This window comes from Streptomyces sp. NPDC086080, from assembly GCF_044540255.1.
Classification (GTDB): Bacteria; Actinomycetota; Actinomycetes; order Streptomycetales; family Streptomycetaceae; genus Streptomyces.
In genome coordinates, this window is sequence record NZ_JBITRU010000008.1 from 56,055 (window position 1) to 111,079 (window position 55,025).

The 55,025-nt window shown below is 66.3% G+C and carries 61 protein-coding genes (2 of these 61 cut by a window edge); 26 read left to right on the top strand and 35 right to left on the bottom strand.

What is annotated here, in order from left to right; translation table 11 throughout:
• The 7 genes from ACIF9R_RS12490 to ACIF9R_RS12520 form a co-directional block, all read right to left on the bottom strand.
• On the bottom strand, positions 1-93 hold the start of the coding sequence (locus ACIF9R_RS12490) for a hypothetical protein (protein ID WP_399978066.1). Its footprint begins 354 nt before the window's first position; only the first 93 of its 447 coding nucleotides appear in the window; it begins with the start codon at positions 91-93; its stop codon lies beyond the left edge, outside the window.
• Between the two features lie 534 nt (positions 94-627).
• Positions 628-837, bottom strand: coding sequence for a hypothetical protein (locus ACIF9R_RS12495; RefSeq protein ID WP_399978067.1), 210 nt, complete (start codon positions 835-837; stop codon positions 628-630).
• A gap of 165 nt (positions 838-1,002) precedes the next feature.
• Entirely contained in the window at positions 1,003-1,482 is a 480-nt protein-coding gene (locus tag ACIF9R_RS12500) for a single-stranded DNA-binding protein (protein ID WP_399978070.1), read from the bottom strand.
• Positions 1,483-1,922: 440 nt separating this feature from the next.
• Positions 1,923-2,240, bottom strand: a complete 318-nt coding sequence (locus ACIF9R_RS12505) for a hypothetical protein (RefSeq protein ID WP_399978073.1) — start codon at positions 2,238-2,240, stop codon at positions 1,923-1,925.
• Positions 2,241-2,375: 135 nt separating this feature from the next.
• Positions 2,376-2,573: a hypothetical protein gene (locus ACIF9R_RS12510; protein ID WP_399978076.1), complete on the bottom strand. Its 198-nt coding sequence runs from the start codon at positions 2,571-2,573 to the stop codon at positions 2,376-2,378.
• A 208-nt stretch (positions 2,574-2,781) separates the two neighbouring features.
• Entirely contained in the window at positions 2,782-3,708 is a 927-nt protein-coding gene (locus ACIF9R_RS12515; RefSeq protein WP_399978078.1) for a hypothetical protein, read from the bottom strand.
• A gap of 23 nt (positions 3,709-3,731) precedes the next feature.
• Positions 3,732-4,139 carry a transposase gene (locus tag ACIF9R_RS12520; RefSeq protein ID WP_399978548.1) on the bottom strand — a complete coding sequence of 136 codons (408 nt, stop codon included), beginning with the start codon at positions 4,137-4,139 and terminating at the stop codon, positions 3,732-3,734.
• Between ACIF9R_RS12520 and ACIF9R_RS12525 the strand changes: the two genes are divergently transcribed.
• The 4 genes from ACIF9R_RS12525 (at position 4,138) to ACIF9R_RS12540 (ending at position 5,882) form a co-directional block, all read left to right on the top strand.
• Positions 4,138-4,422, top strand: a complete 285-nt coding sequence (locus ACIF9R_RS12525; protein WP_399978080.1) for a hypothetical protein — start codon at positions 4,138-4,140, stop codon at positions 4,420-4,422. The two genes, ACIF9R_RS12520 and ACIF9R_RS12525, sit on opposite strands and share 2 nt — an antisense overlap.
• 77 nt (positions 4,423-4,499) lie before the next feature.
• The gene (locus ACIF9R_RS12530; RefSeq protein WP_399978082.1) at positions 4,500-4,670 is read left to right on the top strand and encodes a hypothetical protein; all 171 of its coding nucleotides are present in this window, start codon (positions 4,500-4,502) and stop codon (positions 4,668-4,670) included.
• Between the two features lie 201 nt (positions 4,671-4,871).
• Positions 4,872-5,333 (top strand): hypothetical protein, encoded by a 462-nt coding sequence (locus ACIF9R_RS12535; RefSeq protein WP_399978085.1) that lies wholly within the window; start codon positions 4,872-4,874, stop codon positions 5,331-5,333.
• Positions 5,334-5,474: 141 nt separating this feature from the next.
• Positions 5,475-5,882: a hypothetical protein gene (locus ACIF9R_RS12540; RefSeq protein ID WP_399978087.1), complete on the top strand. Its 408-nt coding sequence runs from the start codon at positions 5,475-5,477 to the stop codon at positions 5,880-5,882.
• 159 nt (positions 5,883-6,041) lie between these two features.
• Here the strand turns inward: ACIF9R_RS12540 and ACIF9R_RS12545 are convergent, their stop codons facing one another.
• From ACIF9R_RS12545 to ACIF9R_RS12620, 16 genes are all read right to left on the bottom strand, one after another.
• A complete protein-coding gene (locus ACIF9R_RS12545) occupies positions 6,042-6,233 on the bottom strand; it encodes a hypothetical protein (protein ID WP_399978090.1) in 192 nt (63 codons plus the stop codon).
• Entirely contained in the window at positions 6,230-6,790 is a 561-nt protein-coding gene (locus ACIF9R_RS12550) for a hypothetical protein (protein WP_399978092.1), read from the bottom strand. The genes ACIF9R_RS12545 and ACIF9R_RS12550 overlap by 4 nt, the downstream gene beginning before the upstream one ends.
• Before the next feature lie 2 nt (positions 6,791-6,792).
• A complete protein-coding gene (locus ACIF9R_RS12555; RefSeq protein ID WP_399978095.1) occupies positions 6,793-7,095 on the bottom strand; it encodes a hypothetical protein in 303 nt (100 codons plus the stop codon).
• 22 nt (positions 7,096-7,117) lie between these two features.
• Positions 7,118-7,282: a hypothetical protein gene (locus tag ACIF9R_RS12560; protein ID WP_399978097.1), complete on the bottom strand. Its 165-nt coding sequence runs from the start codon at positions 7,280-7,282 to the stop codon at positions 7,118-7,120.
• Positions 7,283-7,333: 51 nt separating this feature from the next.
• Entirely contained in the window at positions 7,334-7,642 is a 309-nt protein-coding gene (locus tag ACIF9R_RS12565; protein WP_399978100.1) for a hypothetical protein, read from the bottom strand.
• Between the two features lie 76 nt (positions 7,643-7,718).
• The gene (locus ACIF9R_RS12570; protein ID WP_399978103.1) at positions 7,719-8,027 is read right to left on the bottom strand and encodes a hypothetical protein; all 309 of its coding nucleotides are present in this window, start codon (positions 8,025-8,027) and stop codon (positions 7,719-7,721) included.
• Positions 8,024-8,476 carry a hypothetical protein gene (locus tag ACIF9R_RS12575; RefSeq protein WP_399978105.1) on the bottom strand — a complete coding sequence of 151 codons (453 nt, stop codon included), beginning with the start codon at positions 8,474-8,476 and terminating at the stop codon, positions 8,024-8,026. Before ACIF9R_RS12575 ends, ACIF9R_RS12570 begins: the two co-directional genes overlap by 4 nt.
• Positions 8,454-9,173: a hypothetical protein gene (locus ACIF9R_RS12580; RefSeq protein ID WP_399978108.1), complete on the bottom strand. Its 720-nt coding sequence runs from the start codon at positions 9,171-9,173 to the stop codon at positions 8,454-8,456. Before ACIF9R_RS12580 ends, ACIF9R_RS12575 begins: the two co-directional genes overlap by 23 nt.
• Entirely contained in the window at positions 9,154-9,927 is a 774-nt protein-coding gene (locus tag ACIF9R_RS12585) for a hypothetical protein (protein WP_399978111.1), read from the bottom strand. Before ACIF9R_RS12585 ends, ACIF9R_RS12580 begins: the two co-directional genes overlap by 20 nt.
• A 136-nt stretch (positions 9,928-10,063) precedes the next feature.
• Positions 10,064-10,528, bottom strand: coding sequence for a hypothetical protein (locus tag ACIF9R_RS12590; RefSeq protein ID WP_399978114.1), 465 nt, complete (start codon positions 10,526-10,528; stop codon positions 10,064-10,066).
• Between the two features lie 13 nt (positions 10,529-10,541).
• Positions 10,542-11,243: a hypothetical protein gene (locus ACIF9R_RS12595; RefSeq protein WP_399978117.1), complete on the bottom strand. Its 702-nt coding sequence runs from the start codon at positions 11,241-11,243 to the stop codon at positions 10,542-10,544.
• A gap of 2 nt (positions 11,244-11,245) precedes the next feature.
• Positions 11,246-11,827: a hypothetical protein gene (locus ACIF9R_RS12600; RefSeq protein WP_399978119.1), complete on the bottom strand. Its 582-nt coding sequence runs from the start codon at positions 11,825-11,827 to the stop codon at positions 11,246-11,248.
• Between the two features lie 157 nt (positions 11,828-11,984).
• The gene (locus ACIF9R_RS12605; protein ID WP_399978122.1) at positions 11,985-12,416 is read right to left on the bottom strand and encodes a hypothetical protein; all 432 of its coding nucleotides are present in this window, start codon (positions 12,414-12,416) and stop codon (positions 11,985-11,987) included.
• Between the two features lie 270 nt (positions 12,417-12,686).
• Positions 12,687-13,112, bottom strand: coding sequence for a hypothetical protein (locus tag ACIF9R_RS12610; RefSeq protein WP_399978124.1), 426 nt, complete (start codon positions 13,110-13,112; stop codon positions 12,687-12,689).
• A gap of 88 nt (positions 13,113-13,200) precedes the next feature.
• On the bottom strand, positions 13,201-13,650 hold the full coding sequence (locus ACIF9R_RS12615; RefSeq protein ID WP_399978126.1) for a homing endonuclease associated repeat-containing protein: 450 nt from the start codon (positions 13,648-13,650) through the stop codon (positions 13,201-13,203).
• A 38-nt stretch (positions 13,651-13,688) separates the two neighbouring features.
• Positions 13,689-13,967 carry a hypothetical protein gene (locus ACIF9R_RS12620; protein ID WP_399978128.1) on the bottom strand — a complete coding sequence of 93 codons (279 nt, stop codon included), beginning with the start codon at positions 13,965-13,967 and terminating at the stop codon, positions 13,689-13,691.
• A 439-nt stretch (positions 13,968-14,406) separates the two neighbouring features.
• Here ACIF9R_RS12620 and ACIF9R_RS12625 point away from each other — a divergent pair, with 439 nt between their 5' ends.
• From ACIF9R_RS12625 to ACIF9R_RS12650, 6 genes are all read left to right on the top strand, one after another.
• Entirely contained in the window at positions 14,407-15,105 is a 699-nt protein-coding gene (locus ACIF9R_RS12625; RefSeq protein ID WP_399978131.1) for a hypothetical protein, read from the top strand.
• A 297-nt stretch (positions 15,106-15,402) separates the two neighbouring features.
• On the top strand, positions 15,403-15,813 hold the full coding sequence (locus ACIF9R_RS12630) for a hypothetical protein (protein ID WP_399978133.1): 411 nt from the start codon (positions 15,403-15,405) through the stop codon (positions 15,811-15,813).
• A complete protein-coding gene (locus tag ACIF9R_RS12635) occupies positions 15,810-16,982 on the top strand; it encodes a hypothetical protein (RefSeq protein ID WP_399978135.1) in 1,173 nt (390 codons plus the stop codon). Before ACIF9R_RS12630 ends, ACIF9R_RS12635 begins: the two co-directional genes overlap by 4 nt.
• The gene (locus tag ACIF9R_RS12640) at positions 16,979-17,536 is read left to right on the top strand and encodes a helix-turn-helix domain-containing protein (protein ID WP_399978138.1); all 558 of its coding nucleotides are present in this window, start codon (positions 16,979-16,981) and stop codon (positions 17,534-17,536) included. Before ACIF9R_RS12635 ends, ACIF9R_RS12640 begins: the two co-directional genes overlap by 4 nt.
• 218 nt (positions 17,537-17,754) lie before the next feature.
• The gene (locus ACIF9R_RS12645) at positions 17,755-20,130 is read left to right on the top strand and encodes a DNA topoisomerase (protein ID WP_399978139.1); all 2,376 of its coding nucleotides are present in this window, start codon (positions 17,755-17,757) and stop codon (positions 20,128-20,130) included.
• A 332-nt stretch (positions 20,131-20,462) separates the two neighbouring features.
• Positions 20,463-20,873 (top strand): hypothetical protein, encoded by a 411-nt coding sequence (locus ACIF9R_RS12650; RefSeq protein WP_399978141.1) that lies wholly within the window; start codon positions 20,463-20,465, stop codon positions 20,871-20,873.
• Positions 20,874-21,505: 632 nt separating this feature from the next.
• Here ACIF9R_RS12650 and ACIF9R_RS12655 read toward each other — a convergent pair.
• Positions 21,506-22,380 (bottom strand): IS5 family transposase gene (locus tag ACIF9R_RS12655; protein ID WP_399978143.1). Its coding sequence is split into 2 segments (ribosomal slippage): positions 21,506-21,987 and positions 21,987-22,380, totalling 876 coding nucleotides; the frame shifts between segments, so codons are not numbered across the junction.
• Positions 22,381-22,580: 200 nt separating this feature from the next.
• Here ACIF9R_RS12655 and ACIF9R_RS12660 point away from each other — a divergent pair.
• From ACIF9R_RS12660 to ACIF9R_RS12675, 4 genes are all read left to right on the top strand, one after another.
• On the top strand, positions 22,581-23,480 hold the full coding sequence (locus tag ACIF9R_RS12660; RefSeq protein ID WP_399978144.1) for a hypothetical protein: 900 nt from the start codon (positions 22,581-22,583) through the stop codon (positions 23,478-23,480).
• Positions 23,481-23,652: 172 nt separating this feature from the next.
• Positions 23,653-25,830 (top strand): hypothetical protein, encoded by a 2,178-nt coding sequence (locus ACIF9R_RS12665; protein ID WP_399978146.1) that lies wholly within the window; start codon positions 23,653-23,655, stop codon positions 25,828-25,830.
• 44 nt (positions 25,831-25,874) lie between these two features.
• Positions 25,875-29,222: a hypothetical protein gene (locus ACIF9R_RS12670; protein ID WP_399978148.1), complete on the top strand. Its 3,348-nt coding sequence runs from the start codon at positions 25,875-25,877 to the stop codon at positions 29,220-29,222.
• 45 nt (positions 29,223-29,267) lie between these two features.
• Positions 29,268-29,744: a hypothetical protein gene (locus ACIF9R_RS12675; protein ID WP_399978150.1), complete on the top strand. Its 477-nt coding sequence runs from the start codon at positions 29,268-29,270 to the stop codon at positions 29,742-29,744.
• Positions 29,745-29,819: 75 nt separating this feature from the next.
• Here ACIF9R_RS12675 and ACIF9R_RS12680 read toward each other — a convergent pair whose 3' ends face one another.
• From ACIF9R_RS12680 to ACIF9R_RS12690, 3 genes are all read right to left on the bottom strand, one after another.
• A complete protein-coding gene (locus tag ACIF9R_RS12680; protein WP_399978153.1) occupies positions 29,820-30,389 on the bottom strand; it encodes a hypothetical protein in 570 nt (189 codons plus the stop codon).
• 128 nt (positions 30,390-30,517) lie between these two features.
• Positions 30,518-31,228 carry a hypothetical protein gene (locus ACIF9R_RS12685; RefSeq protein WP_399978155.1) on the bottom strand — a complete coding sequence of 237 codons (711 nt, stop codon included), beginning with the start codon at positions 31,226-31,228 and terminating at the stop codon, positions 30,518-30,520.
• Positions 31,229-31,423: 195 nt separating this feature from the next.
• Positions 31,424-32,008 (bottom strand): DNA-binding protein, encoded by a 585-nt coding sequence (locus ACIF9R_RS12690; RefSeq protein WP_399978157.1) that lies wholly within the window; start codon positions 32,006-32,008, stop codon positions 31,424-31,426.
• Between the two features lie 703 nt (positions 32,009-32,711).
• Here ACIF9R_RS12690 and ACIF9R_RS12695 point away from each other — a divergent pair.
• Both ACIF9R_RS12695 and ACIF9R_RS12700 read left to right on the top strand, forming a co-directional pair.
• Complete coding sequence (locus ACIF9R_RS12695; protein WP_399978159.1) at positions 32,712-33,071, top strand: SH3 domain-containing protein; 360 nt, start codon at positions 32,712-32,714, stop codon at positions 33,069-33,071.
• Between the two features lie 1,058 nt (positions 33,072-34,129).
• Positions 34,130-35,401: an MFS transporter gene (locus ACIF9R_RS12700; protein ID WP_399978161.1), complete on the top strand. Its 1,272-nt coding sequence runs from the start codon at positions 34,130-34,132 to the stop codon at positions 35,399-35,401.
• Between the two features lie 96 nt (positions 35,402-35,497).
• On the opposite strand, the gene ACIF9R_RS12705 is transcribed toward ACIF9R_RS12700, so the two are convergent.
• Positions 35,498-36,457 (bottom strand): helix-turn-helix domain-containing protein, encoded by a 960-nt coding sequence (locus tag ACIF9R_RS12705; RefSeq protein WP_399978163.1) that lies wholly within the window; start codon positions 36,455-36,457, stop codon positions 35,498-35,500.
• A 158-nt stretch (positions 36,458-36,615) separates the two neighbouring features.
• On the opposite strand from ACIF9R_RS12705, the gene ACIF9R_RS12710 reads away from it, so the two are divergent.
• Positions 36,616-36,816: a hypothetical protein gene (locus tag ACIF9R_RS12710; protein WP_399978165.1), complete on the top strand. Its 201-nt coding sequence runs from the start codon at positions 36,616-36,618 to the stop codon at positions 36,814-36,816.
• Between the two features lie 71 nt (positions 36,817-36,887).
• On the opposite strand, the gene ACIF9R_RS12715 is transcribed toward ACIF9R_RS12710, so the two are convergent.
• From ACIF9R_RS12715 to ACIF9R_RS12725, 3 genes are read right to left on the bottom strand one after another with little or no spacing between them, the layout of a single operon-like run.
• The gene (locus ACIF9R_RS12715; protein WP_399978167.1) at positions 36,888-39,962 is read right to left on the bottom strand and encodes a type I restriction endonuclease subunit R; all 3,075 of its coding nucleotides are present in this window, start codon (positions 39,960-39,962) and stop codon (positions 36,888-36,890) included.
• A 1-nt stretch (position 39,963) separates the two neighbouring features.
• Positions 39,964-41,172, bottom strand: coding sequence for a restriction endonuclease subunit S (locus ACIF9R_RS12720; protein ID WP_399978169.1), 1,209 nt, complete (start codon positions 41,170-41,172; stop codon positions 39,964-39,966).
• Positions 41,165-42,679, bottom strand: a complete 1,515-nt coding sequence (locus ACIF9R_RS12725) for an N-6 DNA methylase (RefSeq protein ID WP_399978172.1) — start codon at positions 42,677-42,679, stop codon at positions 41,165-41,167. The genes ACIF9R_RS12720 and ACIF9R_RS12725 overlap by 8 nt, the downstream gene beginning before the upstream one ends.
• Positions 42,680-43,165: 486 nt before the next feature.
• Between ACIF9R_RS12725 and ACIF9R_RS12730 the strand changes: the two genes are divergently transcribed.
• Entirely contained in the window at positions 43,166-43,393 is a 228-nt protein-coding gene (locus ACIF9R_RS12730; RefSeq protein WP_399978175.1) for a helix-turn-helix domain-containing protein, read from the top strand.
• A gap of 576 nt (positions 43,394-43,969) precedes the next feature.
• Complete coding sequence (locus tag ACIF9R_RS12735) at positions 43,970-45,385, top strand: IS4 family transposase (protein ID WP_399978178.1); 1,416 nt, start codon at positions 43,970-43,972, stop codon at positions 45,383-45,385.
• Positions 45,386-45,544: 159 nt separating this feature from the next.
• Here ACIF9R_RS12735 and ACIF9R_RS12740 read toward each other — a convergent pair whose 3' ends face one another.
• Both ACIF9R_RS12740 and ACIF9R_RS12745 read right to left on the bottom strand, forming a co-directional pair.
• Positions 45,545-45,778: a DUF397 domain-containing protein gene (locus ACIF9R_RS12740; protein ID WP_399978181.1), complete on the bottom strand. Its 234-nt coding sequence runs from the start codon at positions 45,776-45,778 to the stop codon at positions 45,545-45,547.
• Entirely contained in the window at positions 45,775-46,680 is a 906-nt protein-coding gene (locus ACIF9R_RS12745) for a helix-turn-helix domain-containing protein (protein ID WP_399978183.1), read from the bottom strand. The genes ACIF9R_RS12740 and ACIF9R_RS12745 overlap by 4 nt, the downstream gene beginning before the upstream one ends.
• 182 nt (positions 46,681-46,862) lie before the next feature.
• Between ACIF9R_RS12745 and ACIF9R_RS12750 the strand changes: the two genes are divergently transcribed.
• Genes ACIF9R_RS12750 through ACIF9R_RS12770 form a run of 5 tightly spaced genes read left to right on the top strand, consistent with a single transcriptional unit; the run spans position 46,863 to position 51,669 of the window.
• Positions 46,863-48,347 carry a hypothetical protein gene (locus tag ACIF9R_RS12750; RefSeq protein ID WP_399978184.1) on the top strand — a complete coding sequence of 495 codons (1,485 nt, stop codon included), beginning with the start codon at positions 46,863-46,865 and terminating at the stop codon, positions 48,345-48,347.
• A 4-nt stretch (positions 48,348-48,351) separates the two neighbouring features.
• The gene (locus tag ACIF9R_RS12755) at positions 48,352-49,392 is read left to right on the top strand and encodes an asparaginase (protein ID WP_399978186.1); all 1,041 of its coding nucleotides are present in this window, start codon (positions 48,352-48,354) and stop codon (positions 49,390-49,392) included.
• A 32-nt stretch (positions 49,393-49,424) separates the two neighbouring features.
• Positions 49,425-49,904, top strand: a complete 480-nt coding sequence (locus ACIF9R_RS12760) for a PPC domain-containing DNA-binding protein (protein WP_399978188.1) — start codon at positions 49,425-49,427, stop codon at positions 49,902-49,904.
• Positions 49,905-49,912: 8 nt separating this feature from the next.
• Positions 49,913-51,160 carry a hypothetical protein gene (locus tag ACIF9R_RS12765; protein ID WP_399978191.1) on the top strand — a complete coding sequence of 416 codons (1,248 nt, stop codon included), beginning with the start codon at positions 49,913-49,915 and terminating at the stop codon, positions 51,158-51,160.
• 11 nt (positions 51,161-51,171) lie between these two features.
• Complete coding sequence (locus ACIF9R_RS12770) at positions 51,172-51,669, top strand: NUDIX hydrolase (RefSeq protein WP_360728244.1); 498 nt, start codon at positions 51,172-51,174, stop codon at positions 51,667-51,669.
• A gap of 22 nt (positions 51,670-51,691) precedes the next feature.
• Here the strand turns inward: ACIF9R_RS12770 and ACIF9R_RS12775 are convergent, their stop codons facing one another.
• Together ACIF9R_RS12775 and ACIF9R_RS12780 are read right to left on the bottom strand one after the other, a co-directional pair.
• Positions 51,692-52,735, bottom strand: a complete 1,044-nt coding sequence (locus ACIF9R_RS12775) for an aldo/keto reductase (protein WP_399978194.1) — start codon at positions 52,733-52,735, stop codon at positions 51,692-51,694.
• Positions 52,732-53,202: an ATP-binding protein gene (locus tag ACIF9R_RS12780; RefSeq protein WP_360728238.1), complete on the bottom strand. Its 471-nt coding sequence runs from the start codon at positions 53,200-53,202 to the stop codon at positions 52,732-52,734. The genes ACIF9R_RS12775 and ACIF9R_RS12780 overlap by 4 nt, the downstream gene beginning before the upstream one ends.
• A gap of 1,206 nt (positions 53,203-54,408) precedes the next feature.
• On the opposite strand from ACIF9R_RS12780, the gene ACIF9R_RS12785 reads away from it, so the two are divergent.
• Positions 54,409-54,612 (top strand): DUF5999 family protein, encoded by a 204-nt coding sequence (locus tag ACIF9R_RS12785; protein ID WP_399978197.1) that lies wholly within the window; start codon positions 54,409-54,411, stop codon positions 54,610-54,612.
• Positions 54,609-55,025: the 5' portion of a hypothetical protein gene (locus tag ACIF9R_RS12790; protein WP_360728232.1), read on the top strand. The gene runs 222 nt beyond the window's last position; only the first 417 of its 639 coding nucleotides appear in the window; it begins with the start codon at positions 54,609-54,611; the stop codon falls past the right edge of the window. Before ACIF9R_RS12785 ends, ACIF9R_RS12790 begins: the two co-directional genes overlap by 4 nt.

The window sequence follows — 55,025 nt, forward strand, 5'->3', positions numbered from 1 at the left end:
CGGCAGGAGGAACGCGAGTCCCATCGTCGCGAAGGCGGCGGCGAAGACGATGAGAATGATGGGCAAGCCGGGCATCGTCTGGAGCGTGTTCATCGGCATGGTTTCCTTCGAGATCGCAGTAGAAGAGGAGGAGAAGAGGAAAGGCAGGGCGAAGAAGCCGCTGGTCAGCGCGTCTCGCTGTAGCCGCACTCGGAACACGTGTGCGTGACCCCTTCGGCCTTCTTGCTGGCGCGGACGCCGTGGGCGTTCGACTCCATGTCGATGGCACAGTTCGGGCAGTTCATGGCTCGGCTCCTGACGCGACGAGGATGTTCTTCAACGCCAGATCCGGATCAGCTCCGCTGATCCCTTGTGCTCACCGCCTTCACGGGACGAGCAGGGCGACCACGAAGAAGAAAAAACACAGCACCCCGGCGCAGCTGCTGCCCGAAGGCAGAGCGCGCACCGAGGTGCTGGGGAAGCCGGAGCCGCGGAGACCTCCAGGGACGCGCCGCAGGGATCAGCTGCAGCGCTAAGGAATCGAACCTGTTCCGCGGTCGGTCTGCACGGTGTGCCCACTGGCGCACGCCGAGGATCAGTCGGCGCACTGCGGATTCGAACCGCTCCGTGCAAAAGTCTGTGGTGGGTCTACTGGGCCAACCGCCGTGCGGCTGCCCGGAATTCCTCGAAGGTGACGGGCTGCGCCGCCTGGCGGCCAGAGCCGAATGCGCCGGCCCAGCGGCTAAGGTAGCCCTTGCACAGCTCTTGGTCGGCCAGGCGGTCTTCTTCGCTACAGAGCGGCGTGTTGGCCGCGAAGTCGAACGGCAGGGTCTCCTGCAAGATGGCGACGGCGCTCACGACTGACCTCCAGACGTGACAAGGATGTTGTTCGCTGATCCCCTTCGTGGTGACATGAGATTCAGCGAAAACGAAGATCCCCGGTGACGGAGCGGGACAGGCTCCATCACCGGGGATCGCTGTATTCGATTCTCGGTATTCAGTTGTGGCTGGTGGCGGCTTGGCTCAGCCGAACGGCAGCTGCTCGTCCACGGCGCTCGCGTGCGCGACGGCCGGGGCGGCAGCCGCCACGGGAGCAGCCTGGGCCTGCAGGGCCTGGTTCTGGGCCTCGGCGTTCTGCACGCGCTCGTTCAGGCGGGCCTGGGTCACGGAGCGCGGCTCCAGGAAGGTGATGTCCTCGGAGATCACCTTCAGGTCGAAGACCGGCTCACCGTTCTTGGAGTAGCGGTCCATGCGGAGCGTGAAGCCGACGGCGACGAGGTCACCCTTGTGGATGTTGGCGTAGGGGCCCAGACCCTGGGTCTGTGCGCGGACGAAGGCCTCGACCGGCACGGCGTCCGAGTCGCGCTGGTTCTGCGCGTTGGTGTAGGCACGGTCGGTGAAGACCGTGAAGAGGACCTTCTTGGAACCGTCCTTGTTCTCGAAGACCTTGGGGTCGTTCGCGAGGCGGCCGATGAGCTGTCCGTTGTTGCGGGGGTTCGACATGAGTTCCTCTCCTCGAATACAGCACAGCGCACGGTCGACGTCGTCGTCCGCGCGCAGTGGGTGGATTGAGCTGAGATGTTCAGTTGTCTGTCATGCCACCATCCGGATCAGCTTCGCTGATCAGATGATGTTCTCTTTCAGTGCCTCTTCCGAATCAGCTATGCTGATCGAATGCTTGTCATTCCGAGTCCCGAATCGGCTTTGCCGATCAGACTCGTGTTCTTCGCTGGGTTACCGGCCACTCCCCCGACCAGACCTCCGGCGTGATGTCCGGATGTCCCGCAACTCGGCCTTCAGTTGGTCCGCTCGTGCGGTGTCGTCGACCTTGCAGGCGAGCCGGTAGGAGTGTTCGGGATCGACGATCTTGCCTCGGTGGACGACTGCCAGGGTGAACCAGAACATCAGCAGGACCAGTCCGACGGCGATGGGGATCCCGAGACTTACAGCGTCACCTGCACTTCGTAGGCCGTCGAACCGAAGGGTCCGACGGTGAGTGCGTGCACGGGCGTCACCAGACCTGCCTGCGCCAGGCGAGCCGTCAAGCCCGAGTGCTCGGACCAGTCCTTGATGAAGACGTTCCCGGGCTCGGGCGTAAGGCCGTAGCCCTGCAGGCTGATCGAGATGGGCTCGGCGGGGCCCTCGGCGTTTTCGAGTTCCAGCACACGGTTCTCGTTGTCGTGCACGAGCGCTCCGGTCAGCTCGATGCAGCCGAAGTCGACGGTGACGTCGTGCTTCACGGTGGTCGTGGACTCAGCCATGGTGGTCTCGCTCTTCTCGTGATGTGGATTGGGGACGCCCACGGGCGCGATCAGCTGATGCCTCCGCTTTCGCATGCTCCGTGGGCCTGAAGCACAAGCGGTAAGGCGGGGGGGCAGGCTGGTGGTGGTTCGCGGTCACGGCTGGTCCCCCTGGAGTACGGCGCGCAGCCGGGCGGCCAGGTCGGTGTCCTGACCCTCCAGCAGCGCCAGGGCCCGCTCGAGGCGCTGCTCGGCCGTCAGGCGCCGGCGGCGCTCGGACTCCGCACGGTCGTGCAGCTCCTGGATCGCGGTGTTGAGCTGCCGGTTGGTGCGGGTGCGGATGATGGGGAACATGACGTGCTCCTGGTTCAGAAGGTGCTCTGTCCGATGGGGTGAGCGACTGCGGCGGCGCCGGCGTTGAGCTCGTAGCAGCAGGAAGACAACCGACCTCATGGGCTCCGGCACAGCGGTGGGATTCGAACCCATGAAGCGATCGCGCCCGTGGCGAGGGGGTGCAGAGGCCTCTGCAGATCTACTTCCGGATCGACTGCGTCGATCCAGATCAGTCACCAGTCAGCGCCTGCTCGCGATAGAGCTCGCAGATCCGGGCAACGGCTTCGGCCGGAGGCTCGTAGACCGGCGGCAACTCGCTGATCATGATGTCGAGTTCCCGAGCACGCGGCAGTGGCGCGGGCCGCGGCATGTCCTTGCCCTCGGCGGTGTCGAGGTACTGCGAGATCGCACGCTCGATGCACTGGTTGCGGGTCAACACTCTGTTGATGCCGTCGACCGGATCGAGGTCCAGGTCGAGGGTCACTGCCCTGTTCAGTGCCTGGCGCATGCGCTGCTCGATGGTGCGGTGCGCGTTCAGATCGATGACGGTGTCCTTGTATCCGAGCAGCACCGTGTCGAAGACGCCCTCGATGCTCTCCGAGAGCTGCCATCCGGGCAGGTGTTCGAAGGTGCCATCGGTCTCAGGGTCTTCAGCGTCGAGCAGAGAGTTCCAGTCGTCGCGCCGATGCTTCCACTCGTCGTCCGAGACCTCCGCCGGCCGATCAGCCTGGTTCTGGTAGTGGTAGTCGACGAAGATCGGGTGGCCATCGGCTTCGAGGGCCAGGAGCGCGTCGGTGTACGCGCGGTTCCCGGCGAAGGGGTACGCCAGCCGGTGTGTGCCCCACTCGTCGTCGACCTGGCCGAAGACGATGCTGAAGCGCAGCGGATCGTGGAACGTGATGCGGTCATCGAGTCCGGCCTGCTCGTCGAGCCAGAGCTTCCGGGCCCGGTAGACGAGGTAGTTGTGCAGGGGGCCGCCCATGTCGCGTTCGCGTACCTCGGCGTTGTCGACGACGCGGGCGACGTTCCTGGCGATGATGGGTACAGCCAACTCGCGGAAGACCTCGCGCATGCGCTGGGAGATCATACGGGTGAGTTCGAAGAGGTCGGGCGCGTGCGCGGTCAGCCGCAGCCCGTCGTACAGCTTGGCGCTCATCGGATTTTCCGTTCTCAGGACGCTCATACAGCTGTCAAGCAGCTGGAGCGAGGTCGTTTTGAGTGATGTGTGTGGCCGGTGTGCTGGTCAGGGCGCGGTAGACCTCGCGGGCGACGAGTCGCATGGGGCAGCGCATGATGTCCTTCTTGGACAGCCCTGGTACCGTCGCGGTTGAGGCGGTGACGGTGGGTGCGGCCGGAGGAAGCCGGGATCGGCGCGACCCCGGCGAGGTGCGTGAACACCCCCTCGGACCGCATGTGTTCGGGGTTGTCCCCGGCCGAGGCCAGCCGCTGGCCGGATGTCTCTGGGCCGACGCCGAACAGCTCCAGCAGCGTGGGGCCGCCTGCTTGACCAGCGGGCCGATCTCGGCGTCCAGGACCTGGTGGCGGCGGGCGGTCCGCAGCGCCCTCCGCCGACGCCGACGTCGCGATGCGCCGGTGTCACGAGCAGATCGACGACGCCACTACCCGAGGCAGCGACCCCGACCTCGACGCCGAGGTGCGCGGCATCTTCGAGGCGAGCGGGCTCGGTCACACGCCGCCCGTCGAGGTCGAAGACCTGCGCGAGACAGGCGGCGACCCGCGCAAGCAGATCGTCTTCGAGATCGTGCTCAAGTCCGGTGAGAACGGCATCGGGCCCGAGGCGATCCGCGACGTCATCGCCCGCCTGCACCCCACCGTCACGCCGCCGCACGCCGCAACGATCGGCAAGTAGGTCGGCGCCGACCCCCGCGTACACCAACCCAAGTACGGCCGGTACGCCGTGCGCCCCTCGAACGGAGACAGCACTTCATGAACCGACGCCTCGCCTGCCTCACCGCCCGCCACATCGCCGCCGTCGCGATTCTCAACCTCGGCGACCTGATCCGCGTGTGCGCGCTGATCGCGATTCCCGTCATCGCCGCATGGGCCGACCCCGTCAGCGCGTGGAAGATCGACGCCCCGCCTCGGGGCTCGCCGTGATCGCGTTCGCGCTGCAGATCCTCGTCGGCAACCTCGTGCGGCTACTCGCCGCCGCCGCAGTGGTCGCCGTCGTATGGTGACCGCGGGCGGCAGACGTGGGGGCGCGTCGACGACATACGTCACGAACAACCGCGGGTTCCTGGCAGGTTGGAAGTCGCAGAATGGGCGGCGCCGTTGACCGTGGAACGCGACAATGCGGTCATGACTGCTTATCTGCTGTCGATCAACGGGGCATTCACGCGGCACGCGACGATCGAAGAGGCCGGCGAGGCAGCCATCGCGGCGATTGACAGTCGACTCGATCAGGCGACAAGCACATTCGTGCGCGATGCGAGGTACGTGAAGCGGGCGTTCGCCTCCGGAGACGTCAAGGCCGCTACGCGTGAACATGGAGAGTGGTACGGATCCCTGGGCAGTTCCGGCGATGCCACGATGCATGTCCGAGTGATCGAGGACGTGGCCGGGAAGCTCTGGGCGGAAGTAGCAGCAGAGGCAGCCACGATCGGCGACATGGACGCCGAGCCGGACGCGCACCGCGACACGCTGCTTGGACAGCACTTCGGCGGGCTCAGTAAGGAGTCGGCCGACGCAGTACGACGTGAGATGCAGCGCCGGGAAGACGCCGGGCTGCCCGCAGTACCTGAGATGCACTGGGAAGACTGACCGGCCGCCCCTGCAGCACCCGCTCGGCACCCCGCCGGGCGGGTCCCGCAGGGCGCCACGGCACATCCCGAACAACCGTGGGGTTTCTGGCAGGCTTTCGCTCGCAGAACGGCCCGCGCCGATGAACACCGGAGAGAGACCGTGACCGAGCAGACCAGCCACCAGGACGACCGCGAGACGCGCGTACGGCGCCCCTTCGGCTACCGGCCGTACCTCGTGCCCAACGACGCGGGGCGCGTGCTCGGCGAGCTGACCGCCATAAACGCCGACGGCGACATCGGCCTCGAAGGGATCGCGAAGGTTCTCAAAGCGTCTGACGACGCCGGCCGCACCTTGGAAGACAACGCCCTCGGCGTGCTCGACGTGCTGCGTGCCGAGGGCACCCTCGACGCCGCGACGTACGAGCGGCTGCGGGGCGCCGTCGAGCGGGCAGGTGATGAACAGGTCGGCGAGGCCGGCGCGTACGTCATGAGCACCCGCGAGCGGACAGACGAGCCGGCCGGCGAGGGCGGTTTCGTCGACGACTTCACCTCGGCCAAGGGGGACTGACCCGCCGTGGCCCTTCTGAGCCCAGCGCATGCGGTCCGGTCCGGACGGTCCATGTCCCCAACGGTGACACCGGCGACAGCCAGCACCCGGGCGAGCCCGGCACCGTAGGCGCCGAAGTCCCCCCTCCACACCGGCCGGGAACGACGGAAGCAGGCGGCGTCAGCGCTCCTCGCTGATCTCGATCAGGTCGGTGCGGATCGCGCCCATCGGGTCCGGCGCCTGCACCCGCAGGAGCACGGGCTCGCCAGGCACCGTCGGGATCGGTTCGACGGTCAGGATGTCTCTGCACTGCGTGCCGGCCTGCGCGTTCAGGTCCTTGTGGATCAGCGCGCGCAGCTCGATCGGGTTCATCGCCGGACCTCCTTGACGCTCGGGGTGCCGTTGAACTTCGCGACCCACGATCCGGGCGGTCCGGCCAGGCGGGCCGTTGCGGTGCCGTCCGGGCTCGGCGCCCAGCCGGCCATCGCCGTCCGGCGCGCGTCCTCCTCGTCCAGCGCACGGACGGTCGTGGTGATCGGAGCCGTGATCGTGACGGTGAACGTCTTGAGCGGCGGCGCCGTCCTGCGCCACTTACGGTACTGAGCAACGGCGTGCTGGTAGCGCACCAGCTCCCGCACGTACTGCTCGATGCGTACGAACCCGCGGGCCGCGTCGTGGCCGGTGGTGTTGATGTCGCTGAACCGCACCCACTCTCCGGTACCGACCCCGCAGGGACCCGAACGCTCGTACAGGGTGTCCAGCGGGGCGCCTGCGGCCTTCGCCTTCGCGCACCGATCCTTGATGTACTGGGCGTGGGACCCGATCTCTACGGCCCAGGCGACCATGTGCAGGTAGCCGTGATGCTCGGCGGGATCGGTGACCTGGCTGATGGCGCCACCGTAGGGCGGGTTGAACTTCGGCCCCTGCACGGTCAGGAATCCTTGATCGCGGTGTCGGAAGTGGTGGTCGGAATGTAGAGACGGCGTCCGTCGATCCGGCACTTCGAGGAGAAGCCGGTCAGGTGCGCGACGCGGTTCGGGTACAGCGGCTCGACGCCTTCGTTTTGGACGCAGGCCCAGTCGTTGATCTCGTTCGCGGCGGTGTCGGCCTTCGCATGGTCGTCGAAGATCACGCCCATATGCTGCTTGGCCCTGGCCTCCAGCTTCGGGGTGACCGCGACGGCGACGACGAAGTTGGCCAGGTTCTCGTGCTCGACGAGGGTGTAGCGGGGCATGGTCAGGTCTCCTTAGAGGTTTTCAGGAGGTGGGGCGGCCGAAGAACCCGGCGCTGATGAGGTCCGTGTTGTGTTTGACCATCAGGTCGTAGAAGGCGGCCCGGGCTCGGTTCATCACCTCGATCTCGTCGGCCAGTGCGCCGTGGATGGTCTCGACGGCGACGTTGTCGTCCTTCCGGCATAACAAAAGCGGCCCACCGGAATGGTGAGCCGCTGAGTTGTTGTGGCGTCCTTGGGTCTACTGCTCTTCGTGACAGAGCCCGTTGTCGATCAGGTACGTCTTGTCGGCAGCGAGCTGCCGGATCTTCTCGATATAGCTGGAGCTGGTCCTGACCCGTGCTGCGGCTGCGTCCGTGATGATCCTCATTGCGGACTGCCACTCTTCTGCGCTGCCTTCTGTCTGGTGCGCCTGCTGTAGTCGTCCGATCAGGCGGTAGGACCGCACGAGATCCTGGGCCAAGTCGCTCGGTGCGGGAAGCGGCATGTGGTGGAGGCTGCTCCACGGCGTGGTGAGCAGCGCGGTCGGGCTGACAACGGCGATCTTCATTGGTCAGGGGTTCCTCGTGAAGATGAAGACGCGCCCGTTCTCCCGGACGAAGGCCTCGTCTTCCCTGAGCACGTACTCAGTTGAAGCGGGTGAGGGACGCGTACGACTTCTCGGCCTCGGCCCGAACGTTGTGGGCGAGCTGCCTGTCGAACTGTACGTCCGTCAGCTTCTTCGTGCCGTCGGCTGCGGCCACGCCGACGTTCTCGCGGACTTCCTCGACCGTTGTGAACCGCTGCTCGTCGGCGTCAGCGTCCCAGCGGGAGCACCGGACGGCGACCTCCCACATCCGGATGCGGACCCACACCTTCTCGATGTTCCGCGCGGTGATCTTCTCGATGCCGATGATCCGCAGCATCTTCGCCAGGTGCTCCTGCACGTCGCTCACCGGTGCCCCTCCTGCTCGATGATCGCGGCCAGCGTCAGCTCGGCCCACTGCTTCTTGACGTTCTCCACTCCGAGCCTGGAGTTCGGGTAGCCCTCGCGCGGGTTCGGCACGTTCTCACGGATCGTCATGCTGCCGATACGCGAGCCGTCGCTGAGGCTGAACCGGTGGCCGCCGAACTCGGCGTACTCGCACGCCTCGGTCGACTCGCAGTTGCAGACGCTCGTGATGCTGTCGGCGAAGATGCTGTTGCTCTTGAGGCTCTCTCCGAAGTACTTCACGGCCAGGGAGCGACGGACCTCGCCGAACACGTCCAGTGACATGTTGTGCTCGTCGGCGTACTTCTCCAGCAGGACCACGTCCGTCTTGCGCTCCGCGGTCTCGTCCTGCCCCGGGCCGCCACGCGGGTCCCGGTAGTACCAAACCACTTCAACCGTTCGAGCCAGGCTCACTTCTCCGCTTCCTTCCAGTAGTGACCTCCCTGACCTTCTTCAGTTCCTCGACCCACACCAGGAGGCGGACGGCCGTCGTGGTGGTGGGCTGACAGAGAATGAACCCGGTGTTGGCACCGATGTCGCCGTAGTCCTGGTCGACCTGGTCGTAATTGACCACCAGCAGGTTTTCCCCGCCGAAGGTGACCAAGTCGCCGGGCCCGATCCCGAAATACGGGGTCCAGTGATCAGCGGCGCAGTACGCCAGCCACTTCTCTTCGATTTCGGCGGGCCGCTGGTAGACGCCCTCGAAGCCGGGACCGGCCAGCCGGTTCGGGCACTCCGTGATGACCTCGCCGACGCTGTCGATGACGTCGATGACGTACACCTGGAGCAGACCCGCGCGCATTTCTGCAGCGTCCTTGACGTCCCACCAGTCGCTGTCCCGGGGGTACGCGTCGGGCTCGTCGTCCGACTGAATCCGGGCCCTGATCCTCGGCGACATGCTCTGCTCTGCGGCACCGTTGCGTGCCAGGTACGGGCGCCAGCGCTTGACCCGGTTGGTGCGCATGTAGCTGTTGCCGCATTCCTCGCACACCTGGTCGTGCACCCGGCGCACGTTGTCCGCGAGCGGGGAGTCGTCGTTGTACTCCAGGAGGTGGGTCGCCCTGCTCTGGCAGCCGCCCGTCGTGCACGTCTTACGCAGCGGCGTGCGCACCCTGCTGCTCCTTCCATGCGGCGTACACCTCGGCTGCCTTGGCCGGGACGAGCCAGGGGAAGGTGTCAGCGAACTCCCGGTACACGTCGGCTTCGGTCTTGTCGTAGGAGGAGAAGGGGTCGCCGGTCGGCCCGGTGATCAGCTCCGCGTTCGCGCGGAGCTTCAAGATCGTCTGCTTGGCGTTGCGCTGGTACATCAGTGCCTCGTCGGCGAGGCCGGCCCGCTTCTCCGGGGTGTTGCAGGCGTCGCAGAACCGCTTCTTCCGCCCAGACACCTTGTGGATCACCATCACCGTGGCGGGCGGCGGGTAGGGGCCGTGACCGCCGATGCACTGGTAGACCCCGTAGTTGTGCCGCGGCCCACCCTCGTGGACCTGGGAGCACTCGGTGACGATCTCGAAGTCCTCGACCTCCGCGACCAGTTCGGACAGCGGCACGACGTGGCTGCGGGTGTACTCCGGGTGGAGAAAAGCGGCGTACGGCTTGGCCACGTTACGGCGGTAGAAATTCCCGTCGGGCTTGCGGAAGTTCTCGATCGGACCGTAGTGGTGCTCGGTGAAACCGTCCTCGACCTCCACCGTGATGCGCACCCAGTCACCGACCATGAACCGGATGTGGTGCTTCTCGACGGCCGCCTTCCACACCTCGTCCGACCCGTTGCCGTCGACCCAGGCGTCCCGAACGATGCCGTCGATGTTGTACCGCTCCGGGTCGCGACCCTCTCCTTCGAGGTATTCACGAGCCGACTCGCGCATTTCACGCATGCTCGCACCCATGGTTTCCCTTTCTGCTGCTGAGACGAATGTGTGTAAGTGCCCGGTGCGGGAGTCAAACCCGCCGAATGCCGCATAGGGGAGGACGGCATCCGCTGCTCATCGACCGGGCGGGCTTTCAGATCTCCCAGCCCTCGAAAAGGCCGTCCACCACGCCGAGGATCTGAAGATGCTTGGCGACGTTCTCTGCTTCGCCGGCTGCTCGCTCCAGTTCCTCGCGTTCGGCGCGCGGGCTGTCGCCCTCCGCCTTGAGTTGCTTCCACGCTTCGAGCGCCGACCGCAGCTCCCCGCACTTGACCTTGAGGATGTTGCGGTTCGCCTCGGAGATCACCCGGTCCCCCTCGCAGACGAGCACCGTCATGTGCGGGTGGTCCGTCTGCATGCCGGGCTGGGCGTGCCAGGCGTCCGGAAGCTGGCCGCCCTCTCGGGCCGCCTTGTCGATCGCACCGAAGTGCTCCAGGAAGCCGCTCTGAACCGGCGTCAGCTTCACGCCTCGGCCTTGAGTGCTGCGGAGCGCTGCCAGCATGCCGGTCAGCACGTCGTGCGATCCGTTGGTGTCGTACAGCTCGGAGACTGCGGGCATGGGTGTTTCCCTCTCATGTCGTGGGCTTGGCCTCACGGAACTTGATCTGTCCCTTGACCTGGACCTCGTGGCCGTGCGGCGCATCGGCCGGCACGTGGTTGGCGCAGGTGATGCAGGTGAACGTGTGCTTCTCCCACGGCTGTTCGCAGTAGAAGCACGGGGCGTCGTCGTACTCGGGGGTGCGCCGCAGCTCGATGTGTTGCGGGTTGCCCTCGGCGTGCACGGTGGCGTAGTCATGCGGGAACATCGCGGCGGCCTGGCGGACGTTGTCCTCCGTGATGAACTCCTTGTGTGACAGGCCCCACTCGCGCAACTTCCTGGCGATCTCTCGGGCCAGGGCCTGCGGCAGCTCGTAGTCGTCGCGGACCCAGCGGGTCAGACCGGCCTCGGTCGGCGACTTCTCCCCGAGCTTCAGCCACTTGCCGCAGTTGGTGCCGGAGCACCGCTCATCGGAAATGGCGTGGCGCACGCCGGGCTCGGCATCCGGTAGCTCGGTCACTTCGGTCTCGCACTGCTGGTCCGTTACCGGCTTGGGGAAGTCGCCGGAGTCGTAGGAGTGCTCGTCGTCGAAGTCGATCCCGAGCTTCTCGGCCGCCTTACGAATCGCTTCCTCGTGCGGCTTGCCGCGCTGCACCGTGATGCCGCTTGCCCGCATCGCCTTGATCGTGCAGCTCGGGCACAGGTTCTCGGCCGCGTAGCTGTAGCCAACGATCACGCTCAGACCTCCTGGAAGTGGTAGCGACCGGCGAACAGGTTGAAGTGGGTCGGCAGGTCGATCCACGTGTCCCGGTACCGGGGGCCGTCGAATTCGCGGATCTCGGTGTCGAGCGGCACGACGACGGAGCACGACCACCAGGTGGGCAGGCACCGGCTGTTCTCCACGAACCTGACCTCAGCGCTCGGGATGTCCCGCTCGTGCATCGCGCGGGCCTCGTCGCGCATCTCCTCGAACAGCCGAGACTGGACGCCGTAGAGCTGCTTGCCGTCCACGTAGACGTAGAACCGGCCGGTCGTATGGGTCACGGTGCGGGATGCGCCAATCTCGTAGACGTCGCGGGAGTACCAGCCCTCGTCGTCCTTGTAGAAGCTCATCCAGCCGAGCGGATTCGGCATGGAGTACTCGCGTTCGGTGTCGACCGACAGGAGTTGCCCGAACCCGTCATTCTCCAGAATGCGGACCGGCATGAACTTCCCGGCGAGACCGAGGCTCATCATGCACTCGGACCATCCGAGCTTCACTACCACGGTGTCACCGGGCTTCACGTAGTGCTTTTCGGGCCTCTTGTAATGGGTGGGCATGAGTCCTCCTCGGGACGGTAATTGCGTCTGACAGTCGACAGCCCGGGGCGCGGCGTTTCTGCTGCGTCCTGGACTGCCGTTAGCTCAGTCGCTGATTGATGTGCGAGTGCCGTCGATGTGCACGACGAACGCCTGACGGAAATTGGGACCCTCGTACTCACGGACCTTCATTCGGAACTGAGGCTCGCCCTTTTGCTGACGCGCTCGCGTCTTCGACCTCGATCACCTCGACGCCCGACACCTGGGCGTAGATGTCCTCGACCGTCCGCAGCAGGGACCGGGCGTCTTGCTCCTTCACGTCACCGGCGTCCAGGTCGAGGAGCATGTCGTCGATCACGATGCGCGCGTACGTCAACTGCTCCCGGACCGTCGGCTCACCCTCCGAGAGCTCGGTGGGCCGCTCGACCATGCGCGTCGCTCGCGACAGCACGGACTTGACGACGTCCCGAGCGCTGCGCCGCTTACGCCGCTTGACCTCCGGCACCACCGGCCGGGATGCCGGATCGCTCTGCCCGTAGACGTACGGCTTGGTCAGATTCACCGGCGCCAGGTGCGACTCATGACGGGTCGGCGACTGGCCGCGTGCCATGGCCCCTTGCCGACCCTCGACTGCGGTGATCCGATTCCGTCGTAAATTGGCCATGCGGTGCGGATTCCTTCCTTTTCGATGACGGACGGCAGCCTCAGGCGTGGGAGTTGAGGGCGGTCAGATGAATGGAGTGCTGGTCTTCAGAGACCGTGCTTCTCGTGGTCGTATGGCTCGTTCGGCCGGTGGACCGCGATGCGCACGATGGGTGTGGACCCGTCGGTCTCCGGGCGCTGCGCGGCCGGTGCCGGCGTCCGGGTCTGGGTGCTGATCTCACGGGCGATCCAGAGGATGCAGGCGACGATGGCCAGCACGATGAAGAGGAGCACCAGGCTCTGTAATGCCGTCAGGGGGTGCGTGGGGAAGGTCTTTCGGAGAGTGGAGCGTGGGAGCCGCCGACTCGCAGAGCTCGGCGAGGGTGTGGCCGCAGGAGAGGTAGGTGACCTCGTACAGCGGACCCTGGCCCCAGCGCGGGTCCCAGTCCTCGGGCGGCAGGGCGGGTTCGACGGTGCATTTGACGATGTCGCGGGGCAGGCCCGGCTCGCTGGTCTCGTCGTAGGAGCAGAAGGGGCACCACTCCAGCTCGGGCAGCTGCGCGGCGACGCCGAGCAGTTCAGGCGCGGTGACCGTACGGGTCATCTCGGCCGACGCAGCGTCGGCCGGGAGGAGGTCAGGGATCGGTGCGGCGACGACGGTCATGGGGTCCTCGGCTCGGTCGTAGTGGGATTTGCGCAGGGCTGAACAGGGCGCAGCGCGAAAAGAACGGTGTCGCAGAAACCGATGGATTTCAGCCGCAAGCCAGCTCTGTGGCCCGCGACCAACTGCCCATCCGGAAGCGGATGGTGGTGGCCGGCGGGACATCACTCTTCAGGTCCGCCGGATCCGTGCGCCAGGCCTCGTAGGCCGCTAGCGTCGTGGATCCCGTCTCCCGCAGACACTGCCGGATCGCGGCAATGAGCTGCTCCTGGGTCCACTTTGTCGTCGCAGTCTGGAGCTGCTGGGGCTGTTCGATCACGGCGAGACCCGCGAGCTCCAGCGCACGGTTCCAGCTGCCGAAGCGGCGCTCGTAGAGCGGAGCTGATGGATCGATGCCCCTGCGGCGCTGCTCGAAGGTGCGACGTCCCAGGGTGTTCTCTCCCTGCGCCAGGTGGATGAGCACGTGCAGGAGCTGCTGGTCGGTGTAGACGACCGGACCGGGCTTCATGGGTGCAGGGACGTGCACAGCAGACAGAGTCATGGTCCGTCCTATCTCTCGTTCTGAAAGCCGGATGCGCGTCAGAGCGTGTGCACCTGCACGAGCTGCTGGTCGCGGGTGATGGACGCGAACACCGCATTGAAGGTCCGCGGGAACTGGCCGTAGCAGGTCGAGTCGTCCATCTCGACGGAGAGGTACGGCTGTTCCTTGAGCCGGGCCGCGGCCTGCTTGTCGACGTAGGCCGGGCTCTCACCCTCGAAGACGATCGGGTGCCAGGTCTTCTGGTCACTGCTCACGAGCAGCGTGAGCGTCAGCGGATCGACGTCGGTGGTGGCCCGCGCAGAAGCAAGAGCAGTCATGTCGAGCAGCCCTTCGTAGGAGGAGATGAGAGGCCCACGAACAGCCGCCCGACAGGGGGCCACCCGTAGCCGACACGCGCACGAGGTGTCGCAGAGCCCTCCGGATCAACTCCGTTGATCCCCGAGCGCCAAACAGGCCCGCAGGCACCCTGCGGGCCCGAGCCCCGCTCGGCGCGCCCTCTGCACCCCCTCACTTCGCGGCATTCTGACTCATCACAGACTGTCATTCAATAGGCATTCGCATAAGATATCCTCGAAGACCAGTCGATCCAATCGGGCTGGTCAGCGACAGGCGAGGCGAGAAGTGATGAAGACCTGGAGGACGAGGAAGGCTGCGCCCTCGGCCGCAGCACTCGGTGTGGCCGCGGGCGCTCTGCTCGCCGGATGCTCCAGTGGCGACGGCAGTACAACCCAGGCGCCGTCTGCGCCGAGTCCGACCGTGAGCACCGTCAAGGTCACCGATATGGCCCTCGGTGAGGCGCTGGACAAGCTCGCCCTCCAGGGCGCTGAGAGTTCCAGCAAGGACGGCGGGGCCTGCCCAACCAGAGCAGTGCGGAAGGCGGGAATGCCGGAGGGAGCACTGGCCCACATCGTCAAGGCCGACAGCGACGACATGGGTGCAGTCATCGATGGACTGAACAAGGTGAGCGAGGACGACGCTGCGCTTTTGGCCTCGCGGTCACTGCGCGAGGACTTCGACGCGTGCATCGACAAGGCTGTACTTCCGAACGGCAGCAGCCCCAAGACTCAGAGCTACGCGCCGACGGCAGCCGCGAGGCCTGTAGCTGGCAAGCCGAACCTGAAGCCGGCTCACCCGGTCCGCGCGGATCAGCCGGTCAACTCGTCCATCGAGCTCACCAAGGGCCTGGTCTCCATGTTCTCCTCCTACGCCCGGGACGAGGGCCAGAAGAAGACCTACACGGCGGCCGGCCAGTGCCTGTCGACCTTGGTGTACAACGCGGGCTTCAGCCAGGAGGCGCTGCACTTCTTCGCCGGCGGCGCGCCCCTCGGCACCGGGTCGATCGTCGAACACCTGACGGACGACAAGGACAAAGCGATCTGGCAGTCGCCGAGGTTCACCCAGGGGCTCGTCGACTGCACGACAAATGCGACGCCGACTCCCATGCCCGGCCGCTGAGCGGAAGTCCATCAGGCAGACGAAGGGCCCGGTGCGGAAGATGTGTCGCACCGGGCCTTTTCCCTTCTCGCCGTCACGCGAAGGTGGGTGTGGTCCGCAGCAGGTGACCCCGCCCGAGAGGAAAGGAATCGAGCAGGGCCACCTGCTGCGGCGATGCGCCGCCAGGGGGGACTGACTGGGCGCGGCTGCGACTCTACTGGTATTCGAGCCCAAGCACAAAGAGCGCAGGCGACTTATCTAATAGCGTTGATAAGATGTCCCCATAGATCAGTCGAACAAGGCAAGGAGAGGTCGCGCATGGCCGTCACACAGGAGCGGGAGAAGACAACGCAGCCTGCGCGCGGCCCGAAGAAGAAGCCCCCGAGTGCGACGCAGAGCAACAGCAGCAGCGGCCCCCAGGGCATGTTCGTCCGGCTGGACCCGGACGACAAGCAGCGCGCGGCGTACTGGGCTGACAAGCGCGGGTTCTCCTCGGTGAACGAGTACGTGGCCGAGGCGGTGGTCGAGAAGATCCGACGCGAGAACCTCGACTACGATCTGCCGACCCTGGAGATCGCACGGCTCAACGAGCTTGTCGACCAGGTCGCGGCGCTGGCGAAGAACTCGGCAAACCTCGAACGCGTCGTCACCACAGGCTTCGACTCCCTCATCGGGCTCACCCGCGGCGACAACTACCTCCTGGATGACGAGGACGGCGAGCTCGGATGAGCCGGGACTTCGCAGAGATGCTGGAAGCGACCACACCCACCGCCGAGGTGATGGAGGTGGACACGTCGTTCCTCGACGCCTACCGGCGCGGCGGGAGCGAAGAGCTCAAGCGCGTCCAGGCCCAGGCGGCACAGCCTGAGCCTGAGGTGGCAACGCCCGAGCCGGAGGCGCAGCTTGACGAGGCCGGCGACGTCGACTCTCAACCCGAGGTTGGAAGTCTGCAGGCTGATCCCGACGTGGACGCCGAAGAGGATCGCCTGGACCTGAAGCCGGACTACGAGCCCGACGCCGGCGACTCCGAGCGGGTCGGCAGACCCAACCAGCGTGGTGGTGGTGACGTCGGTGGACAGGGAGGAACGGCCGGGACCCTCCCGGGCGGTGCGCCGGCAGGCCCTATGGCTGATGTTGTTCCAGCTCCCGGGGCACAGCCAGACGTCGAGGACGCTGCCGCGGCGGAAGTCACTTCTCACGACGTCGTCGCCACACCGGATGAACCCGAGCATGTAACGCCCGGCTCGCTCCGGCTCACCGACCATCAGGACGCCGTGCAGAGTGCGGCATCGAAGGGTGGATCGGGCAGCACAGCCGAGACCGCCACGCTCCCCCAGTCGGGCTTCCGGCTCGCCGGCGTGCAGAGCCAGCCGCACATCAAGGCGCTGCCCGAGCGCATCATGAACGCGCTGCGGGAGCAGCTGCGAGCAGCCGCAGTCCGTGAGCTGGGCGTGAGCGACAGCACTGCTCGGGAGTTCAGCCAGCGGCTGAGCCAGGGCACTCTGGTGACGGCGTTCCTGCTGGCGCAGCTCGACCTGCACCTTGATGCCGATCCCGCCACCGAGCGCGCCGTCGAGTTGTTCCGCTCCCGCGACCCGCTGCTGGGCAGCGTGGTGGCACGCCTGGCGAACATCGAGGCCGCTGAACGCGAGCGGGACGGGTTGCTGCGCAAGCTGCGCGACGAGCTGGGCGAGGTGCGCCAGACCAGCGCGGTGGTCGAGCAGGCGCTGGCGTACTCCATCGCCGACCGCACGGAGAACTTCCTGCGGGGCTCGCACAACCTCCACGACGCGCCGATCACGCACAAGGAGGCGATCTACTTCCGGGACAAGGCCCGTGAGGCGACCAGGAAGCAGCTGAAGCTTGAACGCAAGCGGGACGGACGGCCGATTCGATGACAACGGCGAGCAAGGAGAAGCTCTTCCCCGCCCGGCAGCGCTGCAAGACGTGCGGCAAGGGTCTGGGCCTCCGCGCCCAGGACCCGGTGTACCTCGGCCTGTACTGCACTCCACGGTGTGCGGGTATGGCCGCGCCGGCCTCGCGGCCCGAGGACGCGCCGCGCGGATGCCGGACGCAGCGCGAAGGGACGTGGGTCTTCAAGCGCCGCTACCGGAGCGAGCAGGAGATCCCCGCGAAGCTCCGGGAAGATGCGTCGACGAGCTGGTACTGGTGCGAAGAGAGCTGTGGCGCGATCCATGTCGGCCACACGCGCATGGGCGAGCGGGAGAAGTTCCGGATGTTCGAGGACCTGACCGCGGACCTGCCGGATCTGCTGATCAAGCTCAGGGGTCAGGCCACGCGCAAGCAGGTCGCCGAGGTGGCCGGTGTGCGGCCCGTCCGACTGAAGGAGCTGGAGGAAGGCCTGAAGCACCCGGAGGGACTCGAGACTCTCGGCAAGGTGCTGCGGGTGTACCGCGTCCGGCTCGGCGTGGGGTTGCCGACTGGGCGGTGACAGCGCTCGACAGATGACGACCCCGAGAAGCTGTGCTTCTCGGGGTCGTCTCTCTTTTTCACGAGCGGCGATTGCTCGAACAGCGTGCCGGCTCCGGCCTTATTTACATGACTCTCGCACCATTCAAAGTCCTTTCAGATACCTTTCGACTCTCATTAGAGAGCTCTTTTCGAGTAGGCTCGTACTCGCTTCCAAGTCAACGATGAGAAGGAGTCGACATGGTCGCGATCGTGGTCGCAGAGAAGCCGAGCGCAGCGAGGAACATGGCCAGCACCCTCGGCGGGACGAAGGGCAGCTACAAGGGCACGGCCTACGAGGTGGCGAGCCTGAGGGGTCATCTCTACGAGTTCGCCCAGCCGCACGCGATGGTGGGCTCCTCGCTCGCGGACGCCTATCAGAAGTGGGACCTGGGCAATCTGCCGTGGAACCCGCAGGATCTTTCGTGGAAGCGCGAGCCACAGAAGAACGTCTCTGACGTCATCAAGACGCTGCGTTCTGCGCTCAGCCGCGGCGACGAAATCGTCATCGCTACGGACCTGGATCCGTCCGGTGAGGGCGACCTGCTCTTCTGGGAGGCGATCGACGAACTCGGCTTCCACGGTAAGAAGTTCAGCCGCATGGAGTTCACCGACGAGTCGAAGGCGTCGATCCAGAAGGCCTTCGAGCAGCGTCGGCCGGTGAAGTCCATGCAGGACGAGGGCGATTACCGCAAGGCGATGTACCGCTCGCAGTGGGACTTCCTCTCGATGCAGTTCACCCGTATCGCCACGGCGATGGGCCGCCAGTCCGGTCAGGACCTCGTGCTGCGCCAGGGCCGGCTGAAGTCGGCGATGGTCTCTCTCGTCGGCGACCAGCAGAAGGCTCATGACGCGTACGTCAAGAAGCCGTTCTTCCAGAACCGCTTCCGCGACGAGAACGACGTCATGTACACGAATCCTGATGAGCCGCGGTTCGACCAGAAGGGCCAGGTGCCGCAGCAGTACGGCCCCTCCCCTGTCGTCCTGGACGGCAAGGCGGGCAAGAAGACCGCGCCGCCGAAGCTGCTCGACCTGGCGTCCCTGTCCTCGATGCTCGTCGGCAAGGGGGTGAAGGCGAACCTGACGCTCTCGACCTACCAGAAGATGTACGAGGACCAGGTCGTCTCGTACCCGCGCACGGAGGATAAGACGATCACGCCCGAGCAGTTCAAGGACCTCGCCCCGCTGGTCGACAAGATCGCCGCCGTGGTCGGCGTCGACGCTGGGCTTCTGACGCACCGCCAGCCCCGGTCCACACACGTGAAGCCCCAGGGCGCGCACGGCGCGAATCGTCCGGGTCCGAAGGTGCCCTCTTCGCTGGACGAGGTCGAGCACAAGTACGGCAAGGCCGGACGGCTCATCTACGAGATGCTCGCGAAGAACTACCTGGCCATGCTCGCCGAGGACTACCTCTACGAGCAGCAGAAGGGCCACGTGGAGAAGTACCCGGACTTCGTCGGCATCGCCAATGTGCCCAAGAGCCCCGGCTGGCGGGCCGTGTTCGATCCGGACGCCGGCGACGACACGGCCGAAGGCGACGAGAACGAGTCGGGCAAGGGCCTGGGCCAGATCGCGGGGCCGTTCATCTTCGAGGGCGCGAACAAGCGCCCCGAGCATCCGACGATGAAGTGGCTGATGAAGCAGCTGGAGAAGCGCGACGTGGGCACGGGCGCGACCCGCACCTCGACGTATTCCGAGGTCACCAATGGCAAGGCGAAGTACCCGCTGCTGACGGAGAAGGGCCGGAAGCTCAGGCTGGCGCAGGCCGGCGAGATGAGCTGGCGGCTCCTGCCGGGCACGCGCATCGGCGACCTCGGGCTCACCGAGAAGGTCTACGCCGACATGCGCGACATCGCCGCCGGGACGGCGACCGCCGAGGAGCGCCTGGCCGTCGTCGCCGACTGGGTGCGCGAGGACATTGCCACGATGACGAAGAACGCCGCGTCCATGCGCGCCGAGCTGGGTCTTAAGGAGCAGGTAGTCGCCGCCCGCGCCGAGGGTGTGTGGCAGGCCGCTCCGGGCGGCCCGAAGAAGGTCGTCTTCAAGAAGATCTGGTCGGGCCACGAGTTCAGTGACGACGAGGTGGCGAAGCTGCTGGCGGGCGAGACGATCTCGTTCGAGGCCACGAACAAGGCGGGCAAGCCCTACACGGCCACCGGAGCGCTCGGCGTCGGCGACTTCAAGGGCCGCAAGTTCGTCGGGTTCCAGCTGGAGGTGCCGGACAAGCCGACGAAGTGGTCCGGCCGGACGTTCACGCCGGCGGAGGTCACGGCGCTCTTGGCTGGCCAGTCGCTGGAGATCGACGACTTCGTCAGCGCGAGGACCGGCAAGACCTTCGGCTGCAAGGTCAGCTGGGACGCGAAGGCCAAGAAGATCGTCCCCGGCTTCGGCTCCGGCGACGAGCCGCCGCGGTCCTGGTGCCAGGTGACCTTCACCGATGCACAGCGCAAGGACCTGGCAGCCGGCAAGACCATCCAGGGCACGGGGTTCGTCTCATCGAAGGGCAAGACCTTTGACGCGAAGGTCGCCTGGAAGGAAGAGGGCGGCAAGAAGAAGATCGTGCCGTCGTTCGGCTGATGCCCGGACAGGCGCTGACGAGCAGCAGAAAGCCTCACCGACCTCTACAGCCGCGCCACCCGATGCGCCGACTTCCTGCAACACACCGCCGAAAAGCACGGCTCGCTCCTGGCCGTCTCCCACACCCTCCTCCTCGACGTCCTCACCTACCTCCCGGAGGGCCCGACAGCCTTCACCACCGCGGCAAGAAGCCCGTGGAAGTTCACCGAACGGCGCCTGCTGACCACCATCTGAGCCGCCAAAGCACCTGGCCGATCGCCGAATGAGCGGACCCGCCGTGCCGAAAGCGCGGACGGATTCGATTGTCAGTGGTTCGCGCGACCATGGCGTCCATGACGCCGGAATCCTCTCGCTCCGCTGCCGTGCGGCAGATCCCCGTCTGGGTCGCCACCGTCGGGCCCGGATGGGCCGCTCTGCTCGACCGGCTGCACCACGGCCTGCTGGCCCTGGACGCTGACTACCGGATCGAGTCGTTCGGCACGAAGTTCGGCGGCCTACGCATTACCGTCGCCGACCGCTTCATCGAGGGCGAGTTCGACGGAGAGTACGCCGACCGGGCCACCGCGCTGACCGACGCCGCCGAGACGGACTCGGAGCACACCTGTGAAGCCTGCGGTGAGCCCGGCCGTATCCGCCTGCGCGGCGACGGACCGCAGGTATGGATGCACGCCAGCTGCGGCAACTGCCGCGTCCCCGCCTTCTCCCGGTCTGCTTCGCCACCCGGGGCCAGCGGCCCAACGTGAAAGGGCGACGTCGCGTCCGCAGCCATCGGCCGCGCGGTGGGAATCAGGTAGGCGTGTTCTCTCCCGGGTCGCCTGTTCGCGGTACTTGCGCTCCTTGTACTTGCGGATCAGATGCCAGGGGCGGGGGTTGTAGGCCAGGTCACGGTGGGCAGCGTCCAGGAAGGCGGTCTTCGGCACTGCCCACGCGGGCGACCCCGGCGGGGCGGTAGTGGCTGATGGCGGCCTTGGTGACCACGCTGGCGGTCCCGGGGCTGCTGCAGCGGCTCGGCGACGGCCGTGGCTGGCACCCCGACGACTTGGCGTACGTGCGCGAGGCGCAGCGGGTGCACACCGCGCGGGTGCTTTCGGCGCTCGATCCGGCCAAGGAGACGCTGTGCGTCGCCGGTCACTACCACTTCCGTCACTCGGAGCGGGCCGTGCTCGATGGGATTCCGGTGCGTGCGTCAGGAGATCCTCGACCGGGACGGCTCGGCCGATGCACTGGCGGTGCTCGCCCTGGGCGACAACGTTCCGCGCTTCGAGGCGGTAGCGATGGGCTGAGCGCCTCTGCTCCCGCGGCGCGACTGATTTGTCAGCCGCTCAGGCGACGCCCGATGACCCGGAACCGCTAGGGTCTGTTGTGAAAGTGCTGGTCACAGCCACTCGTTGATGGCTGCGACCAGCACGGTCGCTTCGTAGCGGACGGCGAGTTTGTCGTACCGAGTGGCAACGGCCCGGTGGCGCTTGAGCCGGTTGATCCCGCATTCGACGGCGTGCCGCTGCTTGTAGTCGTCCTTGTCGAACTTTGGCGGCCGTCCGCCGCGTGATCCGCGCTTGAGGCGATTGCGGACCCGGTCCGCCGGAACCGGGATGGTGGCCTTGATCCTGCGTCTGCGCAGGTAGGAGCGGTTGCTGCGAGAGTCGTACGCCTTGTCCGCCCGGACCCGGTCCGGACGCTTGCGGGGCCTGCCGAGCCCCAGCCTCGGCACTCGGATGGCTTCCAGGACCGGCTCGAACTGCGGGGAGTCGCCCCGCTGCCCGGCCGTGATCACTATCGACAAGGGCTTCTGCCCCTGTTCGACCGCGAGGTGGATCTTGCTGGTCAGTCCGCCGCGGGAGCGTCCGAGGCCGTGGTCGGCCGGCTCGACGAAGATCCCGCCGGGCGGCTCCTTCTGAAGGTCCCCTTTTTCGCCGCTCCGGCGGCGTGCTGGTGGGCCCGGCAGACGGTGGAGTCGACGTTGACCTCCCAGGTGATCAGGCCCTTCGCGTCCGCCTCGGCCTGGAGCTGGGTGAGGATCCTCGCCCAGGTACCGTCCCGCTGCCAGCGCCGGAACAGGTCATAGACCCGGTCCCACGGCCCATAACGTTCGGGCACGTCCCGCCACGGAGCACCGGTCCGGGTCCGCCACCGTATGCCGTCTATCAGCTGCCGCCGCGTCCACACCTGCGGCCGGCCCGGCTTGATGCCCTTCGGCAGCAGAGGCTCAAGCCGGGCCCATTGGCCGTTCGTCAGATCCCCACGTCCCACGGGACATGATCATCACCGAACAAGATCTACTTTCGCAACAGACCCTAGTCCGAGTCATCGGGCGTCGCCATTTAAGTCCCTTTCACTCTCGTTTCGAATGACCTATCTGAGATAGGATGCCATCTACACACCTCACGTATGAGGGTTTTTCGATAGACCGAGTAATGACCATTGTGATCGCAGGGGGAGATGAGGGATCCATGGCGAAACTGTCATACAAGGTGCCGAGTTCGCTGAACAGGAGCTTCCTCGACCACGAGATCACGCTGAGCAAGGGAGGTTGGGCGGCCAAGCCCTCCCCGATCAAGCAGCTGCTCTTCTTCGGCGGCGGCATCCTCGCCCTGCTGTGGTTCAGCACGTCGACGTTCGTGGCGAGCTCGGGACCGGTGGCCATCACGTTCTTCGTTCTTTGGGGACTGGCGGCGATCGCCTACTTCGGCGGGCTGGTGAAGACGAAGGAGCTGCGCATCATGCGCGTGCCGGCCTTGCTGGCGTATCTACCCCGGAAGGCCCGCCACGTCTTCACCCGTCGTAGCTCGAACCCCACGGACTTCTACTCGATCGTCGGCATCGACGGGATCGACGAGGACGGGCTGATTCACTTCTCCGACGGCGGCGAAGGTCGGGTCTACCTGGTCGTCGGCTCGGCGAGCTATTTGCTCTTCGACGAGGACCGGGTCGGGATCCTCGATCGGGTCGATTCCTTCTGGCGCAAGGTCGAGACGGCCTGCGAGCACAGCTTCATCACGACGAAGGAGCCGCAGCGGGTCTACCACCAGGTGGCGAACTTGGAGCGGCGCAACCAGGCCCTGCTGGTCCGCGATCCCGATCTGATCGAGCTGCAGAACGAGCAGTACGACATTCTCACGCAGCACGTGGGCGGGAAGTTCACCTCGATCCACCAGTACCTGCTGCTCAAGGGCAAGAACGCCGACGCACTGCGCAAGGGGCACCAGGTCCTCCAGGCCGAGGTCGGCGGCTCGACTTTGATGATCAAGGAAGCCACGATGCTCGACCGCGAGGAGGCTCTGCCGATGCTCCGGGTCTTCTACCAGGGCATCGACGACGAACTGCTCGATCTCGAGGCGTCGCTGAACTGACCAGCGCCAGGCCGACCACCACGACGAGGAACGAACGAAGGACACCATGGCGCTGATGACGAAAGTCCGGGCACAGCTCGGCATTCCGGGAAAGAAGCCTGACGAGACGAATGAGACCGCGGAGCTTGTGGTCGATGATCCGCGCGCGGATGGTGCTGCTCAGGCTGAGGGCGTGCAGGACGCTGCGCTGGCGGACGGCGCAGCCGATGAGGCCGCCGGGCCGAAGAAGAACTGGTGGCAGCGCCGCCGGGAGGTGAAGCACCTCCAGGGCACGTTCGACGCCTACCCTCACCTGCTCGCGCTGAAGCCCAAGGAGAAGTACCTCTTCCGCTCCGACTACTTCGAGGTCGACGGCTCGGTCGCCTGCATCCTGGCGTACTTCCACGACGACGCCGCGCACGACAATTTCGCCGCCTTCTGGGGTATCGACCGGATCCCGGACGGCCTGGACGAGCGGGTCACCGCCGTCGTGCTTGAGCAGGTGAAGCGGATGGATGAGAAGTGGATCGACTCGTACACCAAGCAGTCGGAGAAGCTGGACCGGCTGGATGCGAACGAGCAGGAGGAGACGGGCACGACCTCCTCCAGGCGCAAGGCCGCGAAGATCTCCGGTGACCTCGGGATCACGATCGGCGAGATCCAGGACGGTGCGAGCTACCTCTCGGTGCACAACCGGCTCTTCCTCAAGGCCCCCGATCTGGCGACCCTGGACGACACGATCGACCGGGTCACGCGTCTGTACATCGACCGATTCGGCACGCTGAAGGCTGCGCCCTACGCCGGCGAGCAGCGTCAGGAGCTCTCGGGCCTGTGGAAGAACAACGAGAAGAAGAAGGGCAAGGGCTTCCACTTCACCTCGACCGAGCTGGCCGGCTCCTACTCGCTGGTGACCAATGGCCTCAACGACCGAGGCGGCGAGTACGTCGGCTACATGGTCGGCGACGTCAACAACAGCGCCGTGCTCATGGACGTCAACGCCTACGACCACCACGCGATCGTCGCCGACGCCACGCTCAGCGAGTACCTCGACCGCCAGCGGGTGGCCAACATGTGGTGCTCGAAGATTTCTCAGGCGGCGCTGCTGAACAACGGCCAGGTCGTCCACCTCATCCTCGACGAAGCGCACCTCGACAAGCTCGGCCCGAAGTTCGAGCGGCTCACCTCGCGCGTGGACCTGAATCAGGGCGACGTGAACATGTTCGAGATGTTCGGCGAGGAGGAGGACGAGCTGACGGTCTTCTCCGCCCAGATGGAGAAGCTCAAGCTGATGTTCGAGCAGCTCTACGAAACCAGCGACGGAGCGATCGGCTCGATCATCCGCAGCGCCCTCGAAGACACCGCGACCGACTTCTACATCGAGCAGGGCATGTGGCGGCACAACGCCAAGGAGCAGCGTCACCGCCTGCGTGTGGTGAACATCCCGCACACCCAGGTGCCGCGTCTTCAGATGTTCGTCTCCTACGTGGCAACCGCGCACAAGGCGCTGCTGAACTCCAGCAAGACCGACCCGGACCAGCTGCGCGCCTACAACGTGCTCAGGGGCATCGCCAACGCGATGCTGAGCACCAACGGCGACCTGTTCAACAACCACACGGCCTCGGCCGTGGACGGGGTCCGGGATTCGCGGCGCGTGGTCTACGACTTCTCGCGGCTCATGCGCCGCGGCAAGGGCGTGGCGATGGCACAGCTGGTGAACATCGTCGGCTTCGCCGTCGGCAAGCTGGGGCTCGGCGACACGGTGATCATCCACGGCACCGAGCACATCGACGACCGGGTGAAGAAGTACATCAAGGACCAGTTCGACCATATGCACGAGCGCGGCGGCCGGGTGGTCTACAGCTACAACGACGTCGACAAGATGCTGGCCGACAGCGACTTCAACAAGTTCGACGCCGCGGACTACACGCTCTTCGGCCCGATGCGCGACGGCACGGTGGCGGAATACCAGAAGCAGCTGCACCAGCGGATTCCGCCGGATCTCGCCCAGCTCATCACGACCAAGGGCGAGAACCTCACGTACCTGCGCCGGGGCGTCTCCAACGTGGTCTTCCACCTGGACCTGGCACTGGGGATCAACCCCTACCGCGAGGCCCAGCGCAGGCAGGTACGCCTGGAGGCGGCCAGAGCCGAAGAAGCGGCGCGGATGGACGCGATCATGCACGACAAGCCGGCACCGGGCGCGAACCTCACCAGCATCCGGAAGCACAGCGAGGGCGGCGACGGCGAGGCTGACGCGGGCCAGAGCGACGGGGGCGAGCGCCGCGACGGCAAGAAGAGCCTGCAGCGGCCTGAGGACGGCGCAAGGCGGCCGGCGAGGAAGCCCAGGCCGAAGAAGCTGGTCAAGGCATGAGCGAGGTCAGCACTGATACGGAGGCGAGGAGTAGGGGAGAGACGATGAACGGGACGATCACGGCGGTGGCGCGGCTGCGTGCCTGGGCCGGCCGCGGCGGTGGCGGAGCCCGCCAGGGCAGGCTCGCGCGCGGGCTCGCCCTCGTCGCTCTGGCCGCCCTGTTCGTGCCGGTCCTCATGATGGCGACCTCTTCGCCGGCGTCCGCGGACGACGAGAAGGAGCGCGACAACTACAGCCTCTACCAGTTGGCTTCGAATGCGAGCTCGTACTTCAGCGAGGAGAACTCGCCGTCGAACGACAAGGGCATGCACGAGAACTGGAAGCCGGTCACGAGCAGTCCTGTTTCGGGTGGTTCCATGCTCGGCTACGCCGACCCGGACTTCAGCCTGGGCAACATCGTGGGCTGGTTCTTCGCCGAGGTCTCGGGGTCCTCGCAGACCGTCACGTACGAGACGCTGGCAGCGAAAGACGACAAGGGCAACGCGAAGTACTCGGGCATGCTCGACTACGCGCACTTCGGGGCGGCGAACGCTGACCTTGGCCTGGACACGATGTCTTCGGGCATCGGCGGCCAGATCGTGAGCGTGATTGGAGGCTCCGTCATCTGGGTCCTCTACGCCCTGGCGCTGGCGGTCGGCACGCTATTCTACGTCATCCTCCAGTTCCTGAAGCTCATCAACCCCTTCATGTGGTTCTACCAGGCGGTCAGGGCGGTCAATCCGACCTTCGCTGACGGGATGACGGGAGGTGACACCGGAGGCGGCGCGCTTTCGGGTCTGCAGCACTGGATCAGTGGCTGGTATGGCCTGCTTGTCGATATCTCGTGGCGGGTGCTGGTGCCGATCTTCATCGGCTTCCTGCTCATCGGCCTGGTCATGTTCAAGAAGATGGACCGGGGTTCGGCGATCAAGAAGCTCATCGTGCGCGTCGTCTTCATCGGCGTCGGCCTGCCGCTCATCGGGTCGATGTACACCAGCGTGCTCGACAAGTTCGACAACTCGGTTCTCGGTCAGCATGCCGGTCCGACGCGCGTCGTGCTGAGCACTTACGTCGACTTCGAGGCGTGGATGATGAACGACCGCCTCGGGATCCCGGACCAGGCCACTGTCTCCTGGAACGGCGACCAGGCGAGCTCTGACGCGATGATGTCGGTGCGCACGAGCGCGCTGGCGATCAACAAGCAGTCCCATGGAGCGACGTTCAACGGCATCAGCATCGGCACGAAGGTCAACGACGCCGAGTCGGCCTGGAAGGACGGCACGGTCTCCGTCGGTACCGGTGCGTCGGATGACTTCAAGGCGGTGTTCTCGACCTTCGGGATCATCGGCAAGTACATCGGCAGCAACGAGATCGCAGCTTCCGACTTCGAGTCGGGGATCAAGAGTTCGATCACGCATCTGGACGAGAGCGCGGAGGTCAAGAAGAGCTGGTTCGTCGACAAGGACAGCTACGGCGACGTGGAGGATTTCGGTGAGGAGGAGGGCCCGAAGCCGGTGGATCACCCGGTGATCTCGACCGACGGCACGGGCCTGACCTCCTCTCGTCCCGGCAAGGACTCGACGGTCTTCACGACGACGGGGACAAAGGCCGGCTGCGGCTTCACGGTGGGCAAGACGCCCTCCTCGTGCAACTTGTCTCCCCTGGCGGCGTACAACTATCTCAACACCGGGTTCAGCCCCAGCTCGCTGAACATGTACAGCTCGAACAACGCCACGTCCGGCTTCACCCGCGAGAACCACATGGCCGTCAGCCAGGTGGGCACGGGGCCGGCGAAGTTCATGTACTGGTCCAACGCGGCCACGGTCCTGGGCTCCATCGTCCTGCTCGGCTTCTGGTACGCCATCGGCATGCTGGCCGGCTCGGTCAAGCGGATCTTCGGCCTCGTGGCGGCCGTGCCGTTCGCGACGCTGGGCGCGATGGCCGCGATCGCCAAGGTGATCGTCTACTCCATGGCGCTGATCCTGGAGGTCCTCGTCACGCTGTTCATCTACCAGTTCGTCTCGGAGTTCCTGATCTCGGTCCCGGACATCATGGCCGGGCCCGTGTCGAGCTTCATGAGCCCGGGCGGCCTGTGGGGCAGCGTTGCGCTCGGCGGGATCATCGTGGTGATCCTGACGCTCATCTCGTCGCTGCTGATCATGGGCATCACTTTCGCTCTGCTGCGGGTCCGCAAGACGGTGCTGCAGGCGATGGACGAGGTGGTCACCAAGCTCGTGGACAAGTTCCTGGAGACCAACACCGCGCCGAAGCCGGACAAGGGCGGGCTGATGCCTGCTCTGGCCGCAGGTGCGGGGGCCGGCGCGGGTATGGCCATGGGCAACAAGCTCGCCAACGGGTTCAACAACAAGACCAGCGGCCCGGCGTCCCCGAGCACGGGCAAGCCCGCGGGCAAGACGGCGTCGACGAACGCCGGCGGCACGAACGGCGACGCCACGGCTCTGACCGCGGGCAAGCAGTCGCTGCCTCTGGAGGGCGGCGGCGAGGGTGGCCCGGGCGATTCAAACAGCCCGGCACTGGACGGTGGTCCTGGTGGCGGTGGCTCCGGTGGCGGTGGCGGTTCTGCTGGTGCTCTGGGCGTGTCTGGCCAGGGCGACGGTCCCGACGACAAAGGCGGTCCACTGCAGCTGACCAGTGGCGGAGCGGGCAGCTCGCACTCGGACAAGCAGACGGCACAGAATCTGAGCAACCAGGGCGGCCTGTCGATTCTCGGGTACACCTCGGACGGCAATAAGATCATCTCCGGCGAGGTCCTGGCCTCGTCTACGGAGCCGCTGAGCTCTCGTGGCGGCTCTCAAGGCCAGAGCAGCGCCGGCGGCGCTGGTTCTGTCCCGACCAGCGGAGAGGCTGTCGCCGGTCGGACAGGCCAGACGCAGTTCGGCACGGGTGCCCAGGATGCGCAGAGCCAGCAGGGCAGCAACCAGCAGGCTGCACCGCAGCGCTTCAGCGGAGGCACTACTCCTGGTCTCGTTCCCGTTCCCGCTTCTGGGCAGCCAGCCGCGCCGAGCACGCGTCCTACGCGCGTCGCTCTGGGCACCCCGACTCCGAGGCAGCTGGGAGCCGGAACGTCGGCTCCTCGTCCCGTGGCCGCTCCGGTTTCGGGTCAGACTCCGGCTGCACATGGTGCTCGGACGCAGGCAGCGCGTCAGCCGGGTTCGACTCAGGCGTCGACGCCGACACCGCGCCAGACGCCCGCCCTGCGGGCTCAGGCACCGCGGACGTCGACTCCTGCACCGGCTCCTTCGCCGCGGCAGGCTCCGGTTCTGCGTCCCCGTCTCCGTCCCCGTCCGCGCCGGGTTGCCGATCCGGCCCCTCAGAGCGTGGAGACTCCGGATCCGCAGCAGCGGCTGGCCGGTGGTCTTCGCCGGAGCCGGCGCGAGAAGCCGCAGGACTGACCGGGTGCGTCGTCTTTTGCGCGGCAGGAGGAGAAGGGAAAGAGCATGAGGCTCGGATCGAGGCTTCGCGGCGAGTTCCCGCGCGGCTGGTGGCGCTCGGCGCGATGGTGGATCACCGGGATCCGCGACCTGGTATTGAGCGCGGCGGCGGCCGTGACCACCGTGGTGTTCGTCGGCGAGGTGAAGCGCGCTGTGCGGCATCGCGACGAGCCGCGGACTCTGGCGCGCCTATCCGGCACGTTCGAGGGGTACGTGGCCAGCCTCTTGGGCAACAGCGCAGGCTTGGTCGTTCTGACCACCATGGCGATCGAGGACGGTCTGCCTGTGGTGCTGACGATGTTGCTGGCTGGGTGGTGTCTGCTCAACATCGCCATCAGTGCCACGGTGTTCGTCGTGGTCGCCCGGTCGAGGATCCGGCAGTCGGCAGCGTGGGCTGAGCCGGATTTCGTCGAGCAGCGCGCGCCGAAGTACGGCCAGCCACCGGAGACGATTGAGGAGTACCGGGCGCAGCAGCTTCAGTAGTAGGCGTCAGAGAAAAAACAGAACCCCGTGGACGTGATATCCACGGGGTTCTGTGCTGCCTGGGTGGTGCGGCAATCAGCTGTGCTGGTTGCAGTCCTTGGCCATCAATGCCTTCGCCTGGTCGCTGTCGGCCGGGATGAGCTGGACCTGGTCGATCGAATAAGCGAAGGTGTACCCAAGCGTGATCATGCTGTTCGACATCGAGATCAAGCCGGATCCCGGGTCAGTGCCTGTCTGGTCGGAGCCGTTGACGTCGTCCCAGAGCACACTGGTCCGGCTGTCGTTGATCGTGCCGGTCGAGAGAACCTGGTATTGACCCTTGCCGGTCTTGCCGTCCTTGACGATCGAGCCGTGCTTGATGTCACCGAGGGCCTTCGTGGTCAGCTGGCACTGCTGGTCGCCAGCGGTGACGTCAATGTACGTGATCTTGTGGCCGTCGATTGCGGCGATGCCGCCGCGCGCCCCGTCGGTGATGGAGATGTAGGCCCCGTCGAAGCTGGAAGCCTGGCTGCTGCTGGGGCTCTGCGAGGAAGCAGCATCGCTGCTCCCGCTGCAGGCGGTGAGCATGAGAGCACCCGCGGTCAGGGCCGCAGCGGACACGGCGATCCTGGTCCGCGTCGCACGTGCGGTCCTGGTGGAGTTCATGGTGTTCTTCCTCCGTTCGTTCTGAAAAGTGAGTTTGGGTCAGCTCTGTGGAGACTGGGCTGGTGGCATCGGCGGAATCGTAGGCGTCTGACGCGGCGACAGCAGGATGAGGACTGCAGCAGCCAGCATCACGACCGACAGCAGTGCCAGGAGCACCACGCCCGCCCGACGGAGGCGTAGCGGGTGCCGCTGGCGGAGCCCATGGTTCCGAAGCCGTCGATCATGCCGATCAGGCCGGCGACGATGCCCGCGACTCCGGCTGTGATGCGGAACCAGTTCGTCTTGCGGATGACTGCCACGACAGAGGCAGCGATGGCCACGAGCATGATGAAGAGCAGGAAGCCACTCTCACCTCCGGCCTCGTCGCTGAAGTAGTTGACCGAGAAGCCCATGGCTGAAGCGACCGGCATGAACAGGGAGATGATCGCCAGGAACACCGCGACGGGAAGGAAGAGGATGGCCAGTCCCGGACGCGAGGTGCTCTGCGCGGCGGGGGCAACGCGGTTACTGAGGAACTCCTTGGCTCCAGAGTTCTCGACGGCCGACACGACTTTGGTGTTGAAGAAGCCCCGGGCACCGTTGGCGACTTGCTTGGCTCCGTCGGCCACCTGCTGCATCGACGGATCACGAGGCCGGCGCTCGGGAGCGATCAGTCTGGCATGAACGGCGGCCTGACATTCGGACATCGTCGGTTCGCGGTGATGCGTCTGCTGGAACCCGGCGCCCCACTGCTCGGCCGTGACAACGGGCGGAACCTGCGGCCGCGGCGGCACGGCCTGTGAAGCTGTTGCATGGCCCTGTGTCGGCTGCTCGGGTAACTGAGGCTGATCCTCAGTCATGATCGCCCCCGCTTCCTCTCGTTCAGTCCGGCGCGTCCAGGTGGTGCTCTCTTCACAGGGACCGGCGTCTCAGCTCCACAGTTCCACACTGCGTCCCCAAGACACGGATCTCGACCACCCCCGGGAGCCGAAGCCAGTCAAAGTCACCTATAGATGGGCGACTTTGACTGTCCAGGATTGAGGCTGTCAGGCGTCTTATCGGAGGTTGTCGAGTCGATACTCAGTCAGCGCCAGTGCGACTTCGGACTGGTTGAGCGCGTGCTCGCCGTCCTGGATGCGCCACTGAAGACGCTGCACAGGCGGGGCGTCAGCTTCCTGGAGCGCGAGGTCACCGAGCTCGCACAGCTCCGCGTACGCGCCCTGCAGCTGTTCCTCATGGTGCGCCGACCGGACCCTGAGGCGGGCGACCCGCTCTTTCCACCAGCCCACCCGCGACTCGCGGTCGAGCGTGGTCTTCCCCTCAAGCCAGGCGCGGAGCTCGGCCTGGTCGACGTCGCCGGGGAGCCCGGTGGCGAGGGGCCCCTCGGGTTCCGGCATGTCGATGGGGATGTGCGACAGCAGCACTGCGGGGGTCGTGTCGAGCGCGTAGGCGATCGCGACAAGGTCGTCGACGGTCACGGGGCGAGCGCATCGCTCCATCTCCGCGAGGGCGTCGGCTGAGATCGGGTGATCGAGCATCCGGAGCACATAGGCCAGCTCGTCGACGGTCAGCTCGCGCAGCTGGCGGTAGTGAGTGATGGCGTCGGACACAGCAAGGGACGTGGGAAGGGACGACGGCATGCATCGATCATAGGCGTGCTCGGTGCGGCCCTCAGGTGAGTCGTCACATAGTCCCGAGCCGTCGCCACGTAGACGCACGACGGGTCCCGGGAGTGGCGACCTCCGTGCCTGCCCTCGGGCCGAGGGCAGGCACCAGAAGAGGCGCACCTTGGAGAAGAAGTTCAGGTCGGTCTTGTCGTCGCAGCCAGTACTGCAGATGTCCCGCACAGCGGCACTCATCGAGTCGCAGTCGACTATCTATTGAATGACGTTCCGAGTCATGTTTCAATAGATCAAGATAGGAACTCGATCCGCTCTATATAAGGCGGGCAACATGTTCGGGCGCGACTCTTCCGCTGATTGCGGTGTGGTTGCGACCGTGCGTGTCTCCTCGGCGAGTCGAGTGCGAGTCTCCACTGCCGCGTCTCTCGCAGTTTTGCTTCGCCCGATTCCCTTGGAGGCCATTCAGGTCGGAGCCACTGCTGCTGCATCCATTGCCTTGCGGCGCGATGCCATGACGGCAACTCAGCCCTCGGTCGCACGCCGGAGGAAGGCCGCATAGAACCGTCGGCGCCTCGGACAGCCATGCCCACCGTCCGTGCACTGGCAACGGCCCGAAAGGCGACCGTCCTGCATCAGGGGCCACGGCCCGCGCACACCAGTGACCATGCGTCGGCTGGGCGCGGGCCCTCTCCTGCCCCTCTCTCCCTTTCGAAAGGACATCATGACGATCCGCAATCTCGCCCTCCGCTCGACTGCCTCCGCAGCCCTCGCCCTCGCGGCCGCGGCCGCCCTGACCGTGACCGCCGCCCCGGCTGCGCACGCCGTCGGCGAGCACAGCAAGTGCACCGTCAACTGGTCGAACTTCAGCGCCACCGTGGCCAAGAACGGCTGGAACTACCGCACCGGTCCGTCCACCGCCTACACCAGCCGCGGCTACCTGTACCGGGGCGACAAGCTGACCGTGCTGTGCAGCCGCGGCAACTGGGACTACAGCCAGCTCACCCAGCGCTCCAAGTCCGGCATTCCCAAGGGCACCAAGGGCTGGGTGCGCGACGACGGCTTGCTAAACCTGGCGGGCTGACCGCACACCGTGGGCGGCTCCCGGCGCGGGCTCCCAGATCCGTGTCCTTCCCCCACCGGCGATGCCCACTCCCCGACCAACAGGGCACCGGAGCGGAATTCCGCAGGTGAAGCGCCCCCGGCCGAGCGAGGAGCGGTATGGCGGCAGAGGAAGCGGACACATCCACGGGGCGACGACCAGCGGACGCCGAGCGGGACGACCACGAAACCCGTGTCGAAATCCGATTCGCGATGGCAGAGCCGTTTCGGTCCAACCGGCGACCTCCGCCACCCAACTACGAGCTGCGTCAGCAGGCACCGCACTCAGTACCGGACCATCACTTCCCCGCCTAGGAGGCTTCTGTGGCAACCTCTCCCATTCTTCAGCGCCCATCGCGTCGCATACGTCGCATGGCTGTTTCGACGGCCGTTGTGGTGGTCGCCGCGACCGGCGTGACGCTGGCGACCGCACCCACGGCATCCGCCGTCGGCTCCTCGGCCTGCAACAGCGGCTGGTACTACTTCAACGCTTCAACGGCCACATCAACACCAACTCGGTCAACCTCCGCAGCGGACCGGGCACCGGTTATTCCTCCAAGGGCCTGCTGTCCAAGGGCACGCGTACCTACTTCTACTGCTACAAGCGCTTCGGGGCCAACAGATGGTCCTGGGAGTACATCAAGGTGACCTCGGGACCGCACAAGAACGTCAAGGGCTGGGTCCGCAGCGACCTCAACGACTGGTCGTAAGCGGCCCGTGCGCCGCGCCCTCTCAGGCCAGTCGCCTACCGACTGACTGTAGATGCCGGTCACTGCGCTTCGCGCACAGACGCAATTTGCCCGCCGGGTCCTAGCCGATGGCGCCTTCTCCAACGGCCGGGCACCAAGCGCAGCCCGCTCCGACCGTTCCCATCCCCTGGAACGGCAGACGCCGCCCTCCCCCCCTGAGCGGCCCGGGGCCCTGCTGCCCGGTGGGGGCACCGTCCGCGTACAGCGCCCCCACCGAACCCATCCGGCGCACACCGCTGACGCCGGCCGCCCCACCCGGAAGTATCCCGCATCCGCTTTTCCTGGAGCGTCTGTGTCAGCCACCACCTTGCCCGCCTCCCCGACCAAGGGTTCCGCACAGCCAGCCCTACGCTCCTGGCCCTCCGCCATCTGGGCCCTGCTCCTCACCACGCTCGTGGCACGCAGCTTCGGCTTCGCGTATCCGTTCCTCAGCTACCACCTCAAGCACCTGGGCTACAGCACCGAGACCGTCGGTCAAGTCCTCGCTGTCTTCGGCGTCGGCTGGCTTCTCGGCCAGTTGCTCACCGGATGGGCCGCCGACCGCTTCGGCCGCCGCCGCGCTCTCGTGACCGCGATGGCAACGGCCGCCGTCTGTCTTCCGCTGATGGCACAGGAACACTCCTTCGCCGGCGTGTGCACTGGTGCCCTGATCACGGGCATCGTCTACGACGCGGCGCGGCCGGTCGCTTCGGCCGTCATCGCCCATCTCGTCACCGACGACGCGCAGCGCGCCGCGGTCAACGGCTGGCGTAACTTCGCCGTGAACATCGGGGCGGCCGTCACCGGAGCACTGGGCGGCCTCCTGGCGGGGCACCTCGGCTTCCAGGCCCTGTTCTGGATCAACGCCGCCGCGTGCGCAGTATGCGCCTTGATTGCTCACCGCTACCTGCTGGACGACACCGCGGCCACCGCACTGCACACCATCACCCGACCCCCTGTGCGGGCTGTAATCCGCGACGCGCGCCTGTGGCTGCTCTGTGCGGCCAGCGTCTTTGCCCTGACGTGCGCGGCCGGCATGTTCACCGCACTACCGATGCTCATGGAGGACGACGGTCTCGCCGCCGGCGCCTACGGGTGGACACAGGTCGCCAACGCCGGAACCGTGATCATGCTCACCCCGCTGTTCACGCCCTGGCTCAGCCGCCGCTGCGGCAGCCAGCAGCCCATGATCGGCACGCTCGCGGCCAGCGCCCTTCTCCTGGGCATTGGGATGGGCAGTGCTGGCCTTGCCGACACCACCCTCGGCTACAGCCTCGCCGTAGCCGCCGCCGTCCCCGGCGAAATCGTCTTCTTCATCGCCGCCTCCGACGTCCTCAACAAGATCTCACCCGAGTCCGCCCGCGGTCTGTACGCCGGCATCTGGGGTGCAACCCTTGCCGTCGCCGTGATCATCGCCCCGGTTCTCGCGGCCGTTTCCCTGGCCTCGGGCGGTGGGGTCTTCGCCGCGCTCACCACCCTTGCCGTCGGTACCACGGGCGCAGCCCTGTGCGTGCCGCTCGCCAGCCTCACCCACCGCCGCACGACCTCCCCTGTGACCGCCGCCCCTGCCCCCGCTGCTACCTGACCGCCGAATCGGAGAACCCGACCATGAGACACACCACCACGTGCCCCAACTCGTGGGCAGCGCCGCACAGATGGCTTCCCGTTGCGACAGCGCTGCCTACGCCTGCGCCGAGGGCAAGCCGATGACCGCGATCGCTGCGGCCGAACAGTCCGCACCGCCGACGGGCGACCGACGGCTGCTGCTCGGTGTCTTCGCCGTGATGGGCCTCGTCATGGCGGTGTGGGGCACGAAGATGCCCTCAGTGCAGAGGGTGGCCAACCTTGGGACGGGCCATCTGTCACCCACTCCCCGCGCGCGCCGGTGCCCCTGGTGGGCGGAAGACAGATCAGGGCTGAATCCCATCCCGGAAAGCGCTGCCCGGGTGCGAGGGGCTTCCAGGGCACGCTGGATCAGCGTGCGCAGGCGCTGGTTCCAGTCCCGGGCGCCGGTGATGGGCAGGCACATGTCCCGTCGTCCGCCGGTGGGCTGGGCGACCAGGAAGAGGTGGGACTGGGCTCCGACGTCGCGCAACGGGTCCTCGTCTATCTCCTTGCGCAGCAGGGTGAGGGTGTCGGCCTCGGTGTTGCGTCGCCGTGCGTGGAGCGCGACGACTTCGGCGTCGCCCATCTGGTACTTCGTCTTGTCGCCGCGGCCGAAGTAGCGGTTGTCGACCATGTGCGGTGCGACGGGGCTGGCCGGGATGTGCACGATGAGGTAGCCGGTCCCGTCGTCGGCCGCCGTGCTGATCTCCTCGGTGAGGATGGTCAGGGGCAGGTCGGGGATGGTCCGGGCCACCTGCTCGATCTTCTCCGGCAGTCCGTTCAGGGGCTGGGGAGCGAGCTCGAAGGTGCGGCTCTCCTTGTTCTCCTGGACGCCGATGATCAGGGTGCCGCCGTGGACGGCGAACGAGGACAGGTCGCGTGCCAGTTCCTTGTTGTCGCCCTTGCTGTTCGGGGCTTTCTTCAGGTCCAGGTGGTGGCTTTCCTCGAACAGGCCGCCGTCGACGGCGGCCTGGAGGTCGGCCTCGCTCTTCGGCATCCACCGGGGGTTGTCGGAGGAGAGGTAGATCGATGTCACTATGGGGTCCCGCTTCCCGTGATACAGGGCCCGGCACGGGCCGTAGCCCAGGGGGCTGAGCGCCAAGGGTACGGAGCGGGTCCGACAACGGACCTTCCGTTTACCGGAACGCCCCGGCCCCTGACCGCGCGTAGGCTGCCGAACATGGGTGCGGCGGCATGCGCGAACACCTCCACCAGCGCACCGCCGCCTCGCTCCTGGCCACCGTGTGGTTCGCCGGACAGCACCACCTCGTCGAACCCGACGACTGGCCCGACGCCCTGCCCGCCACCGTCCTCGGCGCTATCCGTCAGGCCCCGGGCATCAACGACGACCCCACCATGCGCAACCTCCGCGACACCGGCGAACTCCTCCAATAGCCCCAAACAGGGGCAAGTCAGCCGCTCAAGATCGCCCGGCTATCCCTTCCGGCCGTATCCCGGCTGACCCCCTAATAGTTCTCCCGCACGTACTCGTACGTCCGGTCGAACAGCTCACCTTTGATCGGCAAGCTGTACTCCTTCAGAACGGAACGCAGCTCGCGACGGACGCGTTTGTCGCCCGCGTCACTCGCGCTCCAACCGGCGTAAGCGACCTCGACGACGATCGAGTCGATCCTCGAAACTATGTCGGGGACGATCTTGTGCAGTCCCGGTGGCGTGTTCTCCTCGACGATCTGGGTGAGCGCCCCGCGCTTGGGATCGGCCAGCCTGTCGAGCGCACTCTGGTCGCCCTGTTCCGCTGCCCGGTCCGCGGCGACCACATCTTGAGCGATCTTCAGCGCTTCCTCGAGGAACGCCAGCGAGTCCTCGACGTTCTCGATCGCCTTGGTACGGAGCTTCTCGATCCGCTCCGCCAGCGACCGGTACACCGGGCTCTCCGAATCCGCGAGCCGACGCCGCAGGCGCGCCTCGATGGAGTCGAGGACCTCCTGGTACACGTCATCAAATTTCGGCTCTGGCGTCTGCTGCTCGGAGAGCTTCAGCTGCTCGGCGATCTTCTTCACCAGTGCCAGGCCGGCAGCGTCGAGCGTGACTGTCTTCGACGGCATCGACTTCACGCCGACATCGGTCATGTGACCGTGGATCAAGCCAGTGGTCTTCGCGCCGAGACGCGCCCAGAGGAACGTCTTGGAGACGTCCTTGGGCCGGATCGACTCGTACACCTTCGCAAGCCAGAAGTACTGCCGCTTGAACGGCTGGAGCATCGGGTGCGGGGCGAGGAACTCCCACACGGTCTGCAGCGCGACGTAGGTCTCGATGAACTCGGTGCGCTGCGCGCCGCCCTCGGGGATCCGCTCGTGGGCCTCGGCGAGCGACTCGAACGACGAGTCGCTGGTGTCGATGCCGTCGAACAGATGGAGCAGACGCGTGAGGTCGGTGACGAACTTCCCCGCCAGCTTGGAGGCGTCCGTGACGTTGAGCTCGTCCTCTTCGTCGTCCTTCACCTTCGGGCCGGCGACTGCCTTGCCGATGGCCTTCGCGAGCCCGATGTAGTCGACGACCCGCCCGTAGTCCTTGCGCTGACCGGTGACAGGGTTCTTCCACGGGCGGTTGGGCCGCGTGATCGTCTGGAACAGGTTCGTGTCCTTGGCGGGCTTGTCGAGATACAGCACGCCCTCGATGGGCGCGTTGAAGCCGGTCATCCACTTCGCGGTGACGACGATGAACGACATCGGGTCGTCGACCTTCTTGAAGCGGCGCTTGAGCGCCTCCTCCTGCTCCGGAGTGAGCAGGTGCTTCTTGAACTCCTTCGGGGTCTCCTTGCTGTCGGCAACGTGCATCACCACGCCGACCTCGCGCATCCGCCCGTCCGGCATGACGGCCTCGCGGCGCTCCAGCTCGACCTCGATTGCCTTGGTGTAGGCGATCACCAGGCGCTGGTTGTAGGCCACGACCTGAGCCTTCTGGCCCAGAGGCGCGACGTAGGTGAGGAAGTGGTCGACGATGTCTCTGCACACGGCAGCCACGCGCTCGGGGTTGGAGAGGATCGTCTCGATGTGAGAAGCCTTCCCCGACAGGAAGACCTTCTCCTCCTCGTCCAGGCCCTCCGCTGTGGCCAGCTCATCGAAGGCCTCGTCCAGGGCCTCCTTGTCGAGGTTGAAACCGACAGCCCGGCCCTCCACGATCACCGGCTTGGTGAACCCATCGGCGATGGACTGCTCCGGCGTGTACCGCGACATCACGAAGTCCGGATCGTCAGGGTCACCGAACAGCTTGAACGTCGAACGGTCCTTGTCCTCGACCGCAGTACCCGTCGCACCGAAGAACTTCGCGTTCGGCACCGCCGCGCGCCACGCGTCGCCGAACTTCCCCTCCTGCGAGCGGTGCGCCTCGTCAACGAGAACCACGATGTTCGACCGGTTGTTCAGATGGCCTGCCTCCGCGAACTTGTGCACCGTCGTGATGACCACACCGGGCTCACCGCTACGCAGCAGAGCGTGCAGCTCGCGCCGGTTGCGGGGCACCGACATCCGCGGCATGCCGGCGGTCTCGAACATCTCCGCCGTCTGCCGGACCAGATCCTTGCGGTCGGCGATCACGATGACCGTCGGCGCGCTCCCGAACTTCCCCGTCACCGCGTCGTCGCGCAGCAGACGGGCGGCGGCGAACGCCATGAGTTCGGTCTTGCCCGATCCCTGGTGATGCCAGATCAGTCCGCCTGGACGGCCTGCGAGGACCTTGGCGTGGATCGCCAGCGCCGCCTCGAACTGCGGATAACGAGGCAAGAACTTGATGTCGACCTCGGAGGCGTCCCGAGCGTGACGGAACATCACCAGGTCCTTGAGGATCGGCAGGATCGTCTCCGGCCGCAGCAGCAAGCGCGCGGCCCGCTCGACGCGAGCCGGGCCCGTGACGGTTTTCGGGTCGTCCTCAGTGGATCCCCACGGGGCCCAGATCTCGGAGTCGGGGTCCGGGACAGCGCGGATCGGGGCCATCCGGAACTCCAGGCCCTCGGTGGCGACGTTGAAGACGTTCGTCGCGAAGAAGTTCGGGTATTCCTCCTCGTACACGTCGTGAAGGTCCTTCGCGGCGTTGACCCACGAGACCTGATGCTTCACAGGCGTCTTGGTCTCGGCAACGACCAGCGGGAACCCGTTGACGTAGTAGACGACGTCGAACCGGCGCGGTTTGGTCGCACCGTTGACGGTGACCTCGTCGGCGACAGTGAACCGGTTGTTGTCGAGGTTCTTGAAATCGATCAACCGACGAGGCACATGCCTGCCGTCGATCGTCGTGAACGAGTGGTCGCCACGAAGCATCACGGTCAGCCGCTCGTTGGCCGCGACGAGACCGTTGTGCGCATCGAGGACCACCTGATTGAGCTCGTGCAGCACGAGGTCCGCCGACTCGGGGTCGTCGACCAGATCGGGGTTCAGCGCGAGCAACGCTGCGCGTGCCCAGTCCTCGACGATGACGTCATGCTCATCACGCGGTAACGCGTCTCCTTGGAGACGCTCCCAACCAGCCTCCTCCGCCCACTCCAGCAGTGAACGCTGGATCGTGCTCGCTTCCGTCCAACCCACGTCAGGACACCCCCTCGAGCAAAGCGTCATAGGACGCGGGAATCTCGTTTTCTTGATTGAGGAGGGAAGCGAGGAGCGCCGAGCGGAAGGCGCGGAGGTGCGAGAGTTCGGCATTGCCCACGCGGAGAGCGTCAGCCATCGCGTCACACTTTGCTACGTATGCTTCCTGATCCGTAATCGCGTCCGGGACAGGGACCTTGAGCGCCCCGAAGTTCTTCTTGTTGATCTTCTGCATCGACTTGCTCGTGCCAGATGCCGAGGCAGCGATACGTGCTCTGAACTCAGCAGCCGAGAGCAGATGTCCCAGGTAAGTGGCGAGACACCGTGATTCATCCGGTCGGATCCGCCAGATGAGGTCAGGTAGGTAGGTATCCGGCGGCACGTCGAATGCGACAGCAACGTAGCCAACCCGCTCAGGTGTATTCGACCGCGTGATCAGCAGGTCTCCATCGTTCACAAGGTGGGCCTGTGTGTACCCCGAGTGATCATCGAGCCTCTTGGCTTCGTTCGCGTCGAAGTGCCCGAGCTGCACGGCACTCAACTTCAAGACACGCGCCTTGCCTTGCACCGGCGCCTCGCCCTTGGTCTGGACGCTCTTACCACTGTCGATGCCGTCCACTACTGATGCGATGGGCACCTCGTCAGACTCAGGTACATCCGCGCGGAGTACGCTCAGCGTGCGCGTCGCCGCCTCATTCTCCTCTGTCAGCGCAGCGATCTGCGCGTCCACCGCAGCCATGACGTCGACGATGCGGCGCTGCTCCGACAGGGACGGGAGAGCGACTTCAATCGTCAAGAAGTCAGCGGGTTTGACCCGTTCCCGCCTGCCGCCCATGCCGGTCGACAACGCCTGCAGTTGCTCCCACAGCCGTTTTGTGGTCGTAAGGAGTCGGAAGTAATCGGGAAGCATTCGCTCGCCGCACGTGAACGTCGGAAACTCTTGCGACGCGTAGGCTTCGCCCAGATCGTTCGGAGCAACGGTGATTGCTCCCTCGAATGCCTTCAAGCGGCTGTAGACGATCTGGTTCGGCCGGATGCGATTCAGCGTCTTGTACGAGGTCTCATCGCCGGCGATCGGGTCCCGGAACAACAAGCCCCGACCGCGGTTCAAGACACCGACGATGTCATAGGTGGCCGTCGTCGTGACCGGGACCGCGTCGACATCCAGCGCGATGACCTCGTCGAGCCGGACCCGCTCCCACTCACTCACCGGACACCCCGAACACGCTCAGATCAACGCCTGCCGCTTCCAGCCGCTCGAACATGACGGTCTCGGTGTCCATACGGCGCTGCCGGGCATCGGCATACGCCACGAGCGCAGCACCGAGATCAGCAGTCTCCTCGGCAGCGACCTTGATGTAGCGGCCGATGTTCAGGTCGAAGCCGTTCCGTTCGATCTCCTCGAACGGCACCAGCCGGACGTTCGCACCGCCCTCACCGTCTGGGTCGTTGCCTGTCCGGTACGCCTCAATGACAGCCCTGACGTCATTCTCGGACATCAGGTTCTGCTTCTTGCCCTTGGCGAAGCGTGCCGAGCCGTCGATGAAGAGCACATGCTCCTTGCGCTTGGCCGGCTTCTGGTCGCGGAAGATCAACAGGCATGCTGGGATTTCGGTCGAGTAAAAAAGCTTGGGTGGCAGCCCGACGACGGCTTCCAGGACGTCCTTCTCGATGAGGCCCTGGCGGATCTTCGCCTCCGCGCCTCCGCGGAACAGCACGCCGTGGGGCATCACCACACCGACGCGGCCGGATCCAGGCTTCATCGACGAGACCATGTGCTGGACGAAAGCGTAATCGCCGTTCTTCGCGGGCGGAACGCCGCAGATGGCCCGCGGGTCCGAGGACCAGCGGTCCGCTCCCCAATCCGTCAGCGAGAAGGGCGGGTTGGCGATCACGGTGTCGAACTGGCGGACCGCACCGCTGGGGGCCTTGAACGCCGGAGCGCGGAGGGTGTCTCCGCGCTTGATGTCGAAGTCCTCAATCTCGTGCAGGAACAGGTTCATCCTTGCGATCGAGGCCGTCGTCAGGTTGATCTCTTGGCCGTACGCCCTGAGCGTGCGGTGGTCCTTGCCGGACTCGCGCAGCTGGTTGATCGTCGCGACCAGCATCCCGCCGGAGCCGCAAGACGGGTCGTAGACGGACTCGCCCGGCTCAGGTTGGAGGATCCCGACGAGCAGGTTCACGACCTCACGCGGCGTGAAGAACTCGCCAGCCTTCTTACCCGACTCGTCGGCGAAGTTCTTCAGCAGGTACTCGTAGCCCGCACCGAGCAGGTCGTGCGAGACCGTCGACGGGTCGAGCCTGATCTTGTTGAACGCCTGGATGAGCCCCAGCAGAGCCGACTCCGGGATGCGCTCCTTGTTGCCCCACGAGGCATCGCCGAAGACGCCGGCGAGCGAGCGAGGGTTAGCCATCTCGATCCGCTGGAAGGTCTTTGCGATCTCCGCACCGAGGTTGGTGGCCTTCTCGGTGACCTCGCTCCACAGCGTGCCCTCAGGCAATTCGAACCGGTGGAAGTCGGCCTCGATCTCGTCGTCGAGGTCGTCCCCGTACTCATCGAACGCCGCGTCGTGCTCGTGGACCCAGGTGTCGCTGATCCACTTCCAGAACAGCATCGGGAAGACGTACGTCTTGAAGTCAGCGGGGTCGACGGGGCCGCGGAGCGCGTTCGCGGCGTCCCACAGCCGGGATTCGAGCTCGTGCTGGGTGATCGTCACAGAGATGAGGTCCTTCGTTGAAGACGGTGCCTCGATTATGGCGGAGGGCACTGACATCTCGGGAGCCCGGTGCGACAGGCAGCAGCGACCAGTAGACGATGACCAGTGCCCACGCTCCGGAACCGAGAGTGATCGCGGGCGGACTGAGACTGGATCTCTGTGCCTCCGCATCTGAGTCACAGCGTATGAGACGGGCCTTCTCCTCGGAGCTGAACATCAAAGGCTCAAACCCACGAAACCGGGTGCCCCGCGACTGGGTCCATCCCCGTGGCCTTGGCGAGCTCCTTTGTGACGTGATCGGGCAGCTCACGCTCGGTAGGCACCACTCACTTTAAGGACGCTTCCCCGGTGGCGCCTACCCAGTGCTGGATTCCTCTTTCGCTGGGTATGTTTCCTGGTGGCGGGATGGTTCAGGTTCTTGGGGGCGGGTGCTGGACGGTGGTGTTACGGGCACGGCCGGGCCGTAACGAGAACGAGCAATGCCTGGTGCATCGACTGTCGGGAGCGCGCAAGGCGCCGCGGGATCTGGTGGTGCTGGCTCGGATGGTCGAGCTCAGGTGCAGCCCGAAGACGGTCCGCCGCTGGTTGCATCGCTTCGACCGCTCGGGCCTGGACGGGCTGGAGGATCTGGGCGGTCAGGGCCGCAAGCGTCGGATCACCGAAGCGGAACGATCCAGGACCATCGTCCTGGTCAGACAGCCGGTGCCGGGCTAGCTGGCCGTGTAGGCGGGCGGAGAGCTGGCCGCGGCGGATGAGTCCGGGCCGCCGGAGTGGCTCCTGGACGCGCTGGCCGCCGAGACCGGACGGCTGGGGATCACCATCGGCCGCAGCCAGGTCCGCAGAATCCTGCTGGCCGAGGGGGTGCGCTGGCGCAGTGCCATGTTCTGGACCCGCTCGAAGGATGTGGACTTCGAGGGAAAAGGATGAGGATCATCGGCCTCTACACCTGCCCGCCCGAGGGCGCGACGGTCGTCTGCGCCGACGAACTCGGGCCGGTGATCCCTCGTACGTTTCCGCCGGCGCCGGGCTGGTCGCCGGACGGCCACCGCGGTCCTCGCCGAACTCCACGACGAATGGATCGCCTTCCCCCGCCGCTACCTCTCCAACGAGAGCATGGACGCCCTCTACCCCGACGACACGATCGTCCTGCCCGCCACGTCAGACGAATGATCGCCTACACCACGACAAGGCAACGCCAGTGCGTTAAGGGTTCGTGCGCCCTGTCAAGAAGGCGGGACCTCTGGTAGTTCGCATGGTGTCGAAGCCTTTGTGAGTGTCCCGGAGGTCCCGTTGCCGCAAAATTCTGTCAGCGTCAGGTCCGGTGCGACAGCCCTCGACGTGTACGCGCCCGGCCATCTGGGCGAGTTGACCGAGATCATCGACCCCGAGCTGGTCGATGCGGTCCTGGAGGACACCGGTGCCCGGCAACAGAGGCTACGGCTGCTCCCCGCCCGCGTCGTGGTGTACTTCGTGCTGGCTCTCGCCTTCTTCGAGCGGTCCTCCTACCAGGCGGTATGGGCCAAGCTCACGGCGGGACTGGGCAACGTGTCCGTGGCCCGTCCGTACGCCTCGTCGCTGGCCCGTGCCCGGCGTCGACTGGGAAGCGAACCGCTGGCCCACCTGTTCTCGATCCTGGCCGGACCCGTGGCTGATCATCGCCAGTCGTGCGCGTTCTACCGGGGCCTGCGCCTGGTCGCCGTGGACGGCACCACCCTGTCCGTTCCCGATGAGAAAGCGGTGACCTGGCGCTACCCCAAACACATCGGCAGGGTCCGGGCGTTCGGCTACCCGCTGGTCCGCATGGTGGCTCTCGTGGAGTGCGGCACACGCGCTCTGGTGGGCGCGGTCTTCGGCCCCGACGGCGTCGGGGAACTCGCCTATGCGCGCCGGCTGCTGGGACATCTGGATGCATCGATGCTCCTGCTGGCCGACTCCTACTACGACGCGTTCGACTTCCTCCAGGCCGTGCAGGACACCGGCGCCCGATTCGTGATGCGCTCCACCCGCAAGCGGCGCCCGACGGTGCGCCGCCCGCTGCCCGACGGCTCCTACCTCACCGCCGTCCTGCCGCGCCGCTACCGTGCCAGGGCAAACGGACAGCGGATCCAGGTGCGAGTGGTGGAGGCGTGGTTGACCGTCGTGCTGGCCGACGGCAGCAGGCGCACGGAGCTGTGGCGGCTGATGACCAACCTCCTGGATGCCGACAGCCATCCCGCAGACGAGCTGCTGCGTCTCTACCACCGGCGGTGGCAGGCGGAGACCTGCTACTTCTCGCTGAAGTCCACGATCTTGGACGGGCGAGTGCTGCGTTCCCGCAGTGTCCCCGGCCTGGAACAGGAGATCTTCGCGCTGCTGACGGTCTACCAGGCGCTGGTCCGCATGGCCGGCGATGTCACGACGGCCACGCCAGGACTGTCCTTCCAGCGGGTGAGCTTCACCGTTCTGTTCCAGGCCGCCGCGGATCAGATCCTCATCGCCCAGAGCGTCGTTCAGGACAGTACGGTGCAGTTGGTCGGGCCCATCGGTCGGGCTGTGCTGGCCGGCCTTCTTCCTGAACACCGCCGTCAGCGCCTGAAGGCCCGTTACCGCAAGACAGCCAGCAAGTACGGGTTCCAGCGGGACCAGCACCCGCGCACCGTGCAGGCATACACACTTGACTTCAAGATGGTCAAGGACGGAGACATTGACGCCGGGCCTGACGGCTAAATGCAACGGCGTTGCACGACAAGGGACATGACCCGACCTTGTCCTTCGAGTCGAAACCTACATGCCTGTGTGCCCAGCCCTGGCATCGGGCAGAAACGTTCGGGCCAGCCCCATCTGCCGTGGGGCCGGCCCGTTGTCGTGCGGTGGCTCAGGGAGAAGTCACAAATCGAGGATGAAGTCGAAGTCCGTATCCTTCGCGCCGAGCAGCCACGCCTTGGCCTCGGCCGGGGTGTAGACGTGGGGCAGCCGATCGGGGTTCTGCGAGTCACCGACCAGGACATACCCGTCCACGACGGCGACCCGCACGCAGTTTCCGCCACCGCCGCTATACCTGGACACCGACCAGTCGACCGATGTGAGGTCGAATGCGGACGGGTCCGGCTTTTCTGTCACCGTTCTATCTCCTTGATCTTTTTCTTGAGGCGCGTGCGCGTCTCGTCGGGGTCCAGCGCCCGCTCCCACAGGTTGGTGAAAGCTGCTGTGTAGCGCTGCACATCTCCTTCTTCGTCGAAGTACAGCGAACTGACCATTGTCTCCACCCACACGACCTGGCGGGCGGCCTCGGGGAAGCCCATGATGACGAACGGGCCTCCGGCGCCAGGATGTAGTCCGACTGCCTCCGGCAGGATACGGATGGTGTTTCGCGAGTCCTCGGACTCCTCCAGGCTGCGCTCCAGTTGTCGACGTGCCACAGCTCGGTCGTCGACGGATGAGCTTAGGACTCGCTCGTCCACCAGGGCGCGGAACTCCGAGAGTGCGCCCTCCCATACCTGCTGCTGGCGGTCCATGCGGACGTCGACGAGCGCCTTGACCTCGGAGGGGCGCAGATCCGGTCTCATCTGAGTGATGACGCTGTAGGCGTAGTCCTCGATCTGGAAGAGGCCAGGCCAGATGTCGCGCTCGTAGTTCGACAGTGCAGTGGCCCGACGCTCCATCTTCAAGAAGCCCTCGAATTGCATGGGGCCCAGCAGATGAGCGTTACGCCGCCAGAGCGCGGGGCGTGGGCGGCCGGCGGGGGTAGTGTCCGCACTCAAGAGGGCCAGGGTCTCGGACGCTTCCGTGGCGTTGGCCTGGTAGACCTCGAGCAGGGCCTCGACGAGGTCGCGGGCGACGCGGCGGCGTTTTCCGCCTTCCAGTCTGCTCAACCCGCTCGTGTCGATCCTGACACCGCGGCGAGCCAGCACTTCGTGGCGGGCGACGTCGCCTTGGGTGAGGCCGCGGCGTTCGCGCAAGTCCTCAAGGCGCAGGCCGACTTCGCTGAGGGTCAACGACCACGGCGTCTTCGCTTCTGGCATGGTGGCCAGTCTGACGGCTCGCCGCGGCGCCTACAAGCAATACGGTCAAGCAATTTGCTCGACCATATTGCTAAGCGCTCGACCTAGGGAGCATCCTAACCATGGTCACGAAGTGTGCAGCGCCCGTCGCCACGCGTGGAGGCGCTCCGCTGCCCGTACACGCCCAGGGAGGAGCTTCCGCGATGCGCCGGACGCTGTTCAGCCTCCTTCTGAAAGACCGGGGCCTTCTCGGGTGGGAGGCGTTCTGCGTCCACTTCGCGGCCACCGCTCGTGAACTCGCGCGCGAGACCGGCAATCGTCGACTGGCCACGGCCAGTGTCGGACGCACCACGTTCGACCGGTGGTCATCGGGCACCTGGTCCGGCCGCCCTCGCGGCGAGGCTGCTCAGATCCTGGAGCGCATGCTTGGACACACCGCCGAGGAGTTGTTCAACCTGGCGCCTGAAGCGGGCGATCCTACAGCGGCGTTGGAGTCGGTGGCTGCGCGGATCGGCTCACGCTGGCCCACGTCCACCTTGCTGCTCCCTGCTGGCGGACCTGCCGGAATCTGGGAGATCTCCGGACAGCAGCGCCTGGACGGCACCAGCGCCGCCGTCCATCTTCTTCCTGTCATCAGACGAGGCGAGGAAGCCAGCCCGCACGGGCTGGACCAAGACGGACTACGTGACCTGGAGCGGTTCTTACGGCCGGCGCGCCGCGGTTTCCTTGTCGGCGTCGCCGAAGATCGGGACGACGTCGACGTGTACGTCCGCGATGCCGCGGCCGCTCGCAGGCCCGCTCTTCTCGGACCGCCTGTCACCGGGCCGATGTCGATCCCCTCGGCGTACCTCCTGGACGACCTCTCCTACGGCATTCTCTGGGCGCTCACCCAACTCGATGACGGCCTATTGTCCGATGATCAGGCGCTCGACGCCGAACAGAACCTTCTCGGCACCTACCTGTCCATGCCCCGCTCAGCGCCCAGCCAGATGCTAGTTGACCTGTCGACCGTCGGCAGTAGTTGGATGGGATCGGCGTTCTGCGCCCGGCACATCCAGCAGGAACTGACGGACGCGAGGGAAGTACCGATCTTCTGGACTCGTGAGCAGACCGGCGAAGAGGCAGCCTGCTGGCTGTTCTTCAGGCACAAGCTGGAGTACCTGCGAGCACTTGAGCGATTCCACGGCGCGACAGCGCAGACCGTCCGGGTCTTCTGTCTGCCCGAGGCCGAGGTGGCGCGCTCGGAGAAGTACGAGCGGGTCTTACTGCTGCTGGCGATCGCTCTGATGGAGCGCTGTGGGATCCGTGTGAGGGTGGTGTCGAGGACGGAGTACTCGGAGGTGGACGGGGTAGCTCTGGTGCCCGGTCAACGGGCCGTCGTGGCCAACTGGGTGCGAGCACCGGGCAGTGCGCTGTGGGCGGCACGCAGTACGTCGTCCCGCGGAGAACTGCGTTCCTACACAACCGTGTTCGCCGACGCACAGGAAGCCGACGTGCTCGTGGGCGAGGATCCGGCGAGCCGTCTACGGGCTCTCGCGGACTACCTGGGCCTGGACTGGCACTGGTTGACTGCCCGCTGTCACGCTCTGGGCGAGTACGGCGTGGCCGGCCTCGTTCGGCCTCGCAGTCGTCTGCTCACCGTGGAAGCGCTGGATGAAACCCTGCTTTTCCTTGGCAAGGTCGGCTAGCCCGATGACTGCCATCCGCGCAGCCCCGTCCGAAAGGCCCTCCGTGTTCTCCGAATACTGTGCCCCGAACCGCACCGTCCTGGTGCTCACCTTGGGCGGCACCATCGCCATGACGCGCACCGCAGCGGCCCCCGGCGTCACGCCGACGCTGACCGGCTCCGACCTGGTGGGCACTGTTCCTGGCCTCCAGGACACCGCTGAGGTCACGGTGGAGGACTTCCGGCGGCTGCCCGGGGCCTCTCTGACGACCGGCGACATCGTCAGCCTCGTGGAGCGGCTCAGCCGGGCCATACGAGATGGCTTCGACGGGGTGGTAGTGACGCAGGGGACCGACACCCTTGAGGAGACCTCGTATCTGACCGACCTCTACTACCAGGGCGCGATGCCGGTGGTCTTCACCGGCGCGATGCGCAATGCCGCGTCGGCCGGAGCCGATGGTCCGGCGAACCTCCTGGCCGCCGTGCAGACCGCAGGGAGTGCCGAGGCCCGGGACGCTGGAGTCCTCGTCGTCCTGGGTGACGAGATTCATGCCGCCCGCCATGTCCGGAAGATGCACACGACCAGCCCGGGAGCATTCGGATCGCCGAACACCGGACCGCTCGGCCAAGTGGTGGAAGGGTCGGTTCGGTTGCACCGGTTGCCGAAGCCGATCGCTCCCCTGCGGCTGCCGGTCGGTGCCCTGCCGCAGGTGGAGATCGTCACCGCGTCTCTGGGTAGCAGCGGGAGGCTCCTGAAGGGCCTGGAGAACGAGGTCTCCGGCCTCGTGGTGGCCGCGTTCGGCGTCGGCCACGTCCCCGAGAACTGGTGCAGCCGGTTGGAGGCGCTGGCAGCCGCGATGCCGGTCGTCCTCGCTTCCCGCATCGGTGTCGGCCCCGCCCTGACCTCGACTTACGGATTCGCCGGCTCGGAGAGCGACTTGCTTGCCCGCGGCCTTGTCGGGGCGGGAACCCTCGACCCGTACAAGGCCCGTCTGCTCCTGGCCGCCCTGCTGGCAACCGACACGCCTCGCACGGAGATCGCGAAGGCGTTCCTCAACCGCTCCTGATCCGCAACCGCCCAGCACAAAGGACATCCACCATGCGCTTCGCCCAGGTCCGCACCGGCAGGCAGTTCGTGCTCGCCCTTGATCACGGGGAAGACTTCCTGGGCGGCCTCACGCAGTTCTGCGCGGACCAGGGCATTCGAGCTGCGTACCTCCCGACGTTCGTCGGTGGTTTCCGCGCGGCCCGGCTGGTGGGCTCGTGCGGACCTCTCGCCGACCCCGAGGCCCCCTTGTGGGAGGAGATCACCGTCGAGACGCTCGAAGCGCTCGGCGGCGGGACGCTCGCCTGGGACTCCGAGAAGAACTGCCTGGCCCCGCACATCCACGTCGCGGCCGGCCTCAAGGCGAAGTCGGCCGAGGGACGGGTGTCGCACTTGCTCGACGCGACGGTGCAGTTCATCTGCGAAATTCCCATCGTCGAAGTCGTTGACGACTCCGATGGGCCGGCTCTGATGCGCCGGCGCAGTGCGGACCTGTACGACGTACCCCTGCTCGCCTTCGGCACAGGTATCTGAAGGCGGGGATGACGATGCGCAGGGCGATCCGCTTCCCGGAGGTGGTCGAGGCCCACCGCATGCGCATCTTCGAGACCTTCACGATCCACTTCAAGCGGGCGGCCAGGGAGGTTGCCCAGCTCGATGGCAACAACTCCCTCGCCTCCGTGCACGTCGGACGGTCCACCTGGGACCGCTGGATGGCCGGAGAGATCAAGGGCCTCCCTCGACCAGCTACGTGCCGTGTCCTGGAGCACCTGTTCGGCGAACCAGCCGAGCAGCTTTTCGGCCTGCTGGAGCCGGAGGCGACTCCTACGGTCGCCACGGCGGGGAGCGACTCGATGTCGCCCCACCTGATCGCCATGGAGTCATTCCGCCTCGCTGACCGGCAGCTCGGCGGCGGGCACGTGTACACGTCTGTGGTGCACTACCTCAACACGGTCGTCGCCCCGGATCTCTTCAGCGCAGCGGACAACGGTGAAGACAGCGAGACCGTCTTCGGCGCGGCGGTCGTCCTCACCGAAATGGCAGCCTGGATGGCCCACGACGCTGGTCGAGACGACCTGGCGTCCGGCCACTTCGATCGCGCCCGTCGGCTGTCGCAGAGCCTGACCGATGTGACGGCGGGCGCGAACGTGATGGCCGGCATGAGCCATTTGGCCCTGCAGACCGATCAGGTCGACACCGCCGCCGACCTAGCCCGCAGCGGGCTCGGGCGCCTCGCGAACGGCCCGCAGGTACCAACCCTCACGGCCCGCCTCCACACCATGGAGGCCCGGGCCCTGGCGCAGCTCGACTCCGAGGCCCAGGCACAGCGCGCTCTCGAGACGGCACGCGAGGCCCTGGCTCTCGCGCGGACAGCTCCTACGTCCAGATGGGTGGCTCCGTTCGACGAAGCAGCACTCGCCAGCGAGACGGCCTCCGTCCTCCTGGATCTTGGCGCACTGAAAGCGGCGGCCAAGGAAGCGGAGCACGCCCTAGCGCTACGCGATGCGAGCCGTGTCCGCAGCCGAGCGTTTGGGCAGGTCACGCTGGCTCGAGTCCTCCTCGCCCAAGGTCAGCCTGACGCGGCGTGCTCGGTCGGCACGGAGCTGCTGAACACCAGCCAGTCGGTGACGTCTTTGCGCCTTAGCCGCCAACTCGACGCGCTGGAAACTGATTTCGCCCCCTACCGGCAGGTTCCCGAGGTCCGCGAGCTCCTCTCGCGGATGACCATCACGGCACAGCACCGTAGATTGCTACTCGGCAGTCTCGCGCTCCCGGAAGGCCCGCAGTGAACGATGCACCCATGCCAGGCGATCCCGGCCGCGAGGCATACCTGGCCGAGGGCAATGCCCGGCAGGCCCGGAAACGTGCCGCCGCCGACGCGCTGATCCGGGACTACGCCGGGAGGCTGCTACTGGTGAATCCGACCTACAAGTCGGGCTGGGATCTGCCCGGCGGCATGGCCGAAAACAACGAGGCCCCCGAGGACGCCCTTCGACGCGAACTCAGCGAAGAACTCGACCTCACGGTCGCTGATCTGCGGTTTCTCTGCGTCGACTGGGTCGGGCCCCATGGCCCGTGGGACGACCTTCTCGGGTTCATCTTCGACGCTGGTGTCCTGTCACCCGAGCAGGTCGCCAGGCTCAAGCAGGTCGACGATGAGATCTCCGAGCACCGCTTCTTCGAGATCCCGGAAGCGCTGCCGCTGTTGCCTGAGCGCCAGCGAGCCCGGGCCGTCAACGCTCTCCAGGTCCTGGACGACGGGGTTCCGCGCTACCTCCGCGACGGGGTCGCCCTCTGAACGAGGCCGACCTCCCAGAAGATCACACGATGGCCCTCACGAATGAAGCACGCTCCTCAGGCTTGAACAGCACATTCCGCACGCGCGTGAACACCTCATCGACGAAGACGAGTTCCTGCTCGGACAGTGGGCAGCCGAGGAAATCATGGTCGTGCCGGTGCTGCTGCTCGTCGCCGAGGCCGACCACCAGCACGGCGTTCTGCACACGCTGAAGGATGGATCGCAACGCCACCCGGGCAAGAGCCTGCGGAGACGAGCCGAACCGACCGCTCAGCGGCGCAAGACCGCGGGTGACAGCTGACGCTACCGCCCCACGGTCGGACGCCGATCCCGCCCACGCGGCCAGAGCACGGTCCACACAGCCTCCCGCGAGCACGCCGTGTGCCAACGGCGAGGCGATCACCAGACCAATGCCGTGGCGCACCGCGAAGGCGCCAAGGTCTTCGCTTTCCCCGAAATCGGCCAGCGGCAGCAACCCGCTCGCCTGCGTCCAGAGCACGTCGGGGCGGATCCGGTCGAACAGGTACAGGAAGCGTTGTATCGAGCGTTCAGAGGACCGAGATCCTGGGCCTCGTAGCCCGATAGCGCGGATCTGACCGAGATCGCGTAAGGCCCGCATCTGCTCGACGACCGGGTCGAGGTATCGGTCGCCAAGCCCGAAGTCGTAGGACTCCAGGGTGTAAAGGGCCAACTGGTCCAGGTACAGGTTTTCCAGGGTCTGTTCAAGCTGGTGGCGGACCCGCGGGCCGGCGTATGGGTGCGGAGCAGAACCCTGCACCCGGCCGACCTTGCTCGCGACCTGCACCCTGTGGCCCGGGCGCTCCTTCAGGACCTTGCCGACCAGCCGTTCGGCGTGACCGCACCGGTGGCTGTCGGCCGTGTCGAGCAACTGCACTCCGTCATCGTCGCCGCCGACGTCCAGAGCGCGCCGCAACCCGTCGAGTAGCCCTGCGTCCTGGGGTCGAGGGGCGGTCGGTGCCCAACGGGACGTTCCGCTGCTGATGCCCAGCGGTCGCACTCTCAGGTCCGGAGCCAAGCGACGGGGCGCGAGATCGCTCAGTGTCATCGGTCAGCTTCTCCCGCCTGGTAGAGGAAGATCGCGATGACCCGCTTCCCCTTCTTGTCGCGCTGGACTCCCCAGGCGCTCGCCAGTATGTCCACCAGAAACAGGCCTCTCCCACCTTCATCGTAGTCATCGGCGGCCGGGGGCGTCCCCGGCACCGCAGTGGTGTCTTCACCGCTGTCCCGGACCTGGATTGTCACTCCCCAGTCATACACGTCGAGGGAGATGTCGAGCGCGGCTCCCGCGTGCTCGACGGCGTTGCCCACCAGTTCGTCGGCCACCAGGACCACGTCGTCCGTGTATTCGCCGTCGGCCTTGTCGGCCATCCTCGCGAGGGTCGTGCGAACTATGTGCCGGGCCGCGCTCTGCGGGGCTTCGAGGTCATAGAGGTCGATCGCAGCGTGGGTCATCTCGCGACCGCCGTCGCGTTCATGGACGCATGGCAAGACAGTGCTGGTGGAATCAAGCACGGGGATCACTCCTCGCTGCATTCGCGATGCCCGGGGCACGGACGGGACGTCCTGCTGAATACCGTGGCGCATGGCGCGGCACGGGTGATAGCGAAACCCGTCCCCACTTCTCCCCACTTCACCGACGACCGAGGCCACTTCCGGGGCGCACAGAGACGCACCAAGGGAACCAGAGCGGGAACAAAGGGGCGATATAAGCGCGCTCTGGGCACGCCGAGGCATCTCAGTAAGGGGGCGTCGCCCATTCTCCCGCCTGGCAGTGAAGAACCATTCCGCGCGCCAGATACCGCCTCACCTGCACAGATGCCAAGATGCGGGTCTCAGCGACCGCGCAAATCCGACTTACCACGTCTCCGCAATTCCAGTCAAGCGCTTCCGAGGAAGTGGGGTGAAGTGGGGTGGCGAAGCCGATCTTCAGTGGCGATGACGCACAGAAGGGCATCGACGTCGGGCTGGGCGCCCGAATTTGACACTATTGTCCGCACTCCTCCGGGAGACGAAAGGGAGTTTCCGCCGTCCTCCGCGTCGTCAAAGTGGGGAGAAGTGGGGTCCGATTTCGCTATCGGAACACGGTGAGGAACGGCAACGCTATTCGCAGCTGCTTCGCTCCGCCGTCCACGGAAAGGTTGCCGTGATCACTTACGTCTCGTCGGTTCTCGGCGCCCTGTCCGGTGCCGCAGCCCGCCCGATCCACCAGATCCTGGTGGAACCCGACTGGCCACTTTCCCGCAGTCAGAGCGAGGTCGACGAGAGGGTGGCCCCACTCCGCGCGCAGCTGCCGGCTCTGACGTTGAAAGCTGGGCATGCCGCACCAGCCGACCATCCTCGACACCCCTGCCCCGACCGACCACGTGGGTTCGCGGATACATCTGCTCCTCTTGACGGAGACCGCTCAACACCTCGTGTCGCCGCTCAACTGGAGGTACCGGTCATAACCGACCGGACTACGAACGGGGCGAACGCCACGGCACGGCAGAACACCCCTGTGAACGCCGTCGGCTGGTGCCCGTCTTCGGGCTCCGTGTCCACTTCCGGAGAGGCCCGGCGCTACCTCGTCGCCGCAGCCGCCGGGAGAGCGGAGCGAGGCGCGGCACGTAGAGCGCTGCCGCCTCCCGGCTGCCGTGGCGAGGTCTTCCCCGCGGCAGCCGGTCCCATCCCCACCTCCCTCTGTGCACCCCGCAGTACCGCTTCTTCCGAGGACTCATCATGTGCCAGCACAAGCCCACCTGTCCGTCTGCTGAGGCCACGGACCGCGAGGCCGCCGTCATGGTCACGGCCTACCCGGAACAGGGATGGTCGTTGTTGTGCAACGGTGTTCTCCTCTTCGAGGACACCGGTGAGATCCTTCCTGGCGGCGAAATCATTGTCCCCCGTCGGCCGGCAGCCGTTGCGACGAGCGCTGCGGCATGAGCGGAAACCGGTACGTCCAGGGTGGCCTTCCGGTGCCGTACGTGACGGCGTGGAGCTCGGAGAAGCACCGGGTGCCCGCCGTCGTCCGGCACTCGAGCGGGAAAGGTATCGGCTACGCAGACGAGACGTCGTACGACCGAGACGCAGATGGCGTGTTGTGGGTCCGGCAGGCCATCGCGCGCGGCTCCGGCAAGGCCCTGTTCCCCACCATCCACGCTCTACGCCAACGCCGCGCGATCAGCCGGATGCTGTGTCAGGTCTGCGGCGCCGACACTCTGGAGCAGGACCCGAAGCGGCAGCTGTTCGTGCTCAAGGACGTCGGCCGGCCAGTGGAAGAGGGGGAGCGGACCACCGCCGCCCCAGCTTGCCCCCCGTGTGCGCTCATCGCGGTCAAGTACTGTCCCCACCTGCAC

Coding starts and splice junctions, on each gene's coding strand:
- ACIF9R_RS12670 (WP_399978148.1), top strand. CDS start 25,875: ATGAACGGGACGATCACGGCGGTGGCGCGGCTGCGTGCCTGGGCCGGC.
- ACIF9R_RS12600 (WP_399978119.1), bottom strand. CDS start 11,827: ATGCCCACCCATTACAAGAGGCCCGAAAAGCACTACGTGAAGCCCGGT.
- ACIF9R_RS12660 (WP_399978144.1), top strand. CDS start 22,581: ATGGCGAAACTGTCATACAAGGTGCCGAGTTCGCTGAACAGGAGCTTC.
- ACIF9R_RS12690 (WP_399978157.1), bottom strand. CDS start 32,008: ATGCCGTCGTCCCTTCCCACGTCCCTTGCTGTGTCCGACGCCATCACT.
- ACIF9R_RS12675 (WP_399978150.1), top strand. CDS start 29,268: ATGAGGCTCGGATCGAGGCTTCGCGGCGAGTTCCCGCGCGGCTGGTGG.
- ACIF9R_RS12610 (WP_399978124.1), bottom strand. CDS start 13,112: ATGACCGTCGTCGCCGCACCGATCCCTGACCTCCTCCCGGCCGACGCT.
- ACIF9R_RS12500 (WP_399978070.1), bottom strand. CDS start 1,482: ATGTCGAACCCCCGCAACAACGGACAGCTCATCGGCCGCCTCGCGAAC.
- ACIF9R_RS12530 (WP_399978082.1), top strand. CDS start 4,500: ATGAACCGACGCCTCGCCTGCCTCACCGCCCGCCACATCGCCGCCGTC.
- ACIF9R_RS12545 (WP_399978090.1), bottom strand. CDS start 6,233: ATGAACCCGATCGAGCTGCGCGCGCTGATCCACAAGGACCTGAACGCG.
- ACIF9R_RS12635 (WP_399978135.1), top strand. CDS start 15,810: ATGAGCCGGGACTTCGCAGAGATGCTGGAAGCGACCACACCCACCGCC.
- ACIF9R_RS12695 (WP_399978159.1), top strand. CDS start 32,712: ATGACGATCCGCAATCTCGCCCTCCGCTCGACTGCCTCCGCAGCCCTC.
- ACIF9R_RS12760 (WP_399978188.1), top strand. CDS start 49,425: ATGCGCTTCGCCCAGGTCCGCACCGGCAGGCAGTTCGTGCTCGCCCTT.
- ACIF9R_RS12590 (WP_399978114.1), bottom strand. CDS start 10,528: ATGCCCGCAGTCTCCGAGCTGTACGACACCAACGGATCGCACGACGTG.
- ACIF9R_RS12685 (WP_399978155.1), bottom strand. CDS start 31,228: ATGACTGAGGATCAGCCTCAGTTACCCGAGCAGCCGACACAGGGCCAT.
- ACIF9R_RS12515 (WP_399978078.1), bottom strand. CDS start 3,708: ATGAGCGCCAAGCTGTACGACGGGCTGCGGCTGACCGCGCACGCGCCC.
- ACIF9R_RS12770 (WP_360728244.1), top strand. CDS start 51,172: ATGCCAGGCGATCCCGGCCGCGAGGCATACCTGGCCGAGGGCAATGCC.
- ACIF9R_RS12565 (WP_399978100.1), bottom strand. CDS start 7,642: ATGAAGATCGCCGTTGTCAGCCCGACCGCGCTGCTCACCACGCCGTGG.
- ACIF9R_RS12640 (WP_399978138.1), top strand. CDS start 16,979: ATGACAACGGCGAGCAAGGAGAAGCTCTTCCCCGCCCGGCAGCGCTGC.
- ACIF9R_RS12765 (WP_399978191.1), top strand. CDS start 49,913: ATGACGATGCGCAGGGCGATCCGCTTCCCGGAGGTGGTCGAGGCCCAC.
- ACIF9R_RS12755 (WP_399978186.1), top strand. CDS start 48,352: ATGACTGCCATCCGCGCAGCCCCGTCCGAAAGGCCCTCCGTGTTCTCC.
- ACIF9R_RS12645 (WP_399978139.1), top strand. CDS start 17,755: ATGGTCGCGATCGTGGTCGCAGAGAAGCCGAGCGCAGCGAGGAACATG.
- ACIF9R_RS12585 (WP_399978111.1), bottom strand. CDS start 9,927: ATGCGCGAGTCGGCTCGTGAATACCTCGAAGGAGAGGGTCGCGACCCG.
- ACIF9R_RS12505 (WP_399978073.1), bottom strand. CDS start 2,240: ATGGCTGAGTCCACGACCACCGTGAAGCACGACGTCACCGTCGACTTC.
- ACIF9R_RS12555 (WP_399978095.1), bottom strand. CDS start 7,095: ATGCCCCGCTACACCCTCGTCGAGCACGAGAACCTGGCCAACTTCGTC.
- ACIF9R_RS12745 (WP_399978183.1), bottom strand. CDS start 46,680: ATGCCAGAAGCGAAGACGCCGTGGTCGTTGACCCTCAGCGAAGTCGGC.
- ACIF9R_RS12785 (WP_399978197.1), top strand. CDS start 54,409: ATGTGCCAGCACAAGCCCACCTGTCCGTCTGCTGAGGCCACGGACCGC.
- ACIF9R_RS12650 (WP_399978141.1), top strand. CDS start 20,463: ATGACGCCGGAATCCTCTCGCTCCGCTGCCGTGCGGCAGATCCCCGTC.
- ACIF9R_RS12710 (WP_399978165.1), top strand. CDS start 36,616: ATGCGCGAACACCTCCACCAGCGCACCGCCGCCTCGCTCCTGGCCACC.
- ACIF9R_RS12525 (WP_399978080.1), top strand. CDS start 4,138: ATGCGCCGGTGTCACGAGCAGATCGACGACGCCACTACCCGAGGCAGC.
- ACIF9R_RS12535 (WP_399978085.1), top strand. CDS start 4,872: ATGACTGCTTATCTGCTGTCGATCAACGGGGCATTCACGCGGCACGCG.
- ACIF9R_RS12605 (WP_399978122.1), bottom strand. CDS start 12,416: ATGGCACGCGGCCAGTCGCCGACCCGTCATGAGTCGCACCTGGCGCCG.
- ACIF9R_RS12620 (WP_399978128.1), bottom strand. CDS start 13,967: ATGACTGCTCTTGCTTCTGCGCGGGCCACCACCGACGTCGATCCGCTG.
- ACIF9R_RS12615 (WP_399978126.1), bottom strand. CDS start 13,650: ATGACTCTGTCTGCTGTGCACGTCCCTGCACCCATGAAGCCCGGTCCG.
- ACIF9R_RS12775 (WP_399978194.1), bottom strand. CDS start 52,735: ATGACACTGAGCGATCTCGCGCCCCGTCGCTTGGCTCCGGACCTGAGA.
- ACIF9R_RS12630 (WP_399978133.1), top strand. CDS start 15,403: ATGGCCGTCACACAGGAGCGGGAGAAGACAACGCAGCCTGCGCGCGGC.
- ACIF9R_RS12750 (WP_399978184.1), top strand. CDS start 46,863: ATGCGCCGGACGCTGTTCAGCCTCCTTCTGAAAGACCGGGGCCTTCTC.
- ACIF9R_RS12680 (WP_399978153.1), bottom strand. CDS start 30,389: ATGAACTCCACCAGGACCGCACGTGCGACGCGGACCAGGATCGCCGTG.
- ACIF9R_RS12510 (WP_399978076.1), bottom strand. CDS start 2,573: ATGTTCCCCATCATCCGCACCCGCACCAACCGGCAGCTCAACACCGCG.